At 62.6% G+C, this 56,328-nt stretch carries 53 protein-coding genes and 1 pseudogene (2 of these 54 cut by a window edge); 24 read left to right on the forward strand and 30 right to left on the reverse strand.

Annotated features, from left to right (window positions below; genetic code table 11):
- The 3 genes in view from AB6B38_RS07655 to AB6B38_RS07665 are tightly spaced (at most 11 nt apart) and all read left to right on the forward strand, a layout consistent with a single transcriptional unit that may run on beyond the window.
- Window positions 1-834, forward strand: the 3' portion of a protein-coding gene (locus tag AB6B38_RS07655) for a DUF2157 domain-containing protein (RefSeq protein ID WP_371392254.1). Its footprint begins 459 nt before the window's first position; the window shows 834 of its 1,293 coding nt (coding positions 460-1,293); the start codon falls outside the window, past its left edge; its stop codon occupies window positions 832-834.
- Window positions 831-1,382, forward strand: a complete 552-nt coding sequence (locus AB6B38_RS07660) for a GDYXXLXY domain-containing protein (RefSeq protein WP_371392255.1) — start codon at window positions 831-833, stop codon at window positions 1,380-1,382. The genes AB6B38_RS07655 and AB6B38_RS07660 overlap by 4 nt, the downstream gene beginning before the upstream one ends.
- Window positions 1,383-1,393: 11 nt before the next feature.
- A complete protein-coding gene (locus tag AB6B38_RS07665) occupies window positions 1,394-2,026 on the forward strand; it encodes a glutathione S-transferase family protein (RefSeq protein ID WP_371392256.1) in 633 nt (210 codons plus the stop codon).
- A gap of 11 nt (window positions 2,027-2,037) precedes the next feature.
- Here the strand turns inward: AB6B38_RS07665 and AB6B38_RS07670 are convergent, their stop codons facing one another.
- Window positions 2,038-2,748 (reverse strand): rhomboid family intramembrane serine protease, encoded by a 711-nt coding sequence (locus AB6B38_RS07670; RefSeq protein WP_371392257.1) that lies wholly within the window; start codon window positions 2,746-2,748, stop codon window positions 2,038-2,040.
- Between the two features lie 97 nt (window positions 2,749-2,845).
- Between AB6B38_RS07670 and hfaA the strand changes: the two genes are divergently transcribed.
- From hfaA to hfaD, 3 genes are read left to right on the forward strand one after another with little or no spacing between them, the layout of a single operon-like run.
- Window positions 2,846-3,313: a holdfast anchoring protein HfaA gene (gene hfaA, locus AB6B38_RS07675; RefSeq protein ID WP_371392258.1), complete on the forward strand. Its 468-nt coding sequence runs from the start codon at window positions 2,846-2,848 to the stop codon at window positions 3,311-3,313.
- On the forward strand, window positions 3,310-4,302 hold the full coding sequence (hfaB, locus tag AB6B38_RS07680) for a holdfast anchoring protein HfaB (protein ID WP_371392259.1): 993 nt from the start codon (window positions 3,310-3,312) through the stop codon (window positions 4,300-4,302). Before hfaA ends, hfaB begins: the two co-directional genes overlap by 4 nt.
- On the forward strand, window positions 4,217-5,428 hold the full coding sequence (hfaD, locus tag AB6B38_RS07685) for a holdfast anchor protein HfaD (RefSeq protein ID WP_371392260.1): 1,212 nt from the start codon (window positions 4,217-4,219) through the stop codon (window positions 5,426-5,428). Before hfaB ends, hfaD begins: the two co-directional genes overlap by 86 nt.
- Before the next feature lie 16 nt (window positions 5,429-5,444).
- On the opposite strand, the gene AB6B38_RS07690 is transcribed toward hfaD, so the two are convergent.
- The 3 genes from AB6B38_RS07690 to AB6B38_RS07700 are packed head-to-tail and all read right to left on the reverse strand — an operon-like array spanning window position 5,445 to window position 8,850.
- On the reverse strand, window positions 5,445-5,798 hold the full coding sequence (locus AB6B38_RS07690) for a helix-turn-helix domain-containing protein (protein WP_371392261.1): 354 nt from the start codon (window positions 5,796-5,798) through the stop codon (window positions 5,445-5,447).
- 10 nt (window positions 5,799-5,808) lie between these two features.
- Window positions 5,809-6,060, reverse strand: coding sequence for a type II toxin-antitoxin system RelE/ParE family toxin (locus AB6B38_RS07695; protein ID WP_371392262.1), 252 nt, complete (start codon window positions 6,058-6,060; stop codon window positions 5,809-5,811).
- Window positions 6,061-6,099: 39 nt separating this feature from the next.
- Window positions 6,100-8,850 (reverse strand): hypothetical protein, encoded by a 2,751-nt coding sequence (locus AB6B38_RS07700; protein WP_371392263.1) that lies wholly within the window; start codon window positions 8,848-8,850, stop codon window positions 6,100-6,102.
- A 176-nt stretch (window positions 8,851-9,026) separates the two neighbouring features.
- Here AB6B38_RS07700 and pseB point away from each other — a divergent pair, with 176 nt between their 5' ends.
- Complete coding sequence (pseB, locus tag AB6B38_RS07705) at window positions 9,027-10,118, forward strand: UDP-N-acetylglucosamine 4,6-dehydratase (inverting) (protein ID WP_371392264.1); 1,092 nt, start codon at window positions 9,027-9,029, stop codon at window positions 10,116-10,118.
- A 215-nt stretch (window positions 10,119-10,333) separates the two neighbouring features.
- Here pseB and pseC read toward each other — a convergent pair whose 3' ends face one another.
- Complete coding sequence (pseC, locus tag AB6B38_RS07710; protein WP_371392265.1) at window positions 10,334-11,512, reverse strand: UDP-4-amino-4,6-dideoxy-N-acetyl-beta-L-altrosamine transaminase; 1,179 nt, start codon at window positions 11,510-11,512, stop codon at window positions 10,334-10,336.
- 576 nt (window positions 11,513-12,088) lie between these two features.
- Here pseC and AB6B38_RS07715 point away from each other — a divergent pair.
- Together AB6B38_RS07715 and AB6B38_RS07720 are read left to right on the forward strand one after the other, a co-directional pair.
- Window positions 12,089-13,458, forward strand: a pseudogene (locus AB6B38_RS07715) (ammonium transporter).
- Window positions 13,459-13,783: 325 nt separating this feature from the next.
- Window positions 13,784-14,509 (forward strand): TorF family putative porin, encoded by a 726-nt coding sequence (locus AB6B38_RS07720; protein ID WP_371392266.1) that lies wholly within the window; start codon window positions 13,784-13,786, stop codon window positions 14,507-14,509.
- A 77-nt stretch (window positions 14,510-14,586) separates the two neighbouring features.
- Here the strand turns inward: AB6B38_RS07720 and AB6B38_RS07725 are convergent, their stop codons facing one another.
- The 6 genes from AB6B38_RS07725 to flbT all read right to left on the reverse strand — a co-directional run bounded on the left by AB6B38_RS07725 (window position 14,587) and on the right by flbT (window position 19,236).
- Window positions 14,587-15,420: a flagellin gene (locus tag AB6B38_RS07725; protein ID WP_371392267.1), complete on the reverse strand. Its 834-nt coding sequence runs from the start codon at window positions 15,418-15,420 to the stop codon at window positions 14,587-14,589.
- A 206-nt stretch (window positions 15,421-15,626) separates the two neighbouring features.
- Window positions 15,627-15,941 (reverse strand): flagellar protein FlaG, encoded by a 315-nt coding sequence (locus AB6B38_RS07730; protein WP_371392268.1) that lies wholly within the window; start codon window positions 15,939-15,941, stop codon window positions 15,627-15,629.
- 216 nt (window positions 15,942-16,157) lie between these two features.
- Complete coding sequence (locus AB6B38_RS07735) at window positions 16,158-16,985, reverse strand: flagellin (protein WP_371392269.1); 828 nt, start codon at window positions 16,983-16,985, stop codon at window positions 16,158-16,160.
- Window positions 16,986-17,339: 354 nt separating this feature from the next.
- Window positions 17,340-18,170, reverse strand: a complete 831-nt coding sequence (locus AB6B38_RS07740; RefSeq protein WP_371392270.1) for a flagellin — start codon at window positions 18,168-18,170, stop codon at window positions 17,340-17,342.
- A 272-nt stretch (window positions 18,171-18,442) separates the two neighbouring features.
- Window positions 18,443-18,817 carry a flagellar biosynthesis regulator FlaF gene (gene flaF / locus AB6B38_RS07745; RefSeq protein WP_371392272.1) on the reverse strand — a complete coding sequence of 125 codons (375 nt, stop codon included), beginning with the start codon at window positions 18,815-18,817 and terminating at the stop codon, window positions 18,443-18,445.
- Between the two features lie 8 nt (window positions 18,818-18,825).
- A complete protein-coding gene (flbT, locus tag AB6B38_RS07750; protein ID WP_371392273.1) occupies window positions 18,826-19,236 on the reverse strand; it encodes a flagellar biosynthesis repressor FlbT in 411 nt (136 codons plus the stop codon).
- A 184-nt stretch (window positions 19,237-19,420) separates the two neighbouring features.
- Between flbT and AB6B38_RS07755 the strand changes: the two genes are divergently transcribed.
- Window positions 19,421-21,211, forward strand: coding sequence for a tetratricopeptide repeat protein (locus AB6B38_RS07755; protein ID WP_371392274.1), 1,791 nt, complete (start codon window positions 19,421-19,423; stop codon window positions 21,209-21,211).
- A 21-nt stretch (window positions 21,212-21,232) separates the two neighbouring features.
- Here AB6B38_RS07755 and pseI read toward each other — a convergent pair whose 3' ends face one another.
- The 4 genes from pseI to pseF are packed head-to-tail and all read right to left on the reverse strand — an operon-like array spanning window position 21,233 to window position 24,585.
- Window positions 21,233-22,282, reverse strand: coding sequence for a pseudaminic acid synthase (pseI, locus tag AB6B38_RS07760; protein ID WP_371392275.1), 1,050 nt, complete (start codon window positions 22,280-22,282; stop codon window positions 21,233-21,235).
- Window positions 22,279-22,803 carry a UDP-4-amino-4,6-dideoxy-N-acetyl-beta-L-altrosamine N-acetyltransferase gene (gene pseH, locus AB6B38_RS07765; RefSeq protein WP_371392276.1) on the reverse strand — a complete coding sequence of 175 codons (525 nt, stop codon included), beginning with the start codon at window positions 22,801-22,803 and terminating at the stop codon, window positions 22,279-22,281. Before pseH ends, pseI begins: the two co-directional genes overlap by 4 nt.
- A 40-nt stretch (window positions 22,804-22,843) precedes the next feature.
- Complete coding sequence (gene pseG, locus AB6B38_RS07770; protein WP_371392277.1) at window positions 22,844-23,899, reverse strand: UDP-2,4-diacetamido-2,4,6-trideoxy-beta-L-altropyranose hydrolase; 1,056 nt, start codon at window positions 23,897-23,899, stop codon at window positions 22,844-22,846.
- Window positions 23,896-24,585, reverse strand: coding sequence for a pseudaminic acid cytidylyltransferase (gene pseF, locus AB6B38_RS07775; protein WP_371392278.1), 690 nt, complete (start codon window positions 24,583-24,585; stop codon window positions 23,896-23,898). Before pseF ends, pseG begins: the two co-directional genes overlap by 4 nt.
- Before the next feature lie 175 nt (window positions 24,586-24,760).
- Here pseF and AB6B38_RS07780 point away from each other — a divergent pair, with 175 nt between their 5' ends.
- The 4 genes from AB6B38_RS07780 to AB6B38_RS07795 all read left to right on the forward strand — a co-directional run bounded on the left by AB6B38_RS07780 (window position 24,761) and on the right by AB6B38_RS07795 (window position 27,911).
- Window positions 24,761-25,609: an AAA family ATPase gene (locus AB6B38_RS07780; protein ID WP_371392279.1), complete on the forward strand. Its 849-nt coding sequence runs from the start codon at window positions 24,761-24,763 to the stop codon at window positions 25,607-25,609.
- Between the two features lie 9 nt (window positions 25,610-25,618).
- Window positions 25,619-26,230: a hypothetical protein gene (locus tag AB6B38_RS07785; RefSeq protein WP_371392280.1), complete on the forward strand. Its 612-nt coding sequence runs from the start codon at window positions 25,619-25,621 to the stop codon at window positions 26,228-26,230.
- Window positions 26,231-26,397: 167 nt separating this feature from the next.
- Entirely contained in the window at window positions 26,398-26,655 is a 258-nt protein-coding gene (locus AB6B38_RS07790; RefSeq protein ID WP_371392281.1) for a YqjD family protein, read from the forward strand.
- 77 nt (window positions 26,656-26,732) lie between these two features.
- Entirely contained in the window at window positions 26,733-27,911 is a 1,179-nt protein-coding gene (locus tag AB6B38_RS07795) for a VWA domain-containing protein (RefSeq protein WP_371392282.1), read from the forward strand.
- A 159-nt stretch (window positions 27,912-28,070) separates the two neighbouring features.
- Here the strand turns inward: AB6B38_RS07795 and AB6B38_RS07800 are convergent, their stop codons facing one another.
- Window positions 28,071-28,688: a glutathione S-transferase family protein gene (locus AB6B38_RS07800; RefSeq protein ID WP_371392283.1), complete on the reverse strand. Its 618-nt coding sequence runs from the start codon at window positions 28,686-28,688 to the stop codon at window positions 28,071-28,073.
- Between the two features lie 152 nt (window positions 28,689-28,840).
- On the opposite strand from AB6B38_RS07800, the gene AB6B38_RS07805 reads away from it, so the two are divergent.
- Window positions 28,841-29,194, forward strand: coding sequence for a chorismate mutase (locus tag AB6B38_RS07805; protein WP_371392284.1), 354 nt, complete (start codon window positions 28,841-28,843; stop codon window positions 29,192-29,194).
- Here the strand turns inward: AB6B38_RS07805 and AB6B38_RS07810 are convergent.
- Window positions 29,191-29,544, reverse strand: coding sequence for an Hpt domain-containing protein (locus AB6B38_RS07810; protein ID WP_371392285.1), 354 nt, complete (start codon window positions 29,542-29,544; stop codon window positions 29,191-29,193). The two genes, AB6B38_RS07805 and AB6B38_RS07810, sit on opposite strands and share 4 nt — an antisense overlap.
- A 226-nt stretch (window positions 29,545-29,770) precedes the next feature.
- Here AB6B38_RS07810 and AB6B38_RS07815 point away from each other — a divergent pair, with 226 nt between their 5' ends.
- Window positions 29,771-30,511, forward strand: coding sequence for a superoxide dismutase (locus AB6B38_RS07815; protein ID WP_371392286.1), 741 nt, complete (start codon window positions 29,771-29,773; stop codon window positions 30,509-30,511).
- Between the two features lie 71 nt (window positions 30,512-30,582).
- On the opposite strand, the gene AB6B38_RS07820 is transcribed toward AB6B38_RS07815, so the two are convergent.
- Both AB6B38_RS07820 and AB6B38_RS07825 read right to left on the reverse strand, forming a co-directional pair.
- A complete protein-coding gene (locus AB6B38_RS07820; RefSeq protein WP_371392287.1) occupies window positions 30,583-31,830 on the reverse strand; it encodes an EAL domain-containing protein in 1,248 nt (415 codons plus the stop codon).
- A gap of 271 nt (window positions 31,831-32,101) precedes the next feature.
- Window positions 32,102-32,758: an OmpA family protein gene (locus AB6B38_RS07825; RefSeq protein ID WP_371392288.1), complete on the reverse strand. Its 657-nt coding sequence runs from the start codon at window positions 32,756-32,758 to the stop codon at window positions 32,102-32,104.
- Between the two features lie 298 nt (window positions 32,759-33,056).
- Between AB6B38_RS07825 and groES the strand changes: the two genes are divergently transcribed.
- Both groES and groL read left to right on the forward strand, forming a co-directional pair.
- Window positions 33,057-33,344, forward strand: coding sequence for a co-chaperone GroES (groES, locus tag AB6B38_RS07830; RefSeq protein ID WP_127567946.1), 288 nt, complete (start codon window positions 33,057-33,059; stop codon window positions 33,342-33,344).
- Window positions 33,345-33,393: 49 nt separating this feature from the next.
- Complete coding sequence (groL, locus tag AB6B38_RS07835; RefSeq protein WP_371392289.1) at window positions 33,394-35,031, forward strand: chaperonin GroEL; 1,638 nt, start codon at window positions 33,394-33,396, stop codon at window positions 35,029-35,031.
- Between the two features lie 688 nt (window positions 35,032-35,719).
- On the opposite strand, the gene AB6B38_RS07840 is transcribed toward groL, so the two are convergent.
- Complete coding sequence (locus AB6B38_RS07840; protein WP_371392290.1) at window positions 35,720-36,838, reverse strand: glycoside hydrolase family 3 N-terminal domain-containing protein; 1,119 nt, start codon at window positions 36,836-36,838, stop codon at window positions 35,720-35,722.
- Window positions 36,839-37,004: 166 nt separating this feature from the next.
- Between AB6B38_RS07840 and AB6B38_RS07845 the strand changes: the two genes are divergently transcribed.
- Window positions 37,005-37,904, forward strand: coding sequence for a hypothetical protein (locus tag AB6B38_RS07845; protein WP_371392291.1), 900 nt, complete (start codon window positions 37,005-37,007; stop codon window positions 37,902-37,904).
- A gap of 227 nt (window positions 37,905-38,131) precedes the next feature.
- Here AB6B38_RS07845 and hisS read toward each other — a convergent pair whose 3' ends face one another.
- Window positions 38,132-39,607 (reverse strand): histidine--tRNA ligase, encoded by a 1,476-nt coding sequence (gene hisS / locus AB6B38_RS07850; RefSeq protein ID WP_371392292.1) that lies wholly within the window; start codon window positions 39,605-39,607, stop codon window positions 38,132-38,134.
- Window positions 39,608-39,740: 133 nt separating this feature from the next.
- Between hisS and AB6B38_RS07855 the strand changes: the two genes are divergently transcribed.
- Entirely contained in the window at window positions 39,741-40,193 is a 453-nt protein-coding gene (locus tag AB6B38_RS07855; protein ID WP_371392293.1) for a hypothetical protein, read from the forward strand.
- Window positions 40,194-40,419: 226 nt separating this feature from the next.
- Window positions 40,420-41,202, forward strand: a complete 783-nt coding sequence (locus tag AB6B38_RS07860) for a sulfotransferase domain-containing protein (protein WP_371392294.1) — start codon at window positions 40,420-40,422, stop codon at window positions 41,200-41,202.
- An 87-nt stretch (window positions 41,203-41,289) separates the two neighbouring features.
- On the opposite strand, the gene AB6B38_RS07865 is transcribed toward AB6B38_RS07860, so the two are convergent.
- From AB6B38_RS07865 to AB6B38_RS07880, 4 genes are all read right to left on the reverse strand, one after another.
- Window positions 41,290-41,916 carry a redoxin domain-containing protein gene (locus tag AB6B38_RS07865; RefSeq protein ID WP_371392295.1) on the reverse strand — a complete coding sequence of 209 codons (627 nt, stop codon included), beginning with the start codon at window positions 41,914-41,916 and terminating at the stop codon, window positions 41,290-41,292.
- Between the two features lie 45 nt (window positions 41,917-41,961).
- Window positions 41,962-44,082, reverse strand: coding sequence for a protein-disulfide reductase DsbD family protein (locus AB6B38_RS07870; protein WP_371392296.1), 2,121 nt, complete (start codon window positions 44,080-44,082; stop codon window positions 41,962-41,964).
- A gap of 191 nt (window positions 44,083-44,273) precedes the next feature.
- A complete protein-coding gene (locus AB6B38_RS07875) occupies window positions 44,274-45,107 on the reverse strand; it encodes a SapC family protein (RefSeq protein ID WP_371392297.1) in 834 nt (277 codons plus the stop codon).
- A gap of 117 nt (window positions 45,108-45,224) precedes the next feature.
- Window positions 45,225-47,345, reverse strand: a complete 2,121-nt coding sequence (locus tag AB6B38_RS07880; protein WP_371392298.1) for a TonB-dependent receptor — start codon at window positions 47,343-47,345, stop codon at window positions 45,225-45,227.
- A gap of 171 nt (window positions 47,346-47,516) precedes the next feature.
- Between AB6B38_RS07880 and AB6B38_RS07885 the strand changes: the two genes are divergently transcribed.
- Genes AB6B38_RS07885 through AB6B38_RS07895 form a run of 3 tightly spaced genes read left to right on the forward strand, consistent with a single transcriptional unit; the run spans window position 47,517 to window position 49,538 of the window.
- On the forward strand, window positions 47,517-47,951 hold the full coding sequence (locus tag AB6B38_RS07885) for a Fur family transcriptional regulator (RefSeq protein ID WP_371392299.1): 435 nt from the start codon (window positions 47,517-47,519) through the stop codon (window positions 47,949-47,951).
- Between the two features lie 58 nt (window positions 47,952-48,009).
- Window positions 48,010-48,933, forward strand: a complete 924-nt coding sequence (locus tag AB6B38_RS07890) for a thioesterase family protein (protein ID WP_371392300.1) — start codon at window positions 48,010-48,012, stop codon at window positions 48,931-48,933.
- 14 nt (window positions 48,934-48,947) lie between these two features.
- Complete coding sequence (locus AB6B38_RS07895; RefSeq protein WP_371392301.1) at window positions 48,948-49,538, forward strand: DUF6438 domain-containing protein; 591 nt, start codon at window positions 48,948-48,950, stop codon at window positions 49,536-49,538.
- A gap of 1 nt (window position 49,539) precedes the next feature.
- Here AB6B38_RS07895 and AB6B38_RS07900 read toward each other — a convergent pair whose 3' ends face one another.
- From AB6B38_RS07900 to AB6B38_RS07920, 5 genes are all read right to left on the reverse strand, one after another.
- Window positions 49,540-50,463 (reverse strand): hypothetical protein, encoded by a 924-nt coding sequence (locus AB6B38_RS07900; RefSeq protein WP_371392302.1) that lies wholly within the window; start codon window positions 50,461-50,463, stop codon window positions 49,540-49,542.
- A 114-nt stretch (window positions 50,464-50,577) separates the two neighbouring features.
- A complete protein-coding gene (locus AB6B38_RS07905) occupies window positions 50,578-52,776 on the reverse strand; it encodes a 3-hydroxyacyl-CoA dehydrogenase NAD-binding domain-containing protein (RefSeq protein ID WP_371392303.1) in 2,199 nt (732 codons plus the stop codon).
- Between the two features lie 24 nt (window positions 52,777-52,800).
- Complete coding sequence (locus AB6B38_RS07910; RefSeq protein ID WP_371392304.1) at window positions 52,801-54,009, reverse strand: acetyl-CoA C-acetyltransferase; 1,209 nt, start codon at window positions 54,007-54,009, stop codon at window positions 52,801-52,803.
- Window positions 54,010-54,048: 39 nt separating this feature from the next.
- Window positions 54,049-55,224, reverse strand: coding sequence for an acyl-CoA dehydrogenase family protein (locus AB6B38_RS07915; RefSeq protein ID WP_371392305.1), 1,176 nt, complete (start codon window positions 55,222-55,224; stop codon window positions 54,049-54,051).
- Window positions 55,225-55,250: 26 nt separating this feature from the next.
- Window positions 55,251-56,328 carry the 3' portion of an acyl-CoA dehydrogenase C-terminal domain-containing protein gene (locus tag AB6B38_RS07920; RefSeq protein ID WP_371392306.1) on the reverse strand. The gene runs 713 nt beyond the window's last position, so only the last 1,078 of its 1,791 coding nucleotides appear in the window; its start codon lies off the right edge, out of view — the gene reads right to left on this strand; it ends in the stop codon at window positions 55,251-55,253.

The following is a 56,328-nucleotide window of genomic DNA, read 5'->3' on the forward strand; positions in this document are numbered from 1 at the left end:
CTGTCGGCGCTACTGGGCGGCAGCTGGATGGTTCTGGAAGCGGCCAATCCGCTCACGGCGCGTATCGTATGGGGCTTTGTGCCGCTCTGGCTGGTTCTGAGCATCGCGGCTATCCGCTATGCCAGCCCCCTCACCGCCAACCTGCTGGGCGCGGGCCTGCTTGCCTGGCTCTATACACTCGCGCGCTGGCTGATCGGCGGCGATGATTTTGGCGGATACGCCCTGTTCGTCACGCTCGCGCTGGTTTGCGCGGCTGGCACTCTGGTGCTGGCGCTGACTGAAGAGCGCGGGCTGACGCTCAGCCGCATCGCCTCGCGCTGGCTGATGACCGGCGCGGTAGCCAGCGCGTTTGCCGCCCAGTTCTCCCTCGAGCGGGGATATGACGGTGCCACGGGCGCCCTTATCCCTGCCGGGCTGGTCTGCGTCGCCATTATCGGCGTGGCCGCATTCATACGCCTGCGCGCAGGCACGATGCGCCCGCTGCTGGCCTACTCCTTACCGCTTATTGCACTTTGTGGTCTGGGGCTGGCCCTTGTTCCGGCCTTCGCACCGGAATGGGCCGGCGCGCTGGAGATCATGGCGGGCGCCGCCGTCTTTGCCATAGCCGCCGCCATGGTAGCAGAGGGCGCACAGGCGGGCCGGGGCTTTACCGGCGGGCTGGGGCTCGTGCTGTTCATCGCCCAGGCCCTGCATGTTTACACGGCGCTGTTCGGCAGCCTGCTGGACACGGCGCTGTTCTTCCTGATTGGCGGATTGCTGCTTATCGCGATGTCGGTCATCGCCATGCGGCTGCAGCGCCGCAAACAGGCGCGCACGGAGGAGGTGCTGCCATGAGCGTGATGATCCGCCTGCTCTTGATTGCCGCGGGCATGACGGCCCTGCTGGCGCTGATGGTCATCAACCAGGCCAATGCCCGTGCTGGCGGCACGGAAATCCGCCTCGCCATGGAGCCGGTCGATCCGCGCGACCTGCTGCTGGGCCATTATGTGGAACTGGTCACGCCCTTGCAGCGCCTTGAAACCGCGCAGCTGCAAGGCGGGAGCGAACACGTGTTCGCGCAAGGCGACCGGATCTGGGTCGGGCTGGAGAGCGATGCAGACGGCTCCTCCCTACCCGTATCGGTCTATCCTTCACCACGCAGCGGCACCTATATCGAAGGGCGGGTGCGCCATGCCGGCTATGTCCGTGACGAGCCGGGCCAGTGGCTGACCGTCCACTATAATATCGAGCGCTATTTTGCCTCGCCCGAGGCCGCGCTGGAGCTGGAGGCGCTGCGCAACGAATCGCGCCTGCGCCTGATCGTGTCACTTGGCGGTTCAGGCAGCGCGGTCATCCGTGGTCTGGAAATCGACGGCGAAGATCATCTCGACCGACTGTTCTGAAGGACCGTACGATGACGATAAAGCTATACGCCAATGCCGGCTGGGGATCGGCTATCGTGGAGGCGCAGCTCGCCTGGTACGGCATTGATTTCCAGCTGGTGGAAAGCGGCGACCTTTTCCAGGACGCCGCCGCGCGAGAGAAGCTGGCCACCGTCAATCCGCTGGCTCAGGTGCCGACGCTTGTTCCGGATTCGGGCGAGATCCTGACCGAGAGCGCCGCCATCACGCTGTATCTGGCGGACCTGACGGGGAGCGACGCGCTGGTACCAGGTCCGGACAGCCCTGAGCGGTCCGCCTTCCTGCGATGGCTGGTCTTCATCGTGGCCAATATCTACCCGACTTATACCTATGCCGACGATCCGTCCCGCTTCGTGGCGGAGGAATCCGCCCGCAAGCCCTTCTTCAAGGCCGTCAACGCCTACGCCCAGAAGCTGTACACGCAGCTGGACGGTGCGGCTGGCAGCCCGTGGTTTCTCGGCGAGCGTATGAGCGCGCTGGATATCTATATCGGCGTGATGACCAACTGGCGCCCCGGCAAGGCGTGGCACGAAGCCAACTCGCCCCGCCTGGCCGCCATTGCCGGCAGGGTTGGCGAGAACCCTGCCGTGGGCGCCGTTCTGGCGCGCAATTTCCCTGACGGCTAGCGCGCCGCAAATTACCGCCTGAACACCCTCACAAAGACCGGGTAGAGCAGCATGCCCGCCAGCAGGCCGCCGACATGGCCGGCCCAGGCGATGGGTATGGAATAGAACATGCCGCCAATCGCGATCAGCACATTGATGAGCAGCCAGGGAATGGCGAGGCGCAGCATCCCTGCGCGGCCGCCATTGGCCCAGCCCGCCGCTGCAAACACGCCCGATACCGCCGTAGACGCCCCCACCATGAATGTGGGCTCGTTCAGATGGACCAGCGCGTGCAGCCCTGCTCCCGCGATGGCACAGGTGAAGTAGAAGGCGAGAAATCCCGCCGCAGCGAAAAAGCCCCGCCCGAAGGGCGCGGCTGCGGCACTGCCCACCGCCAGCAAAATTCCCATATTGAGCAGGACGTGCCACCAGCCCGCATGCACAAAGACGTGCAGAATGTAAGGGCTGAGACCGCCAAGCGGCGGCTCTGGCGGCGGATAAGGCAACATTTCCGGAGCCGTCACGAGCGCGCCTGACCACATGATAAGACCATGCAGGACATGGTTATTGGCCGCTGCCCAGCTATCAACGCCGTGCACCGCCAGGGTAAGCGCGCACAGGGCCAGCACCAGGCCGGAGACACCCGGCCCAAGGAATGGCACACGCACCGCCGCCGCCCGGTCTGCAGGATCGTGTTCGCCGGGGCCTGCACCGCCGGGTGCGCCAGGTTCCTGTTCAGTCAATGGTTTTTCCTTTTCGAAACCCACCGCAGACGGCGGCTGGCACACGCGTTGCAGCCACCAGGTCCAAGCGTATCCAAACAGGACACTGGAAAAGATTATGCCGCGTTTTGCCAAAGTCACCCTCGCCACCGCAGCCATCGCGCTTGCAGGCACCAGTATAGCCCAGGCCCAGCAGGCCGGGGATAACTGGAACCAGCCCTATGGCATGGCGCAAGGCGATGAGAACCGCCCCTATGCCGGCCAGCGCGGGCGTGGTGCTAACCGCGTCGTGATCAATGGCATCATCCAGACAGGCGTTGGCGTCTCGGCGCAAGGCACAGCTACCGGTTCGACCGGTCTTCGCGGCGGTGTGGGCGGCCATGGCCAGCACACCGGCTCCTCAGCCACCGCCATCGCCAACCAGCTCAACGTTGTCGTGAATGGCAACTACAACACGGTGGTCGTGAATTCGCGCCAGATCAACAATGGCGACGTCACGGCCAATGCCAGCGCCTCTCGCGCGGCGCAGCAAGCCAACACGCAAACCTCCTCCTCTACCCCTCAAAGTCCGGAGTCGCCCCAATGACCCGAATTAAAAGCCTTTTCGTGGCCGCCGCATCGGCTCTTGCCGTATCGGCCTGCGCCACCTCCAATTCCGGCTCTGACGGGCTGTATGCAACGCCGACGGGCAATGCGCCGGTTACGGCCAACCCGACCCCGTACTCGCAAGCGCTGGTATGCATTTCCGGCCATGCGCGCCAGCAGGGCCGTCCGGCACCGCGCGTCGCGGTGGGCCGCATCGCGGACTATACCGGACAGCTGGCGCCTGAAGGCGGTACGCGTGTCACCCAAGGCGCATCGCTGATGGCGATGAGCGCCTTTGCCAAGGCTGGTGCACGGCTGGTGGAGCGTTTCGACACATCGGTGGCCGAACTGGAGCTGCGGTATACCAACAGCCAGCTGATCGGCGACGAAGTTGAAGAGCAGGGCTTTCGCCAGATCTATGCCGGTGCGATGCCCGGTTCGGACTATTTCCTGGTCGGCGGCATTACCGAGCTCAACTCCAATATCCGCTCCAACGGTCAGGATCTGTTTGCCGGCGACAGCGTTGATTCCAGCCCGGCAGCGGTCTTCTCGCGCCGCGTCTATGTGATGAATGTCGCGCTTGATCTGCGCCTTGTGGACAGCCGCACGCTCGAAGTGGTCGATGTTGTGTCCTACCAGAAGCAGATCATTGGCCGCGAGCTCTCGGCTGGCATTTTCAGCTTCTTTGGCGATGCGGTGGTGGATCTGTCCGCCGGTGGCCGCTCGCTTGAGCCGGTCCAGCTCGCCGTACGCGCCGTCATCGAACGCGCCGTGCTTGAAATCTCGTCCCAGCTTTATGGCGTCCGTGCTGAATCGGTCTGCCAGTTCAATGATCCCATCGGCCCGTCGAATGTTACCGGCGGCGTCCAGCTCAATACGGCTTATGCCGGTACGGAGGCCCCCTATGTCCAGGCTCGCACTGACGTCAATCGTGGCCATGACCGCCGCGATAGCGACATCCGCAGCGTCCTTCGCGGCGTCTATCGATAGGATAGAGAACGACCAGGACAACAGCGCCCCGGTCGACGCCACTGTCGAAGTCGAAGCTGTCACGACGGAGATTGCTACCGCCATTGCTACGGCGCAGAGCAACTCGGCCGGCGGCAGCTTTACCAACGAAACCGAGATCGACTCGACGCAGGTCACAAACGGCGCGACCAGTGCCACGACCGATATCGAGGCAGATTCGGTGTGGGGGCTGTCGACCGGCTTTGCCACCGCGCAGGGCAATGCCCTGACGGTGGACGGCGAAGACGGTCTCGACATTGACGCCGAGCAGACGGCCGGTGCCGGTGCCAGCGTATCGGCGCTGTCCGCGCTGCGCCTGAACACCTATGGCGGCAATACCGCTCAATCGGCCATCGCCAGCGCCAACGCCGTCGAGGTGATGGGTTCAGGCAATATGCCGATGAATGTCCGCCAGTCTTCTGAAGCCGATGTCGAAGCGCGCTCCGAGATCGAGGCCGAAGAGGTCGAAACGGCGCTGGCCACCGCGCAGAGCGCGGGCAACAGCCTGACCGTAACCGGCTATGAGGCGAACATCATCGCGCTCATCGACCAGGAAAACAGCGGCAATGTGCGCTCAACCGTCGATGCCGACATCGCCCATGCCAACTGGGGCGTCACCGCGATGAGCGAAGCCTCCGGCAATACCGCCTCGTCCCAGAATGACTGGGGCTATGGCCATCTGCAGGGCGGCCAGAACAATTCAGGCGAGGTGCGCGCCACGACAACGCTGGCCGTCGGCACGTTTGGTGACGGTCCGGTCGTCGGTTCGGCCCACGCCGTTGGCAATAACGCGCTGGTGTCCAATATCGGGGCAGATGCCTATAGCGGCGTGACGCAGAACAATTCGGCCGCGGTAACGGGACAGGTCTCCATGCAGCTGGGAACCGGCATGGCCGCCTACGGCACCAGCTCGGCCATCGGCAATGCCCAATCGGCCTATATCTGTGCGACCTGCCCGGTGGGCCTGAACGCTCCGGTGAACCAGGTCAATTCCGGCGCGATCAGCTCGGTTACGCAGATGCGGGCCAATGGCTATGTCGGCGGCATGACCGGATCGGCCACAGCCGTCGGCAATGTCTCGACCTTCTCCACGGTCACAGGAAACTAGACGAGATCACAGGGAACTAGACCAGGTCGTCCAGATCGACATTCAGCGCTCCGGCCAGCCGCTTGAGCGCTGATACGCTGCCCTCCTTGCGGCCTGTCTCGATCTCCGAGAGGAAGGCCGGGCTGATCCCGGCCCTGGAGGCCAGCGCGCGGGCGGTCAGCCCGCGATGACGGCGCCAGACACGCACCGGATTGCCGCCAGCCACCAGCTCGGCAACCACGCTGGCAGGGACCAGCTCTTCCTCGCCGCTGCGCAGGCGCGCGGCTGTCTTTTCAGCAGCCGCGATATCCGCCGCGTCCAGCAGGGCCTCGTACTGCTTCAGCGGGATGACCACCAGCTTTTCGCCCGATGGCGTGGTTATGGTCTGCATGGCACCGCTCCTACTCATAGATGCTGCCTTGCGCCGCGATCTTCAGTATCTCAAGCACGCGGCCCTGATCGTCCATGATCACCCGCCAGTCCCCCACCCGCAGGCGGAGATAGGGTGATCCGGCCAGAGCCTTCACGTTATTGGCAAGGCTTGCGGTGTTTTCAGCGAACTGACTGATCTTGGCCATGATGCGCTGTGCATCCGTGACCGGCATACGGCGCAATGCCTTTACCGCTTGCTTGCTGTAAGCAATCACTTTCACGCTATATATTCGCCTATAGCGAATTTATGTCAAGATTTTCTAGAAAAAGCCCAGCGTGTCCGCTTGCGGGTTGCCGGCCATCAGCCGGTCCAGGCCCGCATTATAGTTGGCGAGCTGGGCCTGCATGTAGGCCGGCACCTGCCCGCCTTTCTTGCCCGCGCCCGGACCTTCCAGCAGCTGTTTGAGCGCTGGATCCTGCGTCAGCTCGCGCCAGGCACGCTGGATGACGTTCATCGCTTCGGTCAGGGCCTCGCTTGCCGCAATCGCGCCATCGCGGCTGGAAATACTGTAGCTGCCACCAAGCCTGAGCGAGAAGGATGGCGGCGCGGCCGCGCTCTCATCGCGCGTGCTCTTCTTGGTCAGCGATTTTCCGGTGATCGTGCCGGAGGGAAGCCCCAGGCTTTCCAGCGCATTCTGGCCGTCTGAGCCGGCTTTCAGCTCGATGCTGACCCCGTCGCGCGGGGTGATGCGCAAAAACTCTTCGCCCGTGCGCCGCCCGACGGCTGACGTGCCATTAAGCAGCAGGACCGCGTTCAGCTTGAAGGTCAGCGAGCGCATGGTCTCGTTCGCGTCGATGGTAATCTTCTGCGCGCGCCGGCCATTGACCGAAATATAGAAATGGTCGCCTTCGCGTGCCGCACTCTGGGCGGTCACCACCCGGCTGTCGGCATAGACGATCTTGCCGCTCGGCAGGCCGAGCTTTGACAGGACCGAATCGCCCTGCGGATCAAGGATAATGCCCGCACCTTGCGAGACGCCGCCGCGCCCGGAAATCTGCTGCGTCCACTCATGCGCGCCAGTGGCCGCATCGAAGCTGGCCGCGAACGCGTTGCGCGTGCCGTTCTGGTTTGCGCCGGGCAGTTCGCCATTCGTCGTGCCGGACAGATAGACCTTGCCGCCCGACACCTGAATTCCGGTGGCGAGATCATCAACGCCCGTGCCGAGGAAGGTCGTGTAGCTGACATTGGCCTCCGCCCCGTCCTCGATTTTCACGAGGAAGGCATCGCGCCCGCCTTCATTGGCTGCCAGAGGCGCGCTCGGCGCGAAGGCCGCCCCCGCGCCGCCAGTCAGATAGATCGCGCCGTCATCATCCACCGTGATGGCCGTGATGCGCCCGCCGCCCAGCGCACCCATGTCCAGCGTCCAGACCGGATCGCCGGTGCCGTCATCGCCGGGCGCGAACTTGGTGACGACCGCCCGCCCGTCAACTTCGCTGGCGATCAGCAGGCCGCCATCCTGCGCATTGGTAACGGCGCGCGCGCGTTCAATGCCTGCGCTGGCCTCCACGCCGCGCGTATAGAGCACGCTGCCGTCTGCCCCGATCGCGCGGACATAGCCATCAAGGCTGCCCTGATTGGCCATGCCGCCAAAACTGCCGCGCGCTTCACCGACAACGTAGATCGTGCCGTCATCGCCAATGGTCACGGCGTTGGCACGGTCATCGCCGGCTGCGCCAAAGCGCTGGGCCCATTGCTCCACGCCATCGGCATTGAATTTCACGACAAGGGAATCCTCGCCGCCCAGATCGTTCGTGCCGCCAAGCGCGCCTTTTACCGATCCCGCAACGACGACATTGCCCGCGCTGTCCACGGCAACCGATGCGCCATTGGCCTCGCCCGCTGCGCCCAGCACCCGGCTCCAGACTTCCTTGCCGTTGGAATCGTAGCGCATGAGGACCAGATCGGACTCGCCCCTGATATCCTGTCCGCTGACGCCGGAACTGGTGCGGCCAACAACATAAATGCCTCCATCGGGGGCCTGCGTAATCGAATCAATGGTCAGCGGGTTGGCTGCTTCAGAGCTGCGCGTCTCGCCATTGGGAAGCGGCACATCGGTGATGGTGCCGTCCGCTTCGATACGCTGTGCGAACTGGACCGTTGGCGTACCATCCAGCCCGGTGATTTTTGAGAGCTGCCCAGCCGCGCTGTCACCTGTCCCGGTCACGCCCGCCATATAGATGGCCGGCTTGCCTTGCGGCGCCGAAAACGAGACCTGCTCGGTCAGCACGCCATTGATGCGCAGCGCCCAGTCATTGGCCGTGACGATACCGGCTGGCCCCACTTCGCCCACACGGACAGATGAGAAGCGGGTGACAACCTCCTGCTCTTCCAGCCTGGAATTGATGAAGTCGGTGACATTGCCCATCGTGCGCGGTGTCGCGCCCATTTCATTGAGATCGATGGCGACATTGATGTCACCGCCATTCTTGCGCACCGTCACGGTAAACTCGACATCACCCTGAAAGGCCGTGACCGCCTGATCGGCCGGCCCTTTGTGAATGATGCCGGTTGTGTACTCGCTGATGCCGCGGCTGACCGCGACCTCGCTCTCCGCTTTGGTCAGCTGTGTGTTCTTCAGAACCGAAATCTCGTCCAGCTTCAGATTGGAAAAGAAATCGTCCATCTGGCCAAGACCTTCCTGGAAACGGCGGTCCCAGAAGGCCATATCGACCGGATTTGTATTGCGTTCACTGGCTGCAGCGGCCAGCGATTGCAGCGCGCGAAGGCCGGTGAACATGGCGTAGAGCTTTTTCTCGTCCTGGCTGACATTCAGCTTGGAAAAAGCGCTGGCCTCTGAATCAAAGAAGCGGCCATTGGCCAGAACCGAGCGGCGCACCGCGTCCAGCGCCGTCACCTCGCCGCGCGGATCCCACGGCGGCAGCACGTCCTTGTCACGGGTGGAACCTTGCGTCTGCTGCGCGGGCGCGCGCGTGTTCGCCGCTGCGTTGCGCGCAGCGTTCTGCGCGGAAAACCACGCACCCAGAACATCGCCTGACAGGCCGGTAATCACGTGTCGTTCCCTGCGGACAGAATCGCCCACCGGCCAGCTTCGCAAACCATCACCAACAAAAGGTTAGTCCGCTGTACAACGCCGCGTCCCTCGTCAACCAAGGCTAAGACAGTGTTAACGGCTGAAGGCCGAAGGTTAACGCGCATTCGTGATTCGATATTTCCTTGTGAGGACAGATGAGCGCCACAGCGTCCAAAGCCACTGCCCCGGCCGCCGCGAAAGGCGATCTGGAGCCGCTCTTCCTGGGCCGGGATTTTCGCTCTCCGCGCATGAATCTCGATGGCAAGACCGTGCTCGTTACCGGCGGCACCGGCTCGTTCGGGCATCATTTCGTCCGCACGGTGATCGAGGAATTCAAACCGAAGAAACTCATCATCTTTTCGCGCGACGAGCTCAAACAGTATGAGATGGCGCAGCTCTTCCCGCCCGCGCAATATCCCTTCATGCGCTATTTCATCGGCGATGTGCGCGATGAGGGCCGGCTGGACATGGCGATGCGCGGGGTGGACGTGGTGATCCACGCCGCTGCGCTCAAACATGTGCCGATTGCCGAGTACAACCCGTTTGAATGCATCCGTACCAATGTGTTCGGCGCGGAGAATGTGGTGCGCGCAGCCATCAAGCGCGGCGTGAAGCATGTCTGCGCCCTGTCCACCGACAAGGCGGCGAACCCGATCAATCTCTATGGCGCATCCAAGCTTGCCTCGGACAAGATTTTCAGCGCGGCGCAGAATATTGGCGGCGAGGATGGTCCCATTTTCTCGGTCGTGCGCTACGGCAATGTGGTCGGTTCACGCGGCTCGGTCGTGCCGTTCTTCAACAAGCTGATCGCCGAAGGCGCAGACCATCTGCCCATCACCGACGAGCGCATGACGCGCTTCTGGATCACGCTGACCCAAGGGGTGAATTTCGTGCTCTCCTCGCTGGCCATGGCCAAGGGCGGGGAGATTTTCGTGCCGAAAATCCCCTCCATGCGCACGACGGATCTGGCCCGCACGCTCGCCCCCGGCCTGCCGCACAAGATTATCGGCATACGCCCCGGCGAGAAGCTGCACGAGATCATGGTCCCGGAAGACGATGCCCGCTCAACGGTCGAGCTGGAAGACCGCTATGTCATCGTGCCCCCGCAGCGCACCACGCTGATGGCGCAATGGCTGGACGCGGGCGCAGCAGCCCCTGACGGCTTCTCCTATGCCTCTGACAGCAATCCGGAGCGGCTGGACGCCCGTGCGCTGCAGTCCCTGCTGGGGCAGGCGTTCGGGAGTTAGCCTCCCTTCCCTGAACTCCCGGCCAAGCGAAGCACAGAGCCGGGACCTTGCGCAGGAAAATCGGAACAAGACCGGGTTATCGAGGCTGTCTGCCGATGTCTCCCCCCGTTTACGGGGGGAGTGGTCCGAAGGACCGAGGGGGGGTGTTCCCAATAGCTCCCCCCTCCGTCAGCTTCGCTGACACCTCCCCCGTAAACGGGGGAGGAAACCGATCTCTAACCCAGCACCTCAGCCAGCGCCGCGCACACCCGCTCCACATCGCCCGTGCCCATGCGCGTGAAGAGGGGCAGCGATAATGTCTGCACATAATGCGCCTCGGCACCTGGCAGGCTCCGGCAGCCATAGCGGCGGACATAGTAGGGCTGGGTGTGGACCGGGATGTAGTGGACCTGTGTGCCGATGCCACGCTCTTTCAGGGCATTCATCACGACCGCGCGCGTGCGCCCGGCGGCCTCGAAATCGATTTGCACATTCATCAGATGCCGGCACGGATCGCTGCCTTGCGGATCAGCGGGCAGGCGCACCAGCGGCGCAAGGGCATGCAGGTGCTCGCGATAAGCTACCGTCAGCGCGCGGCGTTTGGCGGCGAACTGCGCCATGCGGGCGAGCTGCGCCCGGCCAAGCGCGGCATTGATATCCGGCAGGCGGTAATTCCAGCCCAGAGACGCCATCTCGTGATACCAGGGCTCGCCCGCGCCTTCGGCCCGCTCAAACCTCGCCGCATCGCGCTCAATGCCGTGGCTGCGCTGGCGCGCCATGCGCGCGGCGAGATCGGGACTGTTCGTGGTCACCATCCCGCCCTCACCGGTGGTGAGCGATTTGACCGGGTGGAAAGAGAAGGTCGCCGCTTCGCTATGCGTGCAGGCCCCGACCATCGCGCCTGATGCGCCGCGCGAGGCGATAGCGTGGCAACTGTCTTCAATGATCGCCAGGCCGTGCTGGCGGGCGAGGGCCGCAATCGCCTCCATGTCGCACGGCACACCGGCCAGATGCACGGGCAGTACGGCCTTCGCCCTGCCCCCTGCCCGCTCCAGCGCATCTGCCAACGTGTCAGCGGTCAGCAGGCCCGTCGCCGGGTCCACATCGGCAAACACAATCTCCGCCCCGCAATAGCGCGCGGCATTGGCGGTCGCCATGAAGGTGATGGACGGGACAATGCAGACATCCCCCTCGCCCACCCCCAGCGCATCCAGCGCGAGGTGAAGCGCCGTCGTGCCATTGGAGCATGCAATGGCGTGGGCGGCCCCGGTGAACCGCGCAAACTCCGCCTCGAATGCGGGGATTTCCGGCCCGGTCGTCAGATAATCGGATTGCAGCGCGCGCACGGCGGCGGCGATATCAACCTCGTCAATATCCTGGCGCCCATAGGCAAGTAAATCAGCCTGCTGCGTCATCGGGGTGCTCCGTAGCCCGTCTCATGTTGCAGACCAGCATGGCGTGAGTCGCGCGCCTGCCATCGCCCGCCCGGTTTGCAGGCAGACGCGCTCTTAAGGCGAGCACAGAGGGTGGATTCGTCAGGAAAGGCTCTGAATCGATAAGTCCATATTGACTCACCGGCAGACGTGCCACGCGATGTTCATGCGGTTCTGGTGATCCGTATTTGCAGAAAAACTCGAGGCCGTGTCCGCACGGCCTCATTTCCTGTGCCTGCTTAGTATTGGCAATCATCAGAACTTCCACGCTCCAAAGAATTGTGGCATTTTTACTACATTCTGTTGCGTTGCAGCGAAGTTGCGGCAATTAATGTTGCGGCGCACCAACGGTTGCGTAAAGCTAATGTGACAAAGCGCGGCGTCAGACCAGCGCAAAGCCTCTGCAATGCGATCCCGCCAGCCGCACGACCATGCGGAGGAGACGGTGTGATGCATGCACATGCGGCAAACGGAAATCACGGCACTGCCGATACCCGACCCATCCCCTCTGCAAGCCTGCCGGACAACGGCTTCAGAACACATTCAAGGGGATTATCAATGAATTCAGATCAGATCGGCGCGCCCAGGCGTGCGCGTCCACTCGCCTGGGCTGGCGCGCTGGCACTCGGCGGCGCCCTGGCATTCGCGGCGCCCGCCTCGGCGCAGGTAACCGATGAAGCCGCCTATATTTTCAACACGCTCCTCTTCCTGATTGGCGGCTTCCTCGTCATGTGGATGGCGGCGGCTTTGCCATGCTGGAAGCGGGTTCGGTGCGGGGCAAACACGCTGCGGCTATCTGCCTGAAAAACATCGGCCTTTATTCGATAGCCGGCATCATGTTCTACCTTGTTGGCTATAATCTGATGTATTTCGGCGTCGACCAGAGCGGGGGCTATTTCGGCATTCCCTTCCCCTGGTCGCCAGATGAGCTGACCGGCGACGAAATCATCGACATCGCGGAAAACGGCTACTCGACCGCCTCTGACTGGTTCTTCCAGATGGTGTTCGTGGCCACCACCGCCTCCATCGTGTCCGGGGCAGTGGCCGAGCGCGTGCGCATCGGTGCCTTCTTCCTGTTCGTTGTCGCGCTGACGGCCGTCATCTACCCGATCCAGGGCGCCTGGACATGGGGCGAAGGCTGGCTGGATGCTGCCGGCTTCTCCGACTTTGCGGGCTCCACCATTGTTCACTCCGTCGGCGGCTGGGCGGCACTGGCCGGTATCATCCTGCTGGGTGCACGCACCGGGCGTTTTGTCGATGGCAAGGCGGTGCCGATGCACTCCTCCAGCCTGCCGCTGGCAACGCTTGGCACGTTTGTGCTGTGGCTCGGCTGGTTCGGCTTTAACGGTGCCTCGCAACTGGCTCTGGGTTCGGCTGCCGATGCGACCGCCGTCGCCCAGATATTCGCCAACACCAACATGGCGGCTGCTGGCGGCGTTGTGGCCACCTATCTGCTCACGCTGGCTCTGGGACGCGGCAAGGCCAATCTCGGCGCGGTGCTGAACGGTGCACTGGCCGGCCTGGTCTCGATCACCGCCGAGCCTCTCACCCCCACAATCGGGCAGGCCATCCTGTTCGGCGCGGTGGGCGGCGTTATCGCCACCTTTGGCGCGATCCTGCTGGAAAAGCTGCGTCTTGACGATGTGGTGGGGGCCATCCCCGTCCACCTGTTTGCCGGCATCTGGGGCACGATGATCGTGCCGCTGACCAATCCCGATGCCAGCTTTGTCACCCAGGCCATCGGCGTGGGCGCCATCGGCGCGTTCGTGTTCACCGCCAGCTTTGTTGTTTTCCTGGTGCTGAAAATCACCGTCGGCATCCGCCTGAAGCCGGATGAGGAGACGGTAGGCGGCGACTACACCGAGCTTGGCCATAGCGCCTATCCGGAGTTCCTGCCGGGAAAGGAGAAAGCCCCGGCAGCAACATGACGCCAATGGCGGACCGGGCGGGTTTCACCCCCTCCCGGCCGCCCTTCACCGGTCACACCGGGGCAGAACTGCCCGCGCCAGAAGCGGTTTCGCCAACGCGCCCGACACCTGCCGGCCCACCTCGCAAGCCGGCAACGAAGGCTCGTCCGAAAAAACGGCAGCGCCTGTTCCAGATGACCATTCTCGACCTGACCGGTTCCCCGCCCGCCCTGAAGGGCTGGCCAGTTCCGGTGCGGTACGGCGCGCGCAACAGCCAGACAGAGCGCACGCCCTTTCGAAACGGCCGGATGCGGGGCGGCCAGACACACAATAAAGGGGATTAGACATGAAATATCTCAACACCTTGCAAGGCCGCACAACCAGCCTTGCCGCACTGCTCGCCGTTTCGGCATCAGCCCTGGCCATCGCTCCGGCAGCCCACGCCAGGGACGGGCTGGAGATCGAGGCCAATGTGGCCCTGGTCAGTGATTACCGCTTCCGCGGGGTCTCGCTGTCCGACAAGGATCCGGCCATCCAGGGCGGGTTCGATATCAGCTTTGCCAGCGGCTTCTATGTTGGTACCTGGGCATCGAGCATCGAGCCGGTTGGCGCGTCCGAGCTGGAGCTTGACCTCTATGCCGGGTTTGCCTTTGAAGCAGGCGGCGCCGAGTTCGATGTCGGGGCGCTGCTCTACACCTATCCCGGCGAATCCGATGCGCATTACTGGGAGTTCTACGGCTCTGCCGGCTTCACCACGGGCGCACTGGAATCCACCTTCGGCCTGGCCTACGCCCCCGAACAGGACAATATCGGCGGCGATGACAACCTCTATGTCTTCTACGAGGCTGCCTATCCGCTGGGCGAGACAGGTCTCAGCCTGACCGGCTCGGTGGGATATGAAACCGGAGCCTTTGGTGACCCCGACGGCGATGGCAATGACAAATGGGACTGGTCGCTGGGGCTGGCATGGACGGCTCTGGGCGTCGACTGGTCGCTGGCCTATATCGACACCTCGGAGAATTTCCGTGAAGGCAATGCCACGGCAGTGCTGAGCATCTCCAAGGCATTCTAGCCCGATACGGGGCGTTGAAATGCGAAGGGCGCGGCCATCTGGCCGCGCCCTTTATTCGTCCCCCTCGGACGAAATCCCTATCGTCCGAAGAGCGACAGGATGATCTGAGGTTCGGCGTTGGCGATCGAGAGTGCCTGAACACCGAGCTGCTGTTTGACCTGCAAGGCGGTCAGCTGAGCGCTTTCCCTGGCAAGGTCTGCGTCCACCAGATTGCCTACCCCTGCTGAAAGACTGTCACTGAGCTTTCCGATGAAGGTCCGGTGGGCCTCCATCTTCTTCAGGTCCGAGCCGAGGCGTGCCAAAGCTGCGTTGACGTTATCAAGGCTCGCATTGACGAAGGACACAGCGCTCGCCGCCAGCGAGACGGTGCCAAGGCTCGCCGTACCCGACAGGGTGATGATCGTGCCGGAGAAGCTCATATCCTGCGTGCTCAGCGTGACCGAGCGGGCCGCGTCCGCGTCTGCCAGGAAGGCAATGCCGCCACTGATGGAGCCGTTGAGCATGTTGGCGCCATCAAAATCGGCATTCTGCAGAATGACCTGGATCTGGTTTATCAGTGCCTTGAAGTCACTGTCGTAGGCAGCGCGGGCAAAGCTGTCGATGGACGCGTCCATCGCGGCGGTGGCCTTCTCGCGCATCTCGATGAGCAGATCGGATATCGCCTCACCGGCTGCAATCGCCACATCGCCGATGGAGACTGCCCGGTCGAGTGATGTCTTGACCGATCCCAGCGCCCCGATATCGGCCCGCATCGACTGGGCAACGGCGAACACCGAGGAATTGTCCTTCGCTCCGCCAATCTTCAGCCCCGTGTTGATACGGTTCTGGGTGGTCTGCAGGTCCGTGTTGGTCTTGTTCAGGTTCTGCAATGCGAGCATTGCGGATACGTTTGTCTGGACGCTTAGCGCCATCGGTCTTCTCCCAGAGTCCCGCCGCCTTTTGGCAGCCCTTCGCGCCTGACGGAGCAAGAGCGGGGCCATCAGGGTTAATTTGGGATTATCTGAGCAAAACCATATAGTTATAAAAACGAAAAACGCCTCCGCTTATGGCGGGAGGCGGCTTAGGGGCAAAAACTCCCTGCCTCAGCCGGTCAAATTCTGCCGGGCAGGCGCCAGTGTCAGGCGGTTTCGTTGATAAGCCCGCCAGTCTCGTTCTGCAGGAAGGAGACAAGATCACCGAAGCTTTCCGGCGGCCAGCGGCGAAGCGTTTCACCGGTGTCAGGGTCCATGAGCTTGTAGATGAAGCGGCCGGCCTTGTCCTCGTCTCGTTCGATCTGGAGCCGGGTACGCCCATTGGCGCTGAGCTCGGCGCGCATCCTTTCTATGGCTTCGCTCTGGCGCAAGGTGTCGCGGGAATCTGAACCGGGCTGGCGCGTACCGGCCTCAACCGGCGGAACCACATTCGGTTCGGCGCTGACAGGCGCGGTGCTCATGGCTATGCCGCTGACCGGCACAACGAGCTCTCGCCCTGATATGGGAACTATAGCATTCATAACGTCACCTGGCTGGCGCTCCTATCTGCAGACGCCCCCATTCCCCCTAAAAATTCCGATCCTTTTCGTCGCCCGCGGGCTGCAAGATCCTTCAGAAAAGAAAGCGGCGGAGGCAGAACCCCACGTAATGCCCCCGCCACTCTCCCCACCACTAACCTAGCGGAAGAAGCCCAGCACCGTGGACGGTGCAGAGTTGGCAATCGACAGCGCCTGGATGCCAAGCTGCTGCTTGACCTGCAGGGACTGCAGACGGGCCGATTCCTTCGCGAGATCGGCGTCGACAAGGTTGCCGATACCCTTTTCAAGGCTGTCGGAAAGCTTGCTGACGAACGTTTTGTGGATTTCCAGCGACTTCGAACCCGTGCCCAGACGCGACAGCGCCGAGTTCAGGTTGGTCAGGGCCGACTCGATGGCCGTGACGGCTGCAGTCGCATCGGACTGAGACGCGATATCCGTACCACCGGACAGGCCGATAATGGTGCCGGACAGCGACAGGTCTTCGTCTGTCACGCTGATCGTGTTGGTGCCCTTGGCATTGGCCAGAGCCGAAATGCCGCCGGACATCGAACCGTCGATCAGGTTGGAGCCATTGAACTCGGCGTTTTCCACGATCGTCGAGATCTGGTCACGCAGAGCCTTGAAGTCTTCGCTGAGAGCCGTACGCGACGCACTGTCCAGCGACACGTCCGACGCAGCCAGCGCCTTTTCCTTCATCTCGATCAGAAGATCGGAGATGGCGTCACCGGCCGCCAGACTGACGTCGACAACAGAGATGGCAAGGTCGAGGGAGTTGTTGACAGCCCGCAGGCCGCCGACTTCCGCACGCATGTTCTGGGCGATGGCGTAGATGCCACCATTGTCCTTGGCAGACGCGACCGACAGACCGGTGTTGATCCGGTTCTGAACGGTTTGCAGTTCCTGATTGGTGCGGTTGAGGTTTTGCAGGGCGACCATCGCGCCCACATTGGTATTTACACTAGCCATTTCTTGGCTCCTTTTCACGTTCTATGGTGTGACGCGCGTTTTGCGTGCCAGGTCTTCTGACCCGGAGGGCTCCCAGCAAGGGTGGGGCCAAAACGAATCACTTGAATGCAAAAATCAGAAAACCCTATTAATTTCACGTGGTTATAAATATCAGCAAAACCTGAACGTGAAGCACGGACGGCAAATTATGCCGGGCAGACCCCCAAAAGCCCGGCAGAACTTGCCGGGCAGGCAGTTTTTGCCGGTTATCGAATCACTAAAATTTACGACGAATCAGCGATTTATTGATGAAATGCTAACGCCGTTCGCGAGCAAAAAAGGGCCGCCCCGAAGAGCGGCCCTGGTTTTCTGCCCCTACCGGAAGAAGCTGAGAACGGACTGCGGCGCAGAGTTGGCAATCGACAAAGCCTGAATGCCAAGCTGCTGCTTGACCTGCAGGGATTGAAGTTTGGCCAACTCCTTGGCCATGTCCGCATCGACAAGGTTGCCGATACCGCTTTCCAGAGCGTCAGAGAGTTTGGTGACGAACGTCTGATGGATCTCCAGCGCCTTTGATTTGGTGCCCAGACGCGCAAGCGCGCTGTTCACGTTCTCCAGCGAGGTGGCGATCTGCGAGGCGATATCCGAAGCGGCGCTCGCTGTACCGAACGAGGCCGTCGAGGTGATCGTCACGATGGTGCCGGAGAGCGAAAGATTCTCCGTTCCCACCGTGATCGTCTTCGAACCGTCCGAGTTCGCCAGAGCGATAAAGCCGTTCGTTGCACTGCCATCGATCAGGTTGAGGCCGTTGAACTCGGCATTCTCGACGATTGTCGCGATCTGGTCGCGCAATGCCTTGAAGTCCTCGTTCAGGGCGACCCGGCTGGGCGAATCCAGCGACGTGTCGCCGGCTGCCAGAGCCTTTTCCTTCATCTCGATGAGCAGATCAGAAATTGCCTCGCCCGCGGCCAGGGTGACATCCACTGTTGAGATGCCGCGGTTCAGACTGTCCTGAACGACACCATACGCGCTCACATCCGCCCGCATACGCTGGGCAATGGCGTAGATGCCGCCATTATCCTTCGCGTTTGCGACGCTCAAGCCGGTATTGATCCGGTTTTGCGTGGTTTGCAGTTGCATATTGGTCTTGTTCAGGTTCTGCAGGGCCACCATGGACCCATAGTTCGTGTTCACGGAATTTGTCATTGTGGGGTTCCTCCATTCTGGAAGTGGGTAAGGGACGTTTTGTCCTGCCCTGCCTTGCGCAAACCCCGTGCCGTTTGACACCGCGATGCCACCCGGTCAGCTGCTTGTTTTCAATAGGGAATATAGCGCCAGCCCAATCCGCCGCGCGCGCCCGGCCAAAACTGCCGGACGCAATCTGGTCTGTGGGCAAAATGCGCCGCCTGAACAGCGCGCAGCCAAAACGGCCGGAGGACGCATCCGGCCCCTGTCAGATGTCCCGGCTCGAAAATCCGTCAGGCGGCGCTGGCTGCGCCCTGCCCCTGGGGTGCCAGGCCCTGCATGATGGTGCGGTTGATCTCCACCAGTGTGTCGACCGCATCATTGTCGCGGATCGCCTCGCTGGTCTGGCGCGAGACGAAGATGGAGAGCGAGATGATCGCCGCGCGCAGCGACTCGGGCAGCTTGTTGTCCTCGCTGGAACAATCGGCGGCAAAGGCCGTCCACATGCGCCGGTTCCAGTCGAGCGCATCGGCGCGTTTTGACAGCTCGGACGGCCCGCACTCGCGCGCCACCATCAGGGCGCGGGTCACCTGCCCGAACAGACGGTACTCCGCCGAACGCGGATCTTCTGTGCGGGCTGCCGTGGTCTGGTAGGCTTGGTAGGACATGGAACGGTCTAACCCTTCGACGCGGCCGGTGCACGGCCCGTGCGCTGATCTTCGTAGCTGATGAGTTTGCGGCAGCGGATGAGCGCCTTGTAGAAGTCGCCGGCCATGACATCGCGGCTGACCGACACGCAGTCCGCCAGCACTTCGGGATTGGTCAGCGCGTTCATGAACTCTGTCATGCGCAGCACGAACTGGTCGTAAACGGCCCCTTCGGCCCGCCCTTCCAGATACATCATCATCACGGGGAAATAGATGCGCCGCGCGGGGCTGTCGGCCTCATGCTCCTGCATGATGTCCTTTTCGCGCAGGACCGATGCCTTGTTCTGCAGCACCAGCGTGGCCCGGCGGTCGCCATTTTCCACAACCGCCCCGTTTAGCACGAATTTCTCGCCCGGTTTCAAGGATAGCTTGAGCGGCATGGAACGACCCCCTTAACAGTTCTTGCAGGTATGCAGCCCTGTTGCACGCGATGTTGTCCAAACGGGGTGAACAAAGCGTTGCTCACGCAACATAAATTGCACATCGCCAATCGTTAGCAGCTTCTTAAGCGAAGCAGGGCTGTTTCGGCATTGTTACACTTCCAGCGACGGGCAGGGCCAGACAATGACGATGCTTCTCGATCTTGATGCAGAACTCGCCAAGGGTGTGGAGGAGGTTATCAACCCGTCCGAAGAGGCGCGGGCCGCCAGCATACCCGGCCTTGATCTTGATGCCAGCCCGGCTGCGAAATCCGATCCGAAAGTCGCCGCGCGCCTGCGCCGGGCCATGGGTCTGGTCGATGACGGCAAGGCAGCCGAGGGCGCACGCATCATCCTGAAACTGCTGGACACCCACCCGGACCATCCGGTCGTGAACCAGGCCATGGGCATGGCGCTGGAACATCTGGGCCGGCTGTCAAAGGCGCTGGAATTTTATGAGCGGGCGCTGCAGCGCGACCCGTCAAATGCGGAAGTCTACAAGAGCCTCGGCATGCTGGCCTCCAAGCTGGGCCTCTTGCCGACGGCAGAAAAATTCATGCGCATCTATCTGAAGATTGCCCCCGATGCGAAGGGCGGCACCGTACAGCTGGCCGGCATTTTGCGCGATCAGGCAAAGTTCGAGGACGCGATCGAGCTGTTGCGTCAGGCGATCTACGGCGATCAGGAAAACGCCGATCTGTGGAATGCGATGGGCACGACGGTGATGGAAAGCGGCGAAGCCGCCGAGGCTATCACCTTCCATGCCGAAGCGCTGCGGTTGCGGCCCGGCTATGCGCGCGCTGCACATAACCTGGCCCATGCGCTGGAACTGACCGGAGATGTCGAAGGCGCGCTGACCCATTTCAAGGCAGCCATAGACAGCGCCGAAGCAGAGGCGGACCGGGTAATTTCCACCCATGGCTATTCCCACACCCTCCTGTCTGCCGGGCGGCTGCCCGAAGGCTGGGAACTCTATCAGGCGCGCCTGAACATGCATTACCGCTTCGCCACCAACTTCCTCATCCCGGCGCGGCCATGGGATGGCGCTGACCGGGCGGAGCTGAAGGGCAAAACGCTGGTTGTCGTCGGTGAGCAGGGGGTTGGCGACGAAGTGCTCTTCGCCAACACCTTCCATGACGCACAAGAAGCGGTTGGACCGGACGGTGAGCTGCGTATCGCCTGCGAGAAACGCCTGGTGCCGCTCATGCAGCGTTCCTTCCCCAATGCCCGTGTCGAGCGCCACTACACGGTCGAACGCGAAGGCCGCCAGCATCGCCACGCGCCGGACCTGTTCAAGGACGGCAAGGTCAATCTGTGGGCACCAGCGGGGAATCTGTGCCGCGCCTTTCGCGCCAGCACCGATGACTTCCCCTCGCAGGCAGGCTTTCTGACTGCCGATCCGGCCCGTGTCGAACGATTCCGCGAACAGCTGGCCGCACTGGGGCCGGGCCGCAAGGTCGGCATTCTGTGGAAATCGCTGAAAATGAACGCGGCACGCTCCAAGCACTTTGCGCCGTTCGAGATGTGGAAGCCGGTCCTGAAAACGCCTGGAGCCATTTTCATCAACCTGCAGTATGGCGAGGTGGACGAGGAGCTGGCCGAGGCCGAGGCCCGGTTCGGTGTGAAAATCCATCAGCTGCAAGGCATTGATCTGAAAGACGATCTCGACGGCGTTGCGGCGCTGGGCAAGGCTTGTGACCTCGTCATGGGCCCGATGAACGCCACCACAAACCTGACGGCGGCCGTCGGCGGCCTGGTCTGGTTCATCCGGCCGATCAATGTGGCCTGGACCATGCTGGGGGAGCCGGAAATGCTCTGGTATCCCGGCAGCCGCACCTTTGCCGGCGAACGCTATCGCGACTGGGCTGGCGGCATGAAGCGGATGGCGGGCGAGTTCAGGGCATTTGTCGACGCGCACGCCCGCAACGCCGCCTGAACCCCGGCAGGGACGAACCCTTCAGCCTTCAAAATCGTCCCAGCTGCAAGGCTGGGCAAAGCGGACGGCCTTGGCCAGCTTCTGCCCCATGATGGCGTCATAATGCCGGGGAGCGAGGCCATGGCCCGGCCGTACGCTGCGAACATCGTCCGGCCCGACCACCGCCCCAGCGGGCAAGTCGCGCACGAAATAGAGCGAGCGGCGGAACTGCACATTGCCCTGCTCGCTGGCCTTCACCACATAATTGACCGAGCCGATGGCGCTGTGCGCAGCCTTCAGGGACCGGGCGAGACGGGCAAATTCCTCCGGCTCCAGCGAGAAGGCGGCATCAGGCCCGCCATCGCCGCGCGCGAGGGTGAAGTGCTTTTCCACCACGCTAGCGCCAAGCGCCACCGCCGCAATGGCGGTCGTATCCTCCAGCGTATGGTCTGACAGGCCCGCCAGCGTACCGAAACGGGCGGCCATGTCGGTCATGGTGGCAAGATTGTAGTCGGCTGCCGGGGCCGGGTAGCCGCTGACGCAGCGCAACAGGGTGATAGCCTGCGCACCATGGGCGCGCGCCGTCGCAACCGCTTCCGTTATGGCATCGATATCTGCCATTCCGGTAGACATGATGAGGGGCTTGCCCGTCTGAGCCACGCGGCGGATCAGCGGCGTATCCACCAGTTCGAAGGAAGCGATCTTGTAGGCTGGCGCGCCCAGACTTTCGAGCAGGTTAACCGCCGTATGGTCAAAGGGCGAGGAGAAGATGGTGATGCCAGTCTTGCGGGCATGGGCGAACAGGGCCTCGTGCCAGTCCCACGGGGTCGAAGCCTCGGCATAGAGGTCGTAAAGCCGTCGCCCGGCCCAGAGGCCGTCGCGTATCGTGAATTCCGGGGCATCACTGTCCAGTGTGATGGTATCGGCGCGATAAGTCTGCAGCTTGACAGCATCGGCACCCGCAGCGAGAGCAGCATCGATCATCGCCAGCGCCCGGTCGAGCGAGCCATTATGATTACCTGACAGCTCGGCGATCAGATAGGGCGGATGACCGGCACCGATATGGCGGCCATTGATCACGAAATCTGTCATCTTGCCGGTCCCTGCTTGGTGATCCTGTCGAGGGCGGACTGACGCAGACCACCCCATTTACGCCGGTCTAAGGCCAGCCGGTAAATGTTTGCTTCCCGGTTCCCATCGACGATACGGGTCGCGGTCTCCACCGTGCGAAAACCGAAACGGGTGTGCAGATCGATGACGCGCGTATTGCTCTCCAGCACCTCGCATCGCAGGGTTTCCAGCGCGAGCGGCCCGAACGCGTATTCCAGTGCAAGCCATTCCATGCGCGAGCCGGTGCCGCGCGGCGCATCCGGGCTGGCATAGAAGGCCCATTCGGCCTCGCCCGCGATCTCGCCAATCCGGGTAAAACCGACCACGCCGCATGGTCCGTCAGGGGTCTCGAAGATGAAATAGCGCCGCGACAGGTCATCGCGTGTCTGTGACCACCAGCGCGCATGCTCGCCCGGTGTGATGACGTGCGTGGTGTACATGTTGGCCCGCACGGCAGACGCGTTGCGCCAGGAGAGCACGGCGTCCAGGTCCGCGTCCGTCATTGGCCGCAGCCAGGCGGAAGTTCTGATCGCAATGACGGCTTCAGACACGGGCATGCAATACCTCCGCCATCCGTTCCGCGCCCTGCCCGTCAACGAGAGCACCAGCCAGCACCGAGACCGCAGGCAGGACAGCGGGATCGGCCAGCCATCCCTCCAGCCCGGTGCGCAGCCTGTCCTGCCAGCCCGGCTGGCGCACATCACCTGCGTAAAGACCTGCTCCGCTGGCATCGATGGCCTGCGCTGCGGCAGGCTGGTTATCGGCCAGTGACAGGACGAGGCTGGGCAGGCCGAGGCACAGGCGCTCCAGTGCCGTGCCGCCCGATGCGCCGATGGCGATGTCGCTCTGCGCCATCAGGCCGGCGAGATCGGGCAGATCGACGTGTAGACGGGCGGCAAACCGGGCCCCGGCAAGCCGGGCCTCGATCGCGGCGCGATGCGGGGCGCTGCGCCCCAGCACCACGTCCAGCGCCAGCGTGTGCCGATCCAGCACCGGGCTGATCACATCGAAAACCGCGCCGGTGACATTGTCGACATCGACCCCGCCCATGGCGAGCAGGAGCCGCTCCGGCCTTGGCGCCTCTGCCCGGCGCTTCAGGCTTTCTGGACGCCGGCTGGCGACAGCCGGGCGCAGCAGCGCAAAGCCCGCCCCGCAAAAAAGTCGGCAACCGGCTGGCAAGTGTAGCGCATAGGCTCCGGCCTGGCGGTGGATTCCGGAATCAAACAGCAGCGCACAGTCATGGGGCCGGTCCGCCAGATCGTCGATCACGCATATCCGTTCAGGGGCTTGCCCGCAGGCCCGTTCCCAGCGCGCATCAAGCCGGTAGTGATCGACCGCCAGCCAGCGCGGCTGCAGCTCTGCCACCAGGGCGGCAGTGGCCTGTGCATCCTCGCTCCAGCTGCTTAAAGGCGGCAGTTGATGCAAGTGATGGCCACGCCGGGCAATGAGCGAGAAGTCAAACCCCGGCGCCGCGTTGCACGCGAAATGGGCCTGCCATCCGCGAGCGGCAAGCGCATCGGCGAGGGTCAGGCAGCGCATGAGATGGCCTGCACCGCTGGCCAGCGAGGCATCAGGCCGGATGAGCAGGCGCGCCGTCACGCCCTGTCCTGCACAGTCAGGGCGAACAGGCGCTCGGCCCGGGCCAGATCATCAGGGGTGTCGATGTCCACCGCTTCGTGCCCAGCCAGTACGATCAGGCCCGACCGGGCCGTGAAGACCGGCTTTTTCGCCCGCCAGGCTGCGGCCCGGCCCCAATAGAACTGGCCGCTATCGTAAAAGCGCTCGGGCAGGTCCTGCGTGCGTGTCGACAGATGTTCAGGATCGTCCATCATCACCCGCCCGGCCGCATCGCGCCGCAAGGCGCGTTCGATCGGATGCGGATAGCGCTGGGCAGACAGGACGTAATCACGCTCGGGATCGGCCAGCAGGGCATCCAGCCCTTCGCGCAGACGCTTCGGCGTTGTCATCACGGCTGTCGGCAGGATGCAGCAGGCGATTTCCGCTTCGCCGTCAACCGCAGTCAGGGCATGCGCCATCACGTCCATCAGGCCGGTATGATCATCGGCCAGCTCCGCCGGGCGCACAAAGGGCGTTTCGGCCCCCTGCTCACGTGCGATGGCGGCAATGGCGGGGTCATCGGTCGACACGATCACCCGGTCAAAGCAGCCGGACTGGCACGCCGCCGCAACCGCCCAGCCCAGCATGGGCCGGCCGTGGAAGGGGGCGATGTTCTTGCCCGGTATACGCTTGCTGCCTGCGCGGGCGGGAATCACGGCGAGCCTCACCTAGCGCGCTCCTTGGCTGAGGGTTGTGATTTTGGCCATGGCTAGCGCGATTCTGCCGTTTCTAGGTTGGTGCAACGCAAAAGAAAATGCCGCGCGGCACTCGCGATTTGCGTTTTCGCGTTCTAGTTTCTCCCAAGGTTTGACAGTGAAACGCACCACTAAGGGGTTAACGATCATGCGCTTTGAAGGCACCAGCCAGTATGTCGCGACAGAGGAACTGGCCGCAGCGGTGAACGCGGCCGTCACGCTGGAGCGGCCCTTGCTGGTCAAGGGCGAGCCCGGCACCGGCAAGACGGAGCTGGCCCGCCAGATCGCGAGCGCCATGAACGCCCCGCTGCTGGAATGGCACATCAAGTCCACCACCAAGGCCCAGCAGGGCTTGTACGAGTATGACGCGGTGGCCCGCCTGCGCGACAGCCAGCTGGGCGATGACAAGGTGCATGATGTGCGCAACTACATCCGCAAGGGGAAGCTCTGGGAAGCCTTCACCCACGAGACGCGGCCCATCCTGCTGATCGACGAGATCGACAAGGCTGATATCGAGTTTCCGAACGACCTCCTGCAGGAGCTCGACCGGATGGAGTTCCATGTCTACGAGACGGGCGAGACGGTGAAGGCCGAAGCGCGCCCCATCGTCATCATCACCTCGAACAATGAAAAGGAATTGCCGGACGCCTTCCTGCGTCGCTGCTTCTTCCATTTCATCGCCTTCCCGGACGAGGCGACGATGCGCGCCATCGTGGAGGTGCACTTCCCGGGCCTCAAAGGGCGCCTGCTCTCCGAAGCGCTGAAGAAATTCTACGAGGTGCGCCACGTCCCCGGCCTGAAGAAGAAACCCTCAACTTCCGAGCTTCTCGACTGGCTGAAACTCCTGCTGGTCGAAGACGTGGACCCGGAACTGCTGCGCGAGAAGGATCCGCGGAAATTGATCCCGCCGCTCCACGGCGCACTCCTGAAAAACGAGCAGGACGTGCAGCTGTTTGAAAAACTCGCCTTCATGGCGAGACGGGATGCAGCGCAGTAGGGGGACGATGTGGGCTGGTACGACGGATTTGTGGGCTGGGCACAGACTGTCGACTGGCAGGCTTGGGGCCTGTTCGCGAATGCGGCGGCCATCCTCACTGCGGCTATCATTGCCGCAAGAACTGCCAGCAGTGTATTTAAATCCAAATCCCACAGCAAAGTGTTTGATTTATCTGAACGAATTATGTTTCTCGTGTATGGCGCATCCGAAGTCGTTCAAGATCTACGGCCCGACGATTATTACCTCGAAAGCTTCGGGGACGAACTTCATTTTCAGCACAAGTCCACGGTTCACATAAAAAATCGCGATTTATTTGATGAAATAAGAAAAAACTTACCGTTGGCTAAGGCTTTTTTGGATGACTCCGTGTTCCAAGCAATGAGCTCCATAGTTCGTGACTATGATCAAATCGGAAAGTGGCTCCTAGACATTGCTGATCATAAAATTTCTAACTTGGACCTCGGTGAAGATTATTCCGAACGCAGAAGCGATCACATCAAGCAGTCAGTAATTAATTTGAGAGACGAATCCGAAGCTGGGGTCTATTGCCGCATACAAAGAAGTATAACTACAATAGAAAGAATTCTAATTCCAATCTTGAAGGCTGAACGAAAGTATTGATTGCCACCCTCGCTGCTGTGCGCCATGACATCAGCGAAAGTCGGTCGGATCTTTCCCGCTGTGCAGCCCCATTTTGGAACCCTCCCGCTCTGGCACCGTTAGTCAGGGGATGCGTCCGGCATCAATGACCGGCGCGAATGATAATGCCTGAACCAAGGAGGCTCCCCATGGCGACGAGTGCCAGCAAGCGCGTAGAGAATATCCGTGAAACGGGTGAAAAGACCCTGAAATCGGTCAGCCGGGCTGCCGAGAAGGAACTGGAAAGCGCCGCGAAGACCACGCGCCGTCAGGCCCGGAAAGTGGCCAAGCGCGCCGGAAAAATCGAGGACCAGGCCGTCGGCTACGTCAAGGACAACCCCTATGCCTCGCTCGGCATTGCCGCCGGTATCGGCGTCATTGCGGGCGCCCTGCTCGCCCGCCGCTAGGGCTTTACCCATGGCGGGCCACCTATGGCTTTTTGGGCGCTTGCAGCATAGCCGCGCGAGCGCCTATCCTAGCCATCATGTTCCATCGCTTCTTCACCGAACTGCGCGCCGCCAAAGTCCCGGTTTCGACACGGGAATACCTCACTTTGCTCGAAGCGCTGGAGAAGGGCGCGGTTTCGCCCGCCATCGATGATTTCTATGCGGTCTCCCGCGCGGCGCTGGTGAAAGACGAGCGCAATTTCGACAAGTTCGATCAGGTGTTCGGCCATGTCTTCAAGGGCGTGGAGCTTCTTGGCGAGATGTTCAACGAGGCCGAAATCCCGCAAGACTGGCTGCGCAACGAGATGCGCCGTCATCTGACCGAAGAGGAAATGGCCGAGCTGGAGGCGATGGATTTCGACGAGCTGATGGACACGCTCAATCAGCGCCTCCAGGAGCAGACCGAGCGCCATGAGGGCGGCAATAAGTGGATTGGCACAGGCGGCACCAGCCCGTTCGGCCATTCTGGCTATAACCCGTCCGGCGTGCGCATTGGCGGCCAGAGCCAGCACAAGAAGGCCGCCAAGGTATGGGAGGCGCGCCGCTACAAGGATTATGATTCCGACCGGGAGCTCGGCACCCGCAATCTCAAACTCGCGCTTCGCCGCCTGCGCAAATTTGCCCGCGAAGGCGCGGCCGAGGAGCTGGATCTGTCGGGTACGATCAACGCCACCGCCAGGCAGGGCTGGCTGGATGTGAAGATGCGGCCCGAACGGCGTAACGCCATCAAGGTGCTGGTGTTTTTCGATGTGGGCGGGTCTATGGACCCCTATATCCAGCTGACCGAGCGGCTCTTCTCGGCGGCGAAATCGGTCTTCAAATCGCTCGATTATTTCTACTTCCACAACTGCATCTATGAGGGGGTGTGGAAGTCGAACCTGCGCCGCCAGTCAGAGACCATGCCGCTCTTTGATGTGCTGCACAAATACCCGCACGACTACAAGGTGGTGATTGTGGGCGATGCCTCGATGGCGCCCTACGAGATCACCCATCCGGGCGGTTCGGTGGAGCACTGGAATGGCGAGGCGGGTGCGGTCTGGCTCAAACGCATCGTCGATACCTACCCCCACCTCATCTGGCTCAATCCGCAGCCCGACAAATGGTGGCAGCACACCTATTCCATCGAGCTGATCCGCCAGATCATCGGCCCGCAGCGCATGTTCCCGCTGACGCTGGAGGGGCTTGATGGCGCGATGAAGGAACTGGCGAGGCGGTAGCTACACTTTCGTCGTTCCCGCGCAGGCGGGAACCCAGAGCCACATTCAACGCCTTTGCCCTACATTCTCTGGATCCCCGCCTGCGCGGGGATGACGAGAAATGATGAAGCAAATACAGCGTTTTCCCGGCGAACGCCGGGATCCAGAGTAAACCGCCCCCTACCCCGCCATCGCCGTGTCGCCCGCATGGGGCAGGGAAAGCGCGCTTTCCACGCGGCGCACCCAGCCCTGCACGGCGGGGAAATCTGCAAGGTCAAACCCGCCCTCATGGGCGACGCGGGTGTAGGCGACGAGCGCGATGTCAGCCAGGGTCAGCTGTTCGGCAACGAAATATTCCCGCGCCAGCAGGCGCATCTCCATCACGCCGAGCGCCCGGCGTCCGCCAGAGAGGAGCCCCGGATCGAGATCGCTGGCGCGGCGCGCATGAAAGCGCAGCTGGCTGCGGCGCACGGCGATATAGGGCTCGTGGGAGTATTGCTCCCAGAACAGCCATTCCATCATCTTGGCCCGGTCAAACGGGTCTTGCGGGATCAGGTCAGAGCCTTCGGCCATGTAGATGAGGATGGCGTTGGACTGGGCGAGCGTGCGGCCATCACTGCGCTCCAGCAGCGGCACCTGGCCTGCCGGGTTCAGCGCCAGAAACTCATCGGTGCGGCTGGCGCCCTTGAAAATGTCGATCTCGATCCATTCAAAATCGAGGCCGAGATGGCGCGCCGTCCACAGGGTTTTCAGGCAATTGCCGCTCTCTTTGTGACCATAGAGTCTGAAGGCGTCCATTTGCCGCTCCCGTATCCGCCAATCCATTACCCGGCATGGTAGAAGCGTGCGTGCGATTCTGACAGCGCAATCGGCGCGCAGTATATGAAGGCTTTCCAGCCGCGCCTCAGGGCCTGTATGACGACAGCCATACCCGACAGGATGTTTGCGACATGACACTGCCCTTCGACGCTGATGATCTGAACCGCCGCACGCCGCCGCAGGAGTGCGCGAGCATGGCCGAAGTGCGCGACGGGGTGGACCGGCTGGACCGGGCGCTGATCGGCCTGATCGCCGAGCGTACGCGCTATATGGATGCGGCCGCGCGCATCAAGCCGTCACGCGATGTGGTGCGCGATGAAGACCGGATCGAGGATGTGATTGCCAAGGTGAAGGCGGCAGCGCGCAAAGCGGGCGTGCCGGAAAGCCTTGCCGAGCCGGTCTGGCGCGAACTGGTGGAGCGTTCCATCCAGCATGAATTGCAGGTGTGGGACGCCACGCGTGAGCCGCAGCGCAAGCGGTCTTAAGCCGCGCGGCGTTCCAGCTCGGTATCGATGGCGGCGAGTGTTTCATCGGCCACAGCGCGGATAGCCTCCAGCGCAGCCGGATCGTTGGCGTGGCTCTCCTGCGCGGCACAGGCATCGCCCAGCGCCATCGCGCCGACGCCGCGCGCCGCGCCTTTGAGCGTATGCACCAGCCTCTGCCACAATACGGCGTCATCGCCAGCGCGTGCCAATGCATCGAGCGTGGAGACGATCTGACCACGCAACAGCCCGTACAGCTCGACCTCCAGCGCGACATCCCCGCCAGTATAGCGGTGAAGGTGTGCGCCATCGAGCAGAGCGGTGTCTGCGTGTGTCCGGCTTCTGTCGAGCATGTGAATTCCGCTTCCCTGAATTGGCGCGGGAGTATGGGGCTGGCACGTTAACACTTGGCTCACAAACACGCTTAACAAAGGAACAAACCGCACAGGATTTCCGTTTGCCACTGGAAGGGCCGGGCCGCCGACCCTAGCTAGAGGGCATGGACACGCTCAAGGGTTCAGGCCGCAGCTTGCGCCGCCCAGCCGGGATATAAAAGTCATCAAGGAGGAGACGCCCGCCATGTTTATCGACCTTACCACCCGCACTGCCGCCGCTGCATTTGCCAGTTTCGGCCTGATAAGCGCTGCCGCGTGTGCGGACAGCGCAGCCACCCACCAAGAGGAAACAGAAACGATGAGCAATTTCTCCCTCCCCGACCTTCCCTATGCCTATGACGCGCTGGAACCGGTGATCGATGCCGAAACCATGGAGCTGCACCATTCGCGCCACCATCAGGCTTATGTGAACGGCCTCAACGGCGCGCTGGAAGACCGCTCCGACCTGCAAGGCGTATCGCTGGAAGATATTCTGGCGCGCGTGTCAGACCTGCCGGGTGCCTTCCGCAATCATGGCGGCGGCCACTGGAACCACGCCTTCTTCTGGGAAAGCATGACCGCGCCTGCCGATAGCGGCGCGCCCAGCGGCGCGTTTGCCGAGGCGATCAATGCGCAGTTCGGCTCTCTCGACGAGATGAAGAGCCAGTTCAATTCCGCCGGTGCCGGCCAGTTCGGCTCGGGCTGGGCCTGGCTGATCGTCAACGGCGAAGGAGATCTGGAAATCACCGCCACGCCGAACCAGGACAATCCGCTGATGGATGTCGCCGGTACGCGCGGCACCCCCATCCTTGGCAATGATGTGTGGGAACACGCCTATTACGTGACCTACCGCAATCGCCGCGCCGACTATCTCGACGCCTGGTGGCAGGTGGTGAACTGGGATGTCGCGTCCGAGCGCTATGACGCCGCTATGGCGGGTAATTAGGGGCCCTTCCACTTGCCCTGAACGACGCAGGAAGCCCCGGACGGAAACGTCCGGGGTTTTCTATTCCTGCCCTACCCCAACCGCCGCGCCTCGGCGCTGCCCTCGGACAGCACGTCTTCGCGCACCGGGCGCGGCGCGCCAAACAGGTGGCCCTGACCATAGGCGATGTCGAGATCGAGGATTTCGACCACCATCGCCTCGGTCTCGATCTTCTCCGCGATAATATCGACGCCGTAGCGGGCAAAGAGGCTCGCAATGTCTTCCGGTGCGATCGTGCCGGGCTCGCGGCCAGCGACTGGCATGTGGCCGCCCGCCATCTCGATCAGGCGCACGCCCTCCACCTTGGCAAAGCGCACGCCCGCGCGCTGCAGCTCGGCCAGATCCAGATTGAGATTACTGACCTGATCGATTGAGAAGCGGAAACCGTAATCAGCGAGGCGCGCCATGTGGCGCGCGGCGACCGAGGAGCGTCCGTCAAAGGCGGCTTGCGGCATCTCGAAGATCAGCGACGTGGCGAGGTCTGAATTGCGCCGCAGGAAATCGAGGAAGGGCGGGAAGAACTCCTCATCGGTGAGCGAGCGGATGGAGATATTGCAGAAAATCCCGACACGCCGGTCCGATTTGGTGAGCTTGCGCACAATCTGCACACAGCGCAGCAGGAGGAGATTATCGACCTCCGCGATCAGGCCATGCTCCTCGGCCGCTTTCAGGAAACCCGCAGGCGTGACCACATTGCCCTTGGCATCACGCAGGCGGGTGAAGCCTTCGTAAAAGTAAGTCCGCCGCTGGGGCAGGCCGACCACGGGCTGCAGATAGAGATCAACCCGGTTGGCGTCCAGCGCATCGCGGATCAGCTCCACGCGCGCAGAGCTGGACACGTTCGCCGCCTGCCCCGCGCCCGCCATTTCCAGCTTCTGCAATATCTCGTTGAGCAGCTCATCGCCCGGCCCTTCATCGCGCGCCGGGGCGGCAGAGCGCGCATAGGTGGCAGGCGTAATCTGGGCTGACGGGCGGGCGGGCTGTGTGGCAAGCTGTGTCTCGACCTCTTCGATGCGCGCGCTGGCCAGTTCCAGTTCCTCGATCAGGGAAAGGTTCGCGGCGCGCAGCTCGTGCAGCGCCTTCTCGGTGGCCCGGCGTTCCTCGGCGCGCGCGGCCGCGGCATGAGCCTGCCCGGCGATCAGGAACACGACCGCGCCCATGACCCAGGCGAGCCCGGAGCTCATCAGGCCAAACCGCTCAAACGCCAGCGCCGCCACGATGGCGACCATCGCGTAGGTGATGACGACGAGCATGTCTGTCGCGCGCGGTATGATGGCCAAGCCTCCGTTACGTCCCCGTCAGGCGCGAATCGCATGCCCGACAGGAAAGCTTACGCTGCTATCGCCGTAATGTCAGACACCGCAACGCAAAAGGGCTGCCCATAAACCTGAGATCCCGGAAGCGCGCAGCGCTGTCCGGGACCTTGTGCAGAATAGTTCTGAGACAGGCCCCGGATCGCTGCGCGTCCGGGGTTTCATATCCAGCGGCACTCACGAAAAAAGGGGCGGACCTTTCAGCCCGCCCCTTCATCAGATTGCAGCGGTCACACGCCTAGCTTTGCGTATGCGGTGCGATCTTGATCTCGACGCGGCGGTTGAGCGCGCGCCCCGCATCGGTGGCGTTGGAGGCAACCGGATAATCCGGGCCCGCGCCGGTGATGAAGAAGCGGCGGCCATCCACGCCAACCTGCTGCAGATAACCGGCAACAGCCTGCGCGCGCTGCGCCGACAGGCGCATGTTCAGCTCACGCCCGCCCGTGGAGTCCGTATGGCCGATCACGTCGACATAGGTCGCCGGATAGGTCTGCAGAACGTCGGCCACATCGTTGAGGATGGGGAAGAAGTTCGGCTCGATATTCGACTGGCCGGTGGCAAAGGTCACATTGCCCGGCATGACCAGGTAAAGGTCCTGGCCTTCACGGCGCACGGTGACGCCGGACCCGCGCAGGCGCTCGCGCATCTCGCGCTCCTGGCGGTCCATATAATTGCCGACGGCCGCACCGGCGAGGGCGCCGATGCCGGCACCGATCAGCGCATTGCGGCGGTCATCGCCGCCCGCCAGCGTGCCCAGGGCAGCGCCAGCCAGCGCGCCGCCGATGGCACCCGTACCGGTGCGGTTCTGGGTGACATTGCCGTACTGGTCGGTGGTGGTGCAGGCCGCCGCCATGGTCAACGCCATGCCGGCAACGGTGAGAGAACGAAAGATCATGGCTATCAAGCTCCATGGTGACATTAAAAAGTTGGGCCCCGAACACTAGCGCGTCCGATGCGCTCTGACCACGACAGTTGCGCGACAGGGCGATGAACGCAGCTTGAACAGGGGTATAAAACGCGCGAGCGGAAAAATCGCTCCAACATTCTCTGACAGCCCCTTGACGCCAACCGGCCCCCTGCTTATCTCCGGCGAGCTGGCAGCCGGTGGCACCGAGTGCTAACGGCATTGAACCAGAACTCATTTGTTTGCGGCGGGCGACTGCCTGCGCCCAAGAAAACGGAGACGTGACGCGATGACTTTTCGTCCTCTGCATGACCGCGTGCTGGTAAAGCGCGTCGAGGAAGAATCCAAGACCAAGGGCGGGATCATCATTCCCGACACGGCCAAGGAGAAGCCCCAGGAAGGCGAAGTGATCGCCGCTGGCAGCGGCACGATCAAGGATGATGGCACTGTGCGCCCGCTGGACGTGAAAGCCGGTGACCGCATCCTGTTCGGCAAGTGGTCGGGCACCGAAGTGACGGTTGACGGCCAGGAACTCCTCATCATGAAGGAATCCGACATCCTCGGGATCGTCGGCTAGGTCTGTTTCCCCCTATTCAATCGACTGATCGAACAAGGAGCTGACGCACATGTCCGCTAAAGAAGTCAAGTTTGGCGCCTCCGCGCGCGAACGCATGCTCAAGGGTGTCGACACCCTTGCCAACGCCGTAAAAGTGACCCTGGGTCCGAAGGGCCGCAACGTGGTCATCGAAAAGTCCTTCGGCGCGCCGCGCACCACCAAGGACGGTGTTTCGGTCGCCAAGGAAATCGAGCTGGAAGACAAGTTCGAGAACATGGGCGCCCAGATGGTCCGCGAAGTCGCTTCGCGCACCAATGACGAGGCCGGCGACGGCACCACGACCGCCACGGTTCTGGCCCAGGCCATCATCCGCGAAGGCATGAAGTCTGTGGCCGCCGGCATGAACCCGATGGATCTCAAGCGCGGTATCGACAAGGCCGTGCTGAAAGTGGTCGAGGACATCAAGGCCAACTCCACCCCGATCAAGGGTTCTTCGGAGATTGCCCAGGTCGGCACGATCTCTGCCAATGGCGAAAAAGAAATCGGCGAGATGATCGCCCGCGCCATGGAAAAAGTCGGCAATGAAGGCGTCATCACGGTCGAGGAAGCCAAGTCGCTGGAAACCGAGCTGGATGTCGTGGAAGGCATGCAGTTCGACCGCGGCTACCTGTCACCCTATTTCGTGACCAATGCGGACAAGATGGCTGTCGAGCTGGATGACCCCTACATCCTGCTGTTCGAGAAGAAGCTGTCTTCGCTGCAATCCATGCTGCCGGTTCTCGAAGCCGTGGTGCAGTCCAACCGTCCGCTGCTTATCGTGGCTGAAGATGTCGAGGGCGAGGCGCTTGCCACGCTCGTCGTCAACAAGCTGCGTGGCGGCCTGAAAGTGGCTGCCGTGAAGGCTCCGGGCTTTGGCGACCGCCGCAAGGCCATGCTGGAGGACATCGCTGTCCTGACCGGCGGCCAGGTTGTCTCTGAAGATCTCGGCATCAAGCTGGAAAACGTCACGCTGGACATGCTGGGCACGGCCAAGCGCGTGTCGATCACCAAGGACGACACCACCATCGTTGACGGTGCTGGCGAGAAGTCCGCGATCGAAGGCCGCGTGAACCAGATCCGCAAGCAGATCGAAGACACCTCGTCGGACTACGACAAGGAAAAGCTGCAGGAACGTCTGGCGAAACTCGCCGGCGGTGTGGCCGTGATCAAGGTCGGCGGCGGCTCCGAGATTGAAGTGAAAGAGCGCAAGGACCGTGTTGACGATGCCTTGAACGCCACCCGCGCCGCGGTGGAAGAAGGCATTGTGGCTGGTGGCGGCGTGGCCCTGCTCAAAGCGGCCAAGGCCCTTGAAGGCCTGGAAGGCGACAACGCCGACCAGACGCAAGGCATCGCCATCATCGCGCGCGCCATCCAGGCGCCGATCCGCCAGATCTCCGAAAACGCCGGGGTCGAAGGCTCCATCGTTGTCGGCAAGATCCTGGAAAACAGCGCGCACGGTTTCGGCTTCAACGCCCAGACCGAAGAGTATGGCGACATGTTCGCCTTCGGGATCATCGACCCGGCCAAAGTGGTGCGCACTGCCCTGCAGGACGCAGCCTCTGTCGGCTCGCTGATGATCACGACCGAAGCGGCCGTTGCCGAACTGCCGAAGAAAGAATCTGCTGCTCCGGCCATGCCGGGCGGTGGCATGGGCGATATGGGCTTCTAGGAAGCCCATGAAATCGCCCATCTCTTCAAGGAGGTAGCCGGGAGCGCTTGCGCGCCCGGCGGGGCGATATGGGCTTCTAGGCTCTATCCTCTTGGCGACTACGGAAAAGGGCGGCTCCATCGAGCCGCCCTTTTTCTATGCGCTCTCACCATTTTCCGAAGACCCCTCCACCTTCGGTCCCCGGCTTGACCGGGGACCCAGGAAAAGCCTGCAGCGCGCCTGAACGGCGATCAACTCTCACGATCTGATGGTACCCTACACTCTGGGTCCCCCGTCGGGGCGGGGGACCCCGGTGGAGGGGGTATCGCTGAAACTGGATATATAGCGGTATCGGTAAAACAGCCGGGGTCTCCCGCACCGACGGGAGACCCAGCTTTTTTCTGTCCTCCCCCACATCCGTGGGGTCGGTTCCGGCCATGAGGCCGGGCGGGCGCCCGCGACTGCCTGCCCCCGGCCCCGATCGGGGGTTCGCGGAACATCGCAACGCGGATGCGTTGCGGGGCTAGGTAATCTGGGCACCGGCTTTCGCCGGTGAAACGCTGGATGGGAGACCCGTTTCGTCGTTCCCGCGCAGGCGGGAACCCAGAGCCATAGTCACCATCAGAGCTCTACAATCTCTGGACCCCCACCTTCGTGGGGGTGACGACGTCAAGTTTGCTGAACAGGTCGGACAGGCCGCGAAAAACCCCTACCCCCTCACATGCCCCTCAAGCGCGTCGAGGCGTTGATTGGCCTGTGTAATGCGTTCCTGAGACAGCTCGCCGCGTTCGATGGCCGCCATCACCCAGCGCTGGACATTGGCTGGCAGGTCGGGGTCGGGATTGGCCGAGTTGGAGATGAGCAACAGGTCATTGCCGGCTTTGAGCGCGCCGATGACGGCCTGCTCGCGGGTGTAATGGTGGCGGATCGCGCCCATGTCGAGATCATCGGTGATGACCACGCCCTCATAGCCCATCACCTGCCGCAGGAGCCCGTGCAGCACGCGCCGCGATAGCGTCACCGGCAGGCCATCAGGCTCCAGACGACGGTTGATGAGGTGCGCGCCCATCATCAGATGGGCATGGCCGGAGCGCATGAGCTGGCCGAACGGGGCAGCCTCCTCGAATGTCCAGGTATCGCTGATATCGACATAGCCATCATGGCTGTCGCCGCGTGAGCGGCCATGACCGGGGAAGTGCTTGATGGCGCAGGCCACACCTTGCGCCTCGAACGCCTCGATAAAGGCCGCGCACCATGTGGCCACGCTGTCAGGATCAGGGCCATAGGCGCGGCCATACTGGCCGATCGCGTCATTGGCCGGGTCGTAGAGGTCGGCGATGGGCGCAAGGTTCATGTTGAAGCCGGCATCAGCCAGCTCGCGCGCGGCCACCGCGAAGAGTTCGGCCCCCGCCTCCAGCCCGCGCATGGTCAGCTCGGTCGCGCGCGGTATGCGGGTAAAGCCCATCTCGGCATTGAGCCGCTGGACCACCCCGCCCTCCTGATCGATGGCAAGCCACGCATCAGCCGATGCCGCACGCAGCCTTGCCGCCAGTGCCAGCGCCGGATCACGCTCGCGCGCATTATGGCGCAGCATGAGAACGCCGCCGATGGAGCGCTCCTCAAGGTGGCGCACCATGGCATCGGCGCCCTCGCCGCCCGGATCAGCGCCGACAAATCCCATGACGATCAGCCGGGCAATCTGCGCCTCCAGCGGACGCACCGGAACTTCGGCAATGCGTGGAAGGTGTTCGGGCTGCGCGCTGGCCAGTCCTGCACCCGCACCGGCAAGGCCAAGCCCGGCCAGAAGCTGGCGGCGATCCATTGTCATGCCTGCAATCCCCTCAAACTTTCCCCGCGCCCGATTAGGCAGCGCCGAAGCCTGCCTGTCCAGTGCGCGATGGCACCGCTGCCCTTCGCACAATTAAGCCCGCTGTCATCTCCGTGTAATTCGCCGCGGCGCGTAATGGCGCACGAGTTAAGGGAGGAACACATCCATGAAACATCTCATCTGGGCTGTCGCGGCCAGCCCGCTGCTCATCGCCGCCACGCCGGCACCACCCGATGCGCCGCCGCCGCCGCGCGAGACCGAACGCCGCGTCATCCTCATCCATGACGGCGCAGTGGAGATCGGTGACGAGGCCGGGCGCATCGTGGAGGAAGCCCTCGGGGAAGGCCGGCGGGGGCGCCTGGTCTTCGACTTCGACTTTGACAATGATACCGGCTGGAGCGAGGAGCACCGCGCGGCCCTGCGCGAGGCGATGGAAACCCTGCGCGAGACGCTGGCGACCCTGCCCGGCGGGCCGGAGGGCGGATTCCGCTTTGAATGGCGCGACATGGACGGGTTTGACCGCGAAGCCCATCGCGACCGCGTACGCGTGCTGGCGGAGCGCGCCCGTGAAAGGGCCGAAGAAGCCGGCATGCGCGCCCGCGAGATGGGCCGCCTTGCCCGCCTTGAAGGCGAACGCGTCCGCGTGATCGGGCTGCATGCCGGTGCGCGCGGCATGGAGGCGGGCCTGCGTGCCATAGACGAGGCGCTGGAGCGCGGAGAGGTCTGGCGCAATGGCGAACGGCGCGCCATGACCAGTGAGGAACGCGCGGAGATGGAAGCCACCCGCGCCCGGCTGGAAGCGCGTATCGCCGAGTTCCGCGAGGAGCACGCCGTCCTGCTCGGAGACGATGCAGGAGGTGAACGCCGCGCCGTGGCCCTGCGCCCGGCCCGCACCGAAGGCGCCGACCGCCGCCGGGTGCGCTTGGAAGACCGCGATGGCCGCCTGCGCGTCTGGATTGATGGTGAGGAGCTGGAGGGCGACGCCCTGACCGGCTGGCTCAATTCCAGCGAGGGCCAGCGCATGATCCGCCAGCGCCCCGAACCGCCACTTCTGGGCGGGGAGTGAGGGGATGGAGCGAGACAGCTGAACGCGAGAACAAAAAAGGCCCGGCATCCAGAAGATGCCGGGCTTTGAAATTTTGGTTGGTCGATAAGAGACGTCTCCTCCCCAGAGCCGTCACTCAAGAAGACAAGACGGTCAGGCCCTGTCTGTTAATGAACGTGACTCAGAAGACAGGTTTCAGTCAACCCCTTTGTGCAAGGCAGGTTTTCGTTTTTGCCGCAGCGCACCCATCATCCGCGCGCGGACAGACGGGTGAGGATCGCCGATACCAGTTCGCTGCGCGGCACGGAGAATTGCTGCTTCTGCTCTTTCCACTCATCGCGGTCGGTGATCGATTCGGCCAGCTGCGCGCCGAGATTGAGATCCTTGATCTGGACCGTGCCGCTGGCGAACTCCTCCTCACCGCAGATGACGGCAAAGGCCGCATCGCGCCGGTCGGCATATTTGAGCTGCTTGCCCATATTGCCATTGCCGGTGAAGGCTTCCGCGCGCAGCCCCGCGCTGCGCAGCTCAGCTGCCATGATGAAGTAGTCCGCCATGCGCGCCTTGTCGGCAGCGACCACGATGACCAGCGGCGCAGCATCGGCCCCTTCCAGCCGTCCCAGTGCAGAAAGCGCGGCGGCAAAGCGGCTAACCCCGAAGGAGAAGCCCGTCGCGGGCACTTGCTGGCCGGTAAAGCGCGCGACAAGATCGTCATAGCGCCCGCCAGAGGCGACCGAGCCGAACTGCATCGGGCTGCCGTCGGGATAGGTGGGGGTGGCCAGCAGCTCGGTCTCGAAGACCGGACCGGTATAATAGCCAAGGCCGCGCACGACGGAGGGATCAAATACGGCGAGCGATTCTGAAATGCCCAGCGCCGTCAGGATAGCGTTGATTTCCTCCAGCGCCTCCACACCGGCCCTGGCGGCAGTTTCGCCGGCGCTACCTGCAAGGCGAGCCGTTACCTCCGCGCGGCTGCCGCCTGCCTTGGAGGCTTCAAGGAAGCCAAGCACGCGCGCGCGGCCCGCCTCGTCCAGCCCCGCACCCTCGGTGAAGTCTCCGCTCTCATCCTTGCGGCCCTTGCCGAGCAGAAGCTCCACGCCCTCCATGCCCAGACGGTCCAGCTTGTCGATGGCGCGCAGCACGCGCATGCGGCGGGTCTCATCGGCGGACCCGAGGCTCTCCAGCACGCCATCAAGCAGGCGGCGGTCATTTACCCGGATAACGAACTCGCTGTCGGTCAAGCCAGCGGCGCGCATCACTTCGGCGGCGAGCGCGATCATCTCCGCATCGGCGGCAGGGCCGGACGCGCCGACATTATCCGCGTCGCACTGGACGAACTGGCGAAAACGGCCCGGCCCCGGCTTCTCATTGCGCCACACCTCGCCGAACTGGTAGCGGCGATAGGGTTTGACCAGATCCTGAAAGCCTTCCGCCGCAAAGCGCGCGAGCGGAGCGGTCAGATCATAGCGCAGCGCCATCCACTGCCCGTCATCATCCTGCATCGCGAACACGCCTTCATTCGGACGGTCCTCGTCCGGCAGGAATTTGCCGAGTGCATCGGCATATTCGAACGCAGGCGTTTCCAGCGGCTCAAAGCCCCAGCGCTCGTAAACGGCAGAGGCAGCTGTCACCAGCGCGCGCTCGGCCCGGATCACATGGGCGGCCCGGTCCTCGAACCCGCGCGGGCGGCGCGCCTTGGGGCGGAAGGTTTTCTCTTTGGCCATGGGACAGGTCCGGTCTGGATGGAAACGCTATCGAAAGGAGGGCCGGAGTAGCCTTTGCACGCGCCGCTTTCAAGCGGCCCGCCCCTTGCACGGTCATCAACTAGCCGTCCAAACTTTAAAGGCCAGTGTTCCAATGCAGCTCATTCGCGCCCTCGCCGCATCCCTTCTCCTGCTCGCCGCTGGGGCCGCACCGGCCTTCGCGCAGGACGCAGGCAGGCTGATTGCGCTCTCTGAACGCCTGCAGGGCGAGGCGCAAATGCGGGCGGACATGCTGGAGGCAGGCAGCGCTCCGGCCATCGACGCGGACGATGCTTTTCTGGCTGACACGGCCCGCTTCTCGGCGGACATGCGCGCGCTCGCGCTTCATATCGATGCGCATGGCGGCCCGGCCGACCTGCCCTGCATCTTCCGGGGCATGGCCGAGGACGCCGACATGCGCCGCACGGCGCTGGAGGCTGACCCGGCAAGCGCAGAAGACTACCGCCAGCTGGCGCGCACCTTCTCCCACGCCGTCATCATAGCAGCCGATGTGGAAACCGAAGGCCCGGATACTGGCTTTCCGCCTTCCTGTCCGTCTGCGGGATAGATGAAACCCCGGACACAAAGCGTCCGGGGCCCCTCTCAACGTGTTCTGCATCCGGTCCCGGATGGCCCTTCGGGCCTCCGGGAGTTCAGATCGAACTATTGCTGAAACCCCGGAACCGCTTTCGCGGTATCCGGGGCCTGTCGCGAAAGCCGCGACCGCCTCGGGCTTGAGATGTTCGATCACCAGTGCGAAATGGTGCCTCTGTTTTAATCGAAGGAATATCGCTTTGGCGGATCAGAACCCGAAAATGCTCCTTGCGTCGATACCGAAGTCAGGAACAAACCTCTTTCGGGTGGCGATGTTCAACTATCTCGCACATCTAAAGGGTGATCTCGAACCTAAAACCTATGATGACATGATCGCGGCATTCCCCAATGAAATTGCTAACTACAAGAAGGGGGATGAGAAAAAGCCAAACAGACAATATTTGCCAGAAAAATACTCTGATTTTGTTTATGGGCACGCCATCACCGCTGCCTGCAAACTTACAGGGCCCATAATCGGTCTATACAGAAACCCGCTGGATCAGCTCATATCCGCTTATTTTTATTTTTACACCAGAAACAACTCAAACACATCACACCCACGTGATATTATAGAAGAACGAACTCCGAGGTTCATTCGCCCATACAAGCGGATGCGCGAGATGGAGGCAGGCGGTCGAGCGCTGCTACTGTCATATGAGGATATGATTGAGCGCCCGTCGGACTGTATCGCCAGAGCTGCTGACTTCTATAAGCTTCCTGTATCGGACGAGCTTGCATCGATGGCCGCCGAACACTCATCCATCAAACGCGCCAAGAAGTTTGAAGATGAGAATGGTCATATGCACACACCAAACCGCTCGAAAGCGAAAAAACTCATCGGAAAAAACAACCGATTTGTTCGCGATGGCCGTATCGGCCAGTGGCAAGACTGGTTTACTGACGATGACGTCAACCAGATCAAGGCCAAGCTGGTGGACGCCGGAATAGACCCTGACGATTTTGTCTATTCGCCACGCGTGTAAAGCTCTTATCGTTCTCGCAAATGAAACCCCGATCCGTTGCCGGACCGGGGTCTGTCATCTGAAACAGGTCAGATAAGCGGCTTACGCCTAGTCCACGTATTTCACGTTGCAGCCATAGGGCTGGGTCTCGGGCATTTCCACCGCTTCACCCGCCAGCACGGCGTTCAGCGCGATCTGCGCATAGGGGATGGGTTCGGGATCGCCAGCGCGCGGGCGCGGCTGGTCATCAATACCGCCATTATAGCGCAGCGTGCCTTCGCTATCGATGACATACATGTGCGGCGTGGTGCGCGCATCATAGGCCCGGCCGATAATGCCCGGCGCGTCCATGAAGACATGGGCGACATTCGAGGCGCCGCGCTCTTCATTGAGCTCCAGCGCGCGCTCGGCGCTGACATAGCCCTGCTCGCCCGGTGCCGAGGAGATCACCTGGATCCAGACAACGCCGTTTTCAGCCGCTTCATCCTGCAGGGCCTGCATATTGCCCTGATAGTGACGCACGACGAACGGGCAGTCATGGTTGGTCCATTCCAGCATGACGGTCTGGCCGGCAAAATCGGCCAGCGACACGGTCTCGCCGGTCGCGGTCGTGGCGGTGAAGTCGGGCGCGCGCTCGCCAATGACAGGCTGCGCATGGGCGGCAGCGCCGAAGCTCAGCGCGGTCGCGGCAAGAAGGCTGGCGGTAAGCGTAAAGGTGCGGCGGGAAATGGCCATGGCGGGAAGTCTCCTTCAGGTTAAAGGGCAAGGCTTCGAGTGGCACTAGTTACCGGCGGCAGCCTCCACCGCCCGGATCATGATGGTCTCAGTCAACAGCGGCGGAAGGATGTCTGGCTCTCCGCCATCTGCCGGGTACATCAGATAGAATGGAACACCGGGCGCGCCATGGTCAGCAAGTACCTGAGCGATCACAGGATCGCGATTGGTAAAGTCCGCGCGCAGCAAAGCGACATTGTTTTCGGCGAAGGCTGAGCGCACGCGATTATCGGCCAGCGCGCCCAGCTTGTTGACCTGACAGGTCACGCACCAGGCGGCGGTAAAGTCGACAAACACAGGCCGCCCCTCGGCGCGCAGCTCCTCCACTCTCGCCGGGCTCCACTCCTCATACTCACCATTACCCGCAGCGATGGCAGCTGGTTCCAGACTGGCTGTTGTCCACAGAGCGCCAGCGGCCAGCAGCACGCCTGCAACGCCCGCCGCGCGAGACATGAGGGTCGGCGAGCGCAAGGCCCAGACGGCAAAGCTGATCGCGAGGAATAGGACGAGTATCCACAAGACGCCCTGCGCACCGGTCTGCACGCTCAACACCCAGACCAGCCAGATGGCCGTGGCAAACATCGGGAAGGCGAGGAATTGCTTGAAGCGCTCCATCCACACGCCGGGCTTGGGCAGGAAGGCGAGCAGGCGCGGCTCGAAACTGACAATCACGAAGGGCAGGGCGAGACCAACGCCGAGGAAAGCAAAAATGGTCAGTGAGGCGAGCGGCGGCTGGGCCAGCGCAAAGGCGAGCGCGCTTGCCATAACCGGCGCCAGACACGGTGCGGCCACGAAGACGGCCAGAACGCCGGTGAGAAACGCACCGGAGCGGTCATTGCCCTGCACATGGCCGCCAACGCTCTGCAAAGAGGTGCCGATCTCGAAGAAACCGAGGAAGTTGAGGCCGATGACGAACATCAGCGCGGCAAGGCCGGCGACTACCCACGGCTCCTGCAGCTGGAAGCCCCACACCTCCATACCGCCAAGGCCGCGCAGCGCCAGTACCAGGCCGCCCAGCGCCAGGAAGGTGGCAATCACCCCTGCCCCGAAGATCAGGCCCAGCTCGCGCGCATGGGCGCGCTCGGCGCCGCGTTTTTGCACGATTGTAAGCGCTTTCATGGAGAGGATGGGAAACACGCACGGCATGAGGTTGAGGATCAGGCCGCCGACCAGCGCAAACAGGGCCGCCTGCCAGAAGCTCATCGCAGGCGCGGACGTGCCGCCGCCCTCCCCACTGCCCGCAGCCGGTGCAGAGACCGGCGCGGCAAGCGTGTTGACCTCTTCACCGGCGATGGCCGTCACCTCAATGACGCGGCGCTCCCACCGATTACCGATGCGAGCCTCGAAGGCCAGCGCGCCGGTATGGTCAGCATTGATGGCGTTGCGTGTAAGGAAGCCGGGCGTCAGGTCGATGCGGGCGAACCCGGCCTCGACGCGCGCGGGCTGCGGCGCGCTGTGGTTCACCACGCCGCTATCATGCGGGAAGAAGTAGAGATCACGGATCGCGTCAGCACCCCCGGCAAAGCTGTCGCCCGCCAGCGTCAGCGCCAGCACATCATCCTTGCGCGCAAGGCCGGCCTCGATGGCGATATCAGTGCGCGGCGCGAGCGAGAAGGCCGTCTCGATCAGCGCAGCGCCTTGCCTGTCGACAGCGCTCTCGCCGACCTCCAGCGTGATCTCGAAATTTGCATCCTCGGGGATGCAGATATCCTCGCAGACCAGCCAGGTGCCCTCGCCGGTGATTGTCACCGGGCCGGGCTCTGCATCAGCCGGTACCGTCACCGGCACGGGCAGCGTAACCTGGTCCTCATAGCCGTAATTGGTCAGCGGGCCGATCCGGTAGGTGGACGGCGCAGGCCACGCCATCTCGCCAACCGTCCAGCCTTCGGGAAGGTCAAGGAAGAGACGCGTCGCCTCGCCGCTATCGCCAGGATTGCGCCAGTAAGTGTGCCAGTGGGGGGTGATTTCCTGATGCAGGGCGAGATGAAAGGTCTCGCCCGGCGCAACCGAGCTGCGCTCGCTGACAAGGCTCGCCTCGACCATGGGCCCGCTTGTGCCTTGCGCGGCAGCCAGACCCGTGAACAGGCAAAGGGCGATCAGAATTCCGGCAGGAAAGCTACGCAGCAAGACAGACTCCCGTTCGTCCCGTTTCACGCCCGGCGCAAAATGCTGTCCCGGCTGAAGCTAGATATAGCTGTCATTCCAATCGGTAACGAGGGGGCTGACGGTCTTGTGATCCAGCCGCGCAAACCGATTATGCAAATGGCGGCCCCAAAAGGGACCGCCATCGCAATTACACAAGCCTTGTCAGAAGCAGATTACGCTTCGGGCGGAGGCGGGGTGATCCCCGGCTGGGGCGCAGCAGCGGCCGCACCCAGCTGACGCGCGGTGGCACGGGCAACAATACCGTCCCAGCGCCCAACCGAAATCATGTGTGCATAGATCGCGCCGAGCGTGGCGTCATCACGAAGTTCGGCGAGCTTTTCAGGCGACAGAGCCCTGAGTTTCTCACCAGAAATGCCCCAGTAGGATGCAATCACCTGCGGCTCGCCGGTGGGCTGGCCCTGCTCGTCACGCGGCTGGAAGTGGGTTTTCTGCTCTTCGAACAGATCAAGCTCACGCAGGCGCTGGACCAGCTGCGTGGTGTTGCGGGCGTCTACTTCATAGCGCTGGACAAACTCGATCGCGTTCTGAACGAGGGGCGTGGCCTGGCCGCTTTCATCAAAGAAGGGCTGGTCGGGATTGTCCGAGATGAGATGTGAACCGGCATCAATGCACAGGGTGAAGCGTTCATTGTCCTCGGTGTGGACCGCGGCGACAAACGGGTAGCGGCGCACAAATGCCGGAACATAGGTGTTGCGCTCGAACAGGCCCGTCTCAGGGTCCACAAAAAGGTTGGTCGCCTCCTGAAGCCCCATGACCGCGACCGGCGTGTAGTTGGCGCCCAGGAAGATGATGGGATAGACACTGCTCGCCTGAGCGAACTCGCTCATGGTCAGCGGCAAGAAATGCGTCTGGTTCAGAAAGTCGAACGGACGATCACCATACTTCAGGCCCTTGCCCTTGTGAGCCTCGAGATTGAGCGGCTCGGGCTTTTTGTAAAGCGGCAGCGTACCCTGAATTTTGGGCGCACCGGTTGCGGCATCAGCCATTTGTAGTTCCCCTTGAAAAAACACTTGCGGGCTTGTTAGCGGAGCAGCCTTTCCAAGGCAATACAGCCCCGCACGTTACCCGTGCAGGGCTGTATGCAAGGCTCTTGCCAGCGGCGGCTAGAAACGTGTCGCCAGCGCCACCCGCACACTCCGGCCCGGCAGCGGGATGAAGTCCTTCAGGAAAGAGGCGTGAATGCGCGCTTCTTCATCGGTGATGTTACGCACCGCAAAGATCAGCTGGACATCGCGTTCGGCAAACGGGCGCCAGCGGGCATCCGCATTGAGAAGCGTGTAGCCGTCCGTCGGCAGTTCGTTCTCGAACACACGTGTCTGCTCGCTTACGAAGCGGGCTTCGGTGCGCAGCGAGAGCGGGCCGTTATCGGCCGTGACCGAGAGCGCGCCGGACATCGGCGAGATACGCGGCAGGTTGCCCCCGCCATCGATTTCGCCGCGCACATAATCGACGCTCGCTTCGCCGGTGAAGTCGAAACCGGACAGGGCAAACAGCGGCGCACTGACGCGTGCTTCGAAGCCGTACAGGCGTGCATCTTCCTGACGGAATTCCAGAACTGGCAGCCCGTCCTCTTCCGCTCCGGTCGGGAACAGCTCGATAAAGCCGTCATAATCGGCGTAGAACACCGACGCTTCGGCGCTCAGGCCATTTGCGCCCGTGTAGCGCGCCGTGCCCTCCAGCGACCATGCGACTTCGGTGGAGAGGTCCAGATTACCTACCTCATAAGCCTGGGTGGCCAGGTGTGGGCCGTCAGCAAACACTTCCACATCGCTGGGTGCGCGTTCGGAACGCGACAAGGTGCCAGCAAGGAACCAGCCTTCGGCCGGACGCAGGAATACCGCGCCGGATGCCGAGATCGAGTTGAAACGGCGATTGGCTCTCCGGGCCGTCAGTTCGCGCGTGTCGGCACGGGCACCAATTTCCACACCCCAGCTGTCAAAGTCCCAGCGCTCGGTTGCGAACAGGCCGAAATCCTGCGTGGTAACTGCCTCGATGAAGGCTTCATCACCGGTCGCCTCAAAGTCCTGGGTGAGCGCCGTGGCGCCCCAGGCACCCTGACGCTGGTTTCCATGGCCGTGGCGCAGCTCAACGCGGGCTTCAAAGCCCTCCTTGTCGAAAATGGTCTGCTCGTCATCTTCGATTTCGGCGTGCACATAGTCGGCATAGGCCAGCGACCAGCGCACCCGGTTAAAGAAACCGTTGAGGGCGATCTCGCCACGCAGATCCACGCGGGTCTGTTCCAGAACGAGGCGCGGCGCGTGCTCGTGATCGTGGTCATGATCATGGTCGTCGTGATCATCGTCGTGATCGTCATCATCATGGTCATCGTGATGATCGTCGTGGGCATGGACGTGACCGGGGATGCCGTATTCGGCCTCGGTGCGCTTGAACCCGATACCTACAAAACCCCAATTGCCGACAATCGACGTCCCCACGGAGCCGGATTCGAACACATAGTCGGTGTCCGGGGCGAAGCCGAATGCCTCGTCCTCGTGATCATGATCGTCGTCGTGATCGTCGTCATCATGGTCATGGTCATGATCCTCTTCCATGGCGCGCAGGCGTGCGGATTCCGCAAAGTCTGGAATGTCATAGGCCCTGGCCTGACGGCGCTGGAACTCGCCTTGAGCGACCAGCTGGCCCCACACGAAGCCGGCGCGCGCAAAGCCCTCACGGCCTTCATTGCCGGATGTCGCACCCAGATAAACTTCACCAAACACCGGAGTTTCCGGCATGGTTTCAGGGATACGGCCGTCAAACACGTTGACCACGCCGCCAATCGCGCCGCCGCCAAATCCGATGGCAGCCGGGCCGCGCAGCACTTCCACGCCGGTGGAGCCGAGCACATCCACTGCCACGGCATGGTCCGGGCTGGAGGAGGAGGCATCAAGCCCGTCGAGCCCGTTGATCAGCACACGCACGCGCTCCGACCCCAGCCCCCGGATAACCGGGCGGCCCGAGGCCGGGCCAAAGAAGGTGGTCGACACACCGGGCAGGCGTTCGAGCGTCTGGGCAATATTGCTGGACAGGTCGCGTAGCAGGTCATCACGGTCAAGCACATCGACAGAGCCGGTCACGGAGTCACGCTCCACCAGAAGCGCAGACGAGGTGACCGTGATGGTTTCCACATCATCGGAGAGTGTGTCGGCCAGCGCGCCGCCCGAAGCGGCGGCGAGGACTGAGACGCTGGCGGCCAGCATCAGGGATGTGCGCGGATGTTTCATGACGGCTCCTGCATTCGTGGGGAGATCACGCCACCGGACAAACCAACAGCGCAACGTTATACTGTTGCGTGATGTCATATTATTACATAACACTCGCTGGCAACCCCGCCTACTGCACCCATATGCAGAAAGGCTCGCGCTTTTGCCGCGTTCGCTGTATCGGTGAGGCTTATGGGACACACGCATACCAGTACCGAGACCAAGCTCGCCAAGGCCGACGCCCTGTGCGCGCAGAAAGGCCTGTCGCTGACTCCCTTGCGCAAGCGCGTGCTGGAATTACTGCTGGAAGCGGGCGGGCCGGTGAAGGCGTATGACCTTCTCGCCGCGCTCAAACCCGATGGCAGCGCCCAGCCGCCGACCATTTATCGCGCGCTCGATTTTCTGACCCAGGCGGGCCTCGCCCACCGGGTGGAGGCGCTCAATGCCTATCTGGCTTGCGTGCACGGGCATGGCGACGAGATTGCCGAGCTGTTCATCTGCGAGGCCTGCGGCACGGTGCGCGAGCAGCACGCCCCTGCCCTGCCCGACCATACGCCGGAAGGCTTTCAGATCGCCCGCTCGGTGCTGGAGCATTACGGGCGCTGCGCTCAATGCAGCAAGGCGTGACGCGCCTGCCCGAACCGGCCTAGGCTTTTACCGGTCAGACAAAAGGCGGGAGGCCAGCATGCAAGAGCTGTGGCGCGGCAATGCCAACGCATGGGAATGCGATGAGCTGGGGCACATGAATGTGCGCTTCTATATCGCCAAAGCCATGCAGGCGGTCGGCACGCTGTCCGACCTTGCCGGCATGCGCCATGCCTTCCGCAGCGATGCCATCGCCACGCTTATCACGCGCGAGCTGCAGGTGCGCTATCTGGCCGAGTGCCATGCCGGTGTGCCGCTGGTCATCCATGGCGGGGTGACGCAGATTGGCGAGGACAGCGTGGAGCTGGCCCTCATCATGGAGCACACCGTCAAGGAGCGCCCGGCGGCGAGCTTCCTCATCCAGCTCGATCATTGCGACCCGCGTTCGGGCAAGCCCTTCAACTGGTCAGACCGTCTGCGTGAGGGGCTGGAAGCCTTGCGCATCGAGCGGCCCGCCGAAGTGACGGCGCGCACCCTTACCGCCTCCAAGCCGCGCAGCGACATCTCGCTGAAACTAGCCGACAAGCTGGGCATGGCGGTGACAGGGCGCGGGCGCTTCGGGCCGGAAGATGCCGATATTTTCGGGCGCATGCGCGCGGAAAGCGCCATCGGCAAGACCTCCGACAGCGTGATCCATTTCAAGGACGGCTTCCCCGAAGAATGGTCCGCCCATGGCGACGGGGCCGGGCTGGAGCTTGGCGGGGCGCTGCTCGAAGCGCGCATCATCTATCGCCGCCTGCCGCTGCCCGGTGATGGCTATCTGATGCGGTCAGGGCTTATCGGCGCGAACGAGAACGTGCGCTCGCTGGTCCACTGGATGCTTGATCCGGTCACCGGCCAGCCGCTCTGGTCCATCGAGGGCGTCGCCTGCATGATGGACCTGAAAGCCCGCCGCCTGTTCAAGACCCCGCCTGAACGGCTGGCGGAATTGCGCGCGAAGGTGATTGAGGGTTTGAGCGTTTAGGGGAGGGAAATCCCATGCTCGCTGCTTTGGCTGGACTGGTCGCAGCAGGCTTGGTCGCGCAGGCCGAGCACCAGGTAGCGCCTGCTTTGATCGTCTTCACCGAGACGAACTGCTATGGCCCCTGCCCCGCATACCGCTTCGCGATCTTTCCTGAAGATGAGTATGCGATGTGCGGCTTCGCCCATGTGGACTCGCCAGGGGTCACGCCGGGCACCCTGCCCGAAGGCGCCTTCGCCGCCGCCGCCGACCTTGTCCTGAAATCCGGATTGCTGAACGAACCCTCGATTGTTCCGGGCATCTTCGCCTGCAGCCGCGTGTATACCGACCAGTCCTCGATGCGGGTGGAAGCGATCTTCGAAGATGGCTCGGCCAGAGAATTTGAGTGGTACATTGGCTGCTATTTGCGGAACGGACTGCCTCATCCGATTTCAGTGCGCGCCGGGGAATTCCGGGCGGCAATGCACACACTGATCGGATACGAAACCAGAGTTCAGTCCGAAGCTACGCGAGACGCCGTCACTCCTGACGATCTCTTTAGAACGTCGAGGAGCGAAGCGTCATGCCCGATACCCTATCCGGTGACGCGCACCCTTGAGGAGGAATAGGTCACCCGGGCAGTAGGTCAGCCTTGCCGTCGAGGATTGACGGGCGGGGCACAGCCGACAAGGGCGGAGCCGGCTTGCCCGCCGCCGCTGCGGCTTCGCAGGCCTGACGCCATTTCATGTCCCAAAGATATAGCTCGGCGGCAAAAAGTTGCTCCAGCAGCACCGTGAAACTCCACGCAAGCGCGCAATAGACGATCACAGAGAACCAGATCCAGTCCGGGAACGGCACATCCGTCTGGTCATTCAAAATGAACACAATCACTGGCGGAACGAAGACCACTCCGGCGGCGAGGCCGCTTAGGACAAACCCGGTGGCGAACTCGATCTTGTGCGCCCTGCCAACGGCGAGACCGCGCCGGATCGGCTGGGCATGACGCTCCCAAGCAACGGCCGGATAAATCAGAAACGCTATCATCCGCACGCCCTTGTTCAGCGCGTCAAACAGGGCGCCGATCGAGGAGGTGTTATCCGCACCGGAAAAGAGACGCGCTATGTTCTCGGCCGTCGGCTCCTGTGCATGCCCCTCCTGCTTGGGCCGAAGGGCGGCTTCCGCAATCGTCAGGATGAACCAGAGCAGCGCCCAGACCAGTGTGACGTGAAGGCTGCGAACCGAATTCCAAAACGCGGTGAAGAACGGCCAGAGCAGACCGGGCTCTCCTCCATTTTCGATGATGCGTATCTGTTCGAGCAGGACGAAGGCGGCCAGCGATATGACATAGGAAAAAAGGAAGAGCGTGGCGAACGTCAGCGCCAGTGCCGCAGGAAGCGGCGTCTCGTTCCATGGGAACTGGAAATACAAATACGCGGTGACCGGCGCATAAATGCACCAGACCAGCAGCAATGGCGCGATCATCACCGGATAGCGCAACGGAATGCGCGCGATAACGGCAAACAGCGCCCCGGCGTTTTTGATGCCCTCGAACATTCCCTCATTAGAAGGCTCGATCACGCCAGATCAACAATTTATCGAGGCTTCGCACGTAACAAAAAGGCCGGGCGTTGCCACCCGGCCTTTTCCGTCAGTCATGAGACCTGAAGATCAGGCCGCCTGCTTGGGCGCAAACCGGCCGTAGAAGGTCTCTTTCTTCGCCGCCATGTCGCGCAGAAGCTGCGGCACCTCGAACGGCTTGCCGTACTTTTTGGCCAGCTCGTCCGCACGCTTGACGAACTTTTCCGTACCGACGGTGTCGATGAAGGAGATCACGCCGCCGGTATAGGGCGCAAAGCCCCAGCCCAGGATGGAGCCGACATCGGCCTCGCGCGGGTCCTCGACGATGCCTTCAGCCATGGTGCGGGCCGCCTCGATGGCCTGCGCATAGAGGATACGGTCCTTGATCTCGGCGACGCTCGGCTGCTCGCCCGCAGGGAGGAGTTTGCCGCCAGGAGCGAACTGATCGAGTTCGTCCCACAGCCGCTTGCCGCCTTCCTCATAGACATAGAAGCCCTTGCCATTCTTGCGGCCATAGCGGCCGAGCTCGTACATCTTCTCGATGACCTGCGCGTTGGGCGTGTCCTCGAACTGGTCACCCAGATCCTTCTTGGTCTGCTGGAGCACCTTGTAGCCCAGATCGATGGCCACCTCGTCCTGCAGGGAGAGCGGGCCGACGGGCATGCCCGCCATTTTCGCCGCGTTCTCGATGAGGGCGGGTTTGACGCCTTCGGTCAGCAGGTACATGCCCTGCTCGATATAGCGCATCACGCAGCGATTGGCGTAGAAGCCGCGCGTATCGGCCACCACAATCGGCGTCTTCTTGATCTTGCCGACGAAATCGATGGCGCGGCTGACGGCGAGATCGCCCGTCTTCTCGCCAACAATCAGCTCGACCAGATTCATCTTTTCGACCGGCGAGAAGAAGTGAATGCCGATGAAATTGTCCGGACGCTCCGAAGCCTTCGCCAGCGAGCTGATCGGAATGGTGGAGGTGTTCGAACCAAAGATCGCGCCCTTGGGCATCACGGCTTCGGCTTTCTTGGTGATCTCGGCTTTCAGGTCGGAGTTTTCAAACACCGCCTCGACGACCAGATCAACGTCCTTCAGCGCGCCGTAATCGGTCGTGGCCGTGATGAGATCAGCCAGCTTTTTGGCCTTCTCCTCGCTGATCTTGCCGCGTTTGACGCCCTTGGCGAAGAAGTCGACCGCGTGCTGCTTGCCCTTGTCGGCGCCTTCCTGATTGACGTCGATCAGCACGACCTCGATCCCGGCCTGGGCCGACACGGTGGTGATGCCTGCACCCATGAAGCCTGCGCCGATGACGCCGATCTTCTTGATCTCGGATTTCTCCTGACCGGCGGGGCGGCGGCTGCCCTTGTCCAGCGATTGCTTGGACAGGAAGAGCGAGCGGATCATGTTGCGGCTTTCCGGGCGCATCAGCAGCTTGGTGAAGTAGCGGCTCTCAATACGCAGACCCGCATCGATCGGCACCTGCAGGCCCTCATAGACGCAGGACAGGATATAGCGCTGGGCCGGATAGTTCCCGTAGGTCTCTTTGAGCAGCATCGGGGATGCGCCCGCGAAAATCTGCATGCCCGCCGGGTGGAAAGGACCACCGCCGGGGATTTTGAACTTGTCCTGATCCCAGGGCTGTTTGGACCCCAGCGGATTGGCTTTGACCAGCTCCTTGGCCTTGGCAACGATTTCAGAGACCGGCGCCACTTCGTGCACCACGCCCTGCTGCTTGGCCGTATCGGCATCCAGCTGCTTGCCCTGGAGCATGACCGGGGCCGCATTCATCACGCCGACAAGGCGCGGCAGGCGCTGCGTGCCGCCACCGCCCGGCAGAACGCCGACAAGGCTTTCCGGCAGGCCGAGCTTGGCACCGGTATCGTTTGCCATCACGCGGTAATGGCAGGCCAGCGTCACCTCGAACCCGCCGCCAAGCGCCAGGCCATTAATGGCCGCCGCGACCGGCTTGCCGCAGGTTTCCAGCGCGCGGAGCTGGGAGTTCAGGCGGAAGGCGGTGTCAAACAGTTTCTGCTTGGCTTCCTCTTCGGAGAGGCCTTTCAGGTCCATCATGCCTGCACCCAGCTCGGAGAGGTCCGCGCCTGCGCAGAACGCCTTCTTGCCGGAGGTAATGACCGCGCCTTTGATGGAATCATCCGAGCCGATCTTGTCGACAATCTGGCCTAGCTCGGCCATGACCGCGGCCGAAAGCACGTTCATGGATACGTTCGGACTGTCGAACGTGATGAGGGCAATGCCGTCGCCATCCAGTTCGAATTTGAAATGTGTGTAGCTCATTTTGTTTCTCCTTCGACCTGTGACCTAGACCCGCTCGATGATGGTGGCTGTGCCCATGCCGCCGCCGACGCAGAGCGTGGCCAGCGCCGTACCCTTGCCGGTGCGCTCCAGCTCATCCAGCAGGGTGCCGAGGATCATCGCGCCGGTGGCGCCCAGCGGGTGGCCGAGCGCAATCGCGCCGCCATTGACGTTCACCTTGTCGTGCGGGACGCCCAGATCTTCCATGAAGCGCAGGACGACCGCGGCAAACGCCTCGTTCATCTCGTAAAGGTCGATGTCTTGGGGGGTCATGCCGGCTTTCTTCAGCGCCTTGCGCGCAGACGGCGCCGGGCCGGTCAGCATGATGGTCGGCTCAGAGCCGATGGAGGCCATTGAGCGGATACGCGCGCGGGGTTTGAGACCCAGCTTTTCGCCCATTTCCTTGTTGCCGATCAGCACGGTCGCTGCCCCATCCACGATGCCCGACGAGTTGCCCGCATGGTGGACGAAGTTGATCTTCTCCACGTCCGGGTAGCGCTGGATCGCCACGTTATCGAGGCCGACAAAGGCCGCGAGATCACGGAAGGCGGGTTTGAGGCTCGCGAGCGACTGCATGTCGGTTTCAGGGCGCATATACTCGTCATGGTCCAGCTGCGTCAGGCCGAGCTGGTTCTTCACCGGCACAACCGACTTCTTGAACCGGCCCTCATCCCACGCCTTCTTGGCGCGCTTCTGGCTCTCCACGGCGTACGCGTCAACGTCATCGCGCGAATAGCCGTATTTGGAGGCGATCAGGTCTGCCGAGATGCCTTGCGGCACGAAGTAATGGTCAAACGCCATTTCCGGATCGACAACCATCGCCCCGCCATCAGAGCCCATGGGCACGCGGCTCATGGCTTCCACGCCGCCGCCAATGGCCATGTCGGCCTCGCCGGACATGACTTTCGCCGCCGCGAGGTTCACCGCTTCAAGGCCAGAGGCGCAGAAGCGGTTCACTTGAGCGCCGGCCACGTTCTCGGCATAGCGCGCATTGAGCACGGCTGCGCGGGCGATATCCGCGCCCTGCTCTCCCACCGGCGACACGCAGCCCAGGATCACATCATCGATCACGCTGGTATCGAGATTATTGCGCTCGCGGATGGCTTCGAGCTGCTGGGTGGCCAGCTGCAGCGCGGTGATCTCGTGCAGCGTGCCATTCTTCTTGCCCTTGCCGCGCGGGGTGCGCGTAGCGTCGTAAATATATGCGTCGGTCATGGGGATATTCCTCCCGTCTGGGGTGTTCTTGTTCAGGTCTTAAAGCGTCCGTGAAATCAGAAGCTTCATGATCTCGTTGGTGCCGCCATAGATGCGTTGCACGCGCGCATCGCGCCACATGCGGGCAATCGGGTACTCGTTCATAAAGCCGTAGCCGCCATGTAGCTGCACGCATTCGTCGATCAGCTCGCACTGGATGTCGGTGACCCAGTATTTCGCCATCGAGGCGGTGGCGGCATCCAGCTTGCCCTGGATCAGAAGGTCCGAGCAATACTGGCAGAACACTTCGGCAATGGTTGCCTTGGTTTTCAGTTCTGCGAGCTTGAACTGGGTGTTCTGGAACTCGATGATCGACTTGCCGAACGCCTTGCGGTCCTTCACGTAGGCGATGGTTTCGGCGAGCGCGCGCTTCATCATGCCGACGCCCTGAACGGCGATCTGCAAGCGTTCCTGCGGCAATTGCTCCATCAGCTGGATGAAGCCGAGCCCCTCGCCTTCGCCCAGAAGCGCATCGGCCGGCACCCACATGTCCTCGAAGAACAGCTCGGCGGTGTCCTGTGCTTTCAGGCCCACCTTGTCGAGATTGCGTCCGCGCCGGAAGCCTTCCAGCCCGTCGGTCTCGACCATGAAGAGCGAGGTGCCCTTGGCGCCAGCTTTGGGATCGGTCTTGGCCACGACAATGATGAAATTGGCCGTGCCGCCATTGGTGATGAAGGTCTTCGCGCCATTGATGCGATAGCCATTGCCATCCTTCACCGCGGTCGTCTTCACGCCCTGAAGGTCAGAGCCCGCGCCCGGCTCGGTCATGGCGATAGCACCCACATACTCACCGGAAATGAGCTTGGGGATCAGCTTCTCTTTTTGCTCTTTCGTGCCGTAATGCCAGACATACGGGCCGACGATGGAGTTGTGGAGTGACGCACCCCAGCCATCTACGCCAAGCTCTGCAACGGCCATGTGGAACACATAGTCATGGCGCCAGTCACCGCCCGCGCCGCCAAACTCTTCCGGTGCTGCCGGGCAGAGCAGACCCGCCTCGCCCGCCTTGGTCCAGACATCGCGGTCAACCGCGCCTTCCTTCTCCCAGCGGTCACCGTGGGGCAGGCATTCCTTCTCCAGGAAACCGCGCACGGCGTGGTCGAACATGTTGACGTCTTCCTGGTCGAGCCAGGCGGGCTTGGGATTGGCCAGAATGGCGGCGGCATTGGCGGACATGGAAGCGTCTCCTGTAGGCGTTTGGATCAGAACTGTTCGGCGGTCAGGGCCATCATGGTCTCGGCCCCGGCCTCAACCTTGGCCAGATGCGCATCGGCGTCCGGCAGCCAGCGCTGCAGGAAGTAATGCCCGGTCGCCAGCTTGGAAGCGTAGATGGGATCGTCAGAACCTTCCGCGATCTTCTCCAGCGACACTTTCGCCATCCGGCCCCACATCCAGGCAAAGCAGGTCAGGCCGAACAGGTGGAGATAATCGGTCGATGCCGCGCCGGCATTGTCGAAATTCTCCAGCCCCTTCTCGACCAGCCAGTTGGTAGCTTTTTGCAGCTTGGCCTTGGTTGCGGCGAGGCCGTCCAGGAAGGGTTCGAGCTCCTTATTGCCTTTATTGTCGGCCACGAAGGCGTCCATCTCGGCAAAGAAGGTGTTGATCGGGCGCATGCCGTTCATGGCGAGCTTGCGGCCCACCAGATCGAGCGCCTGAACGCCGTTCGTGCCTTCATAGATGAGGGTGATGCGTGCATCGCGCAGAAGCTGTTCGATGCCCCATTCGCGGGTGAAGCCCGACCCGCCATGGATCTGCAGGCCCTTTGAGACGCTGTCATAGCCCTTGTCGGTCAGATACGCCTTCACGATAGGGGTCAGCAGCGCCATGTAGTCGCCAGATTTGGTGCGCGTTTCCTCATCCGCGCCCTTGTGTTCCAGATCGCCCTGCAGCGCGGTCCACAGCGTGAAGGCGCGGCCTGCCTCGACGAACACTTTCTGGTCCATCAGCATGCGGCGCACATCGGGGTGGACGATGATCGGATCAGCCGGGCCATCAGGGTTTTTCGGCCCTGTCAGCGAGCGGCCCTGAATGCGGTCTTTGGCGAAGGCCAGCGAGTACTGATAGGCGGTCTCGGCCAGCGCGAGGCCCTGCAGGCCAACGCCCAGGCGGGCTTCGTTCATCATCACGAACATGATGCGCAGGCCCTTATTCTCCTCGCCGACTAGCCAGCCTGTCGCGTCATCATAATTCATCACGCAGGTGGCATTGCCGTGAATGCCCATCTTCTCTTCCAGCCCGCCACACTTCACGCCATTGCGCTTGCCCGGATTGCCGTTCTCG

Origin of the sequence: Glycocaulis abyssi (assembly GCF_041429775.1) — a bacterium.
In the GTDB taxonomy this organism is placed as follows: Bacteria; Pseudomonadota; Alphaproteobacteria; order Caulobacterales; family Maricaulaceae; genus Glycocaulis; species Glycocaulis abyssi.

Excerpts from the sequence above, each read along its gene's own strand:
- AB6B38_RS07885 (WP_371392299.1), top strand. The coding sequence starts at position 47,517 with ATGGGACACACGCATACCAGTACCGAGACCAAGCTCGCCAAGGCCGAC.
- AB6B38_RS07895 (WP_371392301.1), top strand. The coding sequence starts at position 48,948 with ATGCTCGCTGCTTTGGCTGGACTGGTCGCAGCAGGCTTGGTCGCGCAG.
- AB6B38_RS07825 (WP_371392288.1), bottom strand. The coding sequence starts at position 32,758 with ATGATCTTTCGTTCTCTCACCGTTGCCGGCATGGCGTTGACCATGGCG.
- AB6B38_RS07910 (WP_371392304.1), bottom strand. The coding sequence starts at position 54,009 with ATGACCGACGCATATATTTACGACGCTACGCGCACCCCGCGCGGCAAG.
- pseB (WP_371392264.1), top strand. The coding sequence starts at position 9,027 with ATGAGCGCCACAGCGTCCAAAGCCACTGCCCCGGCCGCCGCGAAAGGC.
- AB6B38_RS07735 (WP_371392269.1), bottom strand. The coding sequence starts at position 16,985 with ATGGCTAGTGTAAATACCAATGTGGGCGCGATGGTCGCCCTGCAAAAC.
- hfaA (WP_371392258.1), top strand. The coding sequence starts at position 2,846 with ATGCCGCGTTTTGCCAAAGTCACCCTCGCCACCGCAGCCATCGCGCTT.
- AB6B38_RS07875 (WP_371392297.1), bottom strand. The coding sequence starts at position 45,107 with ATGGCTGATGCCGCAACCGGTGCGCCCAAAATTCAGGGTACGCTGCCG.
- AB6B38_RS07795 (WP_371392282.1), top strand. The coding sequence starts at position 26,733 with ATGTTCCATCGCTTCTTCACCGAACTGCGCGCCGCCAAAGTCCCGGTT.
- AB6B38_RS07890 (WP_371392300.1), top strand. The coding sequence starts at position 48,010 with ATGCAAGAGCTGTGGCGCGGCAATGCCAACGCATGGGAATGCGATGAG.
- groL (WP_371392289.1), top strand. The coding sequence starts at position 33,394 with ATGTCCGCTAAAGAAGTCAAGTTTGGCGCCTCCGCGCGCGAACGCATG.
- hisS (WP_371392292.1), bottom strand. The coding sequence starts at position 39,607 with ATGGCCAAAGAGAAAACCTTCCGCCCCAAGGCGCGCCGCCCGCGCGGG.
- AB6B38_RS07690 (WP_371392261.1), bottom strand. The coding sequence starts at position 5,798 with ATGCAGACCATAACCACGCCATCGGGCGAAAAGCTGGTGGTCATCCCG.
- AB6B38_RS07865 (WP_371392295.1), bottom strand. The coding sequence starts at position 41,916 with ATGGCCATTTCCCGCCGCACCTTTACGCTTACCGCCAGCCTTCTTGCC.
- AB6B38_RS07855 (WP_371392293.1), top strand. The coding sequence starts at position 39,741 with ATGCAGCTCATTCGCGCCCTCGCCGCATCCCTTCTCCTGCTCGCCGCT.
- pseI (WP_371392275.1), bottom strand. The coding sequence starts at position 22,282 with ATGACAGATTTCGTGATCAATGGCCGCCATATCGGTGCCGGTCATCCG.
- hfaB (WP_371392259.1), top strand. The coding sequence starts at position 3,310 with ATGACCCGAATTAAAAGCCTTTTCGTGGCCGCCGCATCGGCTCTTGCC.
- AB6B38_RS07730 (WP_371392268.1), bottom strand. The coding sequence starts at position 15,941 with ATGAGCACCGCGCCTGTCAGCGCCGAACCGAATGTGGTTCCGCCGGTT.
- AB6B38_RS07665 (WP_371392256.1), top strand. The coding sequence starts at position 1,394 with ATGACGATAAAGCTATACGCCAATGCCGGCTGGGGATCGGCTATCGTG.
- AB6B38_RS07905 (WP_371392303.1), bottom strand. The coding sequence starts at position 52,776 with ATGAGCTACACACATTTCAAATTCGAACTGGATGGCGACGGCATTGCC.
- AB6B38_RS07755 (WP_371392274.1), top strand. The coding sequence starts at position 19,421 with ATGACGATGCTTCTCGATCTTGATGCAGAACTCGCCAAGGGTGTGGAG.
- pseC (WP_371392265.1), bottom strand. The coding sequence starts at position 11,512 with ATGACGCAGCAGGCTGATTTACTTGCCTATGGGCGCCAGGATATTGAC.
- AB6B38_RS07790 (WP_371392281.1), top strand. The coding sequence starts at position 26,398 with ATGGCGACGAGTGCCAGCAAGCGCGTAGAGAATATCCGTGAAACGGGT.
- groES (WP_127567946.1), top strand. The coding sequence starts at position 33,057 with ATGACTTTTCGTCCTCTGCATGACCGCGTGCTGGTAAAGCGCGTCGAG.
- flbT (WP_371392273.1), bottom strand. The coding sequence starts at position 19,236 with ATGCCGCTCAAGCTATCCTTGAAACCGGGCGAGAAATTCGTGCTAAAC.
- AB6B38_RS07780 (WP_371392279.1), top strand. The coding sequence starts at position 24,761 with ATGCGCTTTGAAGGCACCAGCCAGTATGTCGCGACAGAGGAACTGGCC.
- AB6B38_RS07805 (WP_371392284.1), top strand. The coding sequence starts at position 28,841 with ATGACACTGCCCTTCGACGCTGATGATCTGAACCGCCGCACGCCGCCG.
- hfaD (WP_371392260.1), top strand. The coding sequence starts at position 4,217 with ATGTCCAGGCTCGCACTGACGTCAATCGTGGCCATGACCGCCGCGATA.
- AB6B38_RS07915 (WP_371392305.1), bottom strand. The coding sequence starts at position 55,224 with ATGTCCGCCAATGCCGCCGCCATTCTGGCCAATCCCAAGCCCGCCTGG.
- AB6B38_RS07900 (WP_371392302.1), bottom strand. The coding sequence starts at position 50,463 with ATGTTCGAGGGCATCAAAAACGCCGGGGCGCTGTTTGCCGTTATCGCG.
- flaF (WP_371392272.1), bottom strand. The coding sequence starts at position 18,817 with ATGTCCTACCAAGCCTACCAGACCACGGCAGCCCGCACAGAAGATCCG.
- AB6B38_RS07810 (WP_371392285.1), bottom strand. The coding sequence starts at position 29,544 with ATGCTCGACAGAAGCCGGACACACGCAGACACCGCTCTGCTCGATGGC.
- AB6B38_RS07845 (WP_371392291.1), top strand. The coding sequence starts at position 37,005 with ATGAAACATCTCATCTGGGCTGTCGCGGCCAGCCCGCTGCTCATCGCC.
- AB6B38_RS07660 (WP_371392255.1), top strand. The coding sequence starts at position 831 with ATGAGCGTGATGATCCGCCTGCTCTTGATTGCCGCGGGCATGACGGCC.
- AB6B38_RS07815 (WP_371392286.1), top strand. The coding sequence starts at position 29,771 with ATGTTTATCGACCTTACCACCCGCACTGCCGCCGCTGCATTTGCCAGT.
- AB6B38_RS07880 (WP_371392298.1), bottom strand. The coding sequence starts at position 47,345 with ATGAAACATCCGCGCACATCCCTGATGCTGGCCGCCAGCGTCTCAGTC.
- AB6B38_RS07840 (WP_371392290.1), bottom strand. The coding sequence starts at position 36,838 with ATGACAATGGATCGCCGCCAGCTTCTGGCCGGGCTTGGCCTTGCCGGT.
- AB6B38_RS07725 (WP_371392267.1), bottom strand. The coding sequence starts at position 15,420 with ATGGCGCTAAGCGTCCAGACAAACGTATCCGCAATGCTCGCATTGCAG.
- pseH (WP_371392276.1), bottom strand. The coding sequence starts at position 22,803 with ATGACGGACGCGGACCTGGACGCCGTGCTCTCCTGGCGCAACGCGTCT.
- AB6B38_RS07800 (WP_371392283.1), bottom strand. The coding sequence starts at position 28,688 with ATGGACGCCTTCAGACTCTATGGTCACAAAGAGAGCGGCAATTGCCTG.
- AB6B38_RS07720 (WP_371392266.1), top strand. The coding sequence starts at position 13,784 with ATGAAATATCTCAACACCTTGCAAGGCCGCACAACCAGCCTTGCCGCA.
- AB6B38_RS07740 (WP_371392270.1), bottom strand. The coding sequence starts at position 18,170 with ATGACAAATTCCGTGAACACGAACTATGGGTCCATGGTGGCCCTGCAG.